This window comes from Paenibacillus sp. JGP012, assembly GCF_014203995.1.
In the GTDB taxonomy this organism is placed as follows: domain Bacteria; phylum Bacillota; class Bacilli; order Paenibacillales; family Paenibacillaceae; genus Paenibacillus; species Paenibacillus silvae.
Window position 1 is genome coordinate 1 of sequence record NZ_JACHKG010000034.1, and the last position, 56,802, is coordinate 56,802.

At 47.3% G+C, this 56,802-nt stretch carries 59 protein-coding genes and 4 tRNA genes (1 of these 63 only partly in view); 13 read left to right on the plus strand and 50 right to left on the minus strand.

All coding sequences use genetic code 11. The features are described 5' to 3' along the window. Nucleotides 1-230: 230 nt before the first annotated feature. From ptsP to aroA, 4 genes are all read right to left on the minus strand, one after another. Entirely contained in the window at nt 231-1,991 is a 1,761-nt protein-coding gene (gene ptsP / locus HNR77_RS25755) for a phosphoenolpyruvate--protein phosphotransferase (protein ID WP_184190437.1), read from the minus strand. Continuing rightward, nucleotides 1,988-3,868, minus strand: a complete 1,881-nt coding sequence (locus HNR77_RS25760; RefSeq protein WP_184190439.1) for a glucose PTS transporter subunit IIA — start codon at nt 3,866-3,868, stop codon at nt 1,988-1,990. Before HNR77_RS25760 ends, ptsP begins: the two co-directional genes overlap by 4 nt. A 174-nt stretch (nt 3,869-4,042) precedes the next feature. Beyond that, the gene (locus HNR77_RS25765; RefSeq protein ID WP_111271088.1) at nt 4,043-4,477 is read right to left on the minus strand and encodes a CoA-binding protein; all 435 of its coding nucleotides are present in this window, start codon (nt 4,475-4,477) and stop codon (nt 4,043-4,045) included. A 36-nt stretch (nt 4,478-4,513) separates the two neighbouring features. After that, nucleotides 4,514-5,809: a 3-phosphoshikimate 1-carboxyvinyltransferase gene (gene aroA / locus HNR77_RS25770; protein WP_184190441.1), complete on the minus strand. Its 1,296-nt coding sequence runs from the start codon at nt 5,807-5,809 to the stop codon at nt 4,514-4,516. Nucleotides 5,810-5,967: 158 nt separating this feature from the next. Here aroA and HNR77_RS25775 point away from each other — a divergent pair, with 158 nt between their 5' ends. Then, on the plus strand, nt 5,968-6,273 hold the full coding sequence (locus HNR77_RS25775) for a rhodanese-like domain-containing protein (protein WP_145404018.1): 306 nt from the start codon (nt 5,968-5,970) through the stop codon (nt 6,271-6,273). A 127-nt stretch (nt 6,274-6,400) separates the two neighbouring features. On the opposite strand, the gene HNR77_RS25780 is transcribed toward HNR77_RS25775, so the two are convergent. Together HNR77_RS25780 and gndA are read right to left on the minus strand one after the other, a co-directional pair. Further along, nucleotides 6,401-6,910, minus strand: coding sequence for a shikimate kinase (locus HNR77_RS25780; protein ID WP_260410905.1), 510 nt, complete (start codon nt 6,908-6,910; stop codon nt 6,401-6,403). 263 nt (nt 6,911-7,173) lie between these two features. Then, a complete protein-coding gene (gene gndA / locus HNR77_RS25785) occupies nt 7,174-8,583 on the minus strand; it encodes an NADP-dependent phosphogluconate dehydrogenase (RefSeq protein ID WP_184190443.1) in 1,410 nt (469 codons plus the stop codon). 286 nt (nt 8,584-8,869) lie between these two features. On the opposite strand from gndA, the gene HNR77_RS25790 reads away from it, so the two are divergent. Next, nucleotides 8,870-9,400, plus strand: coding sequence for a suppressor of fused domain protein (locus tag HNR77_RS25790; protein WP_184190445.1), 531 nt, complete (start codon nt 8,870-8,872; stop codon nt 9,398-9,400). Between the two features lie 150 nt (nt 9,401-9,550). Here HNR77_RS25790 and HNR77_RS25795 read toward each other — a convergent pair whose 3' ends face one another. Together HNR77_RS25795 and HNR77_RS25800 are read right to left on the minus strand one after the other, a co-directional pair. Next, complete coding sequence (locus tag HNR77_RS25795) at nt 9,551-10,150, minus strand: hypothetical protein (RefSeq protein ID WP_184190447.1); 600 nt, start codon at nt 10,148-10,150, stop codon at nt 9,551-9,553. Between the two features lie 428 nt (nt 10,151-10,578). Beyond that, on the minus strand, nt 10,579-11,889 hold the full coding sequence (locus HNR77_RS25800) for an MFS transporter (protein WP_184190502.1): 1,311 nt from the start codon (nt 11,887-11,889) through the stop codon (nt 10,579-10,581). A 177-nt stretch (nt 11,890-12,066) separates the two neighbouring features. Between HNR77_RS25800 and HNR77_RS25805 the strand changes: the two genes are divergently transcribed. Next, nucleotides 12,067-13,542, plus strand: coding sequence for an aminotransferase class I/II-fold pyridoxal phosphate-dependent enzyme (locus HNR77_RS25805; RefSeq protein WP_184190504.1), 1,476 nt, complete (start codon nt 12,067-12,069; stop codon nt 13,540-13,542). Between the two features lie 171 nt (nt 13,543-13,713). Here HNR77_RS25805 and HNR77_RS25810 read toward each other — a convergent pair whose 3' ends face one another. From HNR77_RS25810 to HNR77_RS25845, 8 genes are all read right to left on the minus strand, one after another. Next, nucleotides 13,714-14,034 carry a DUF1292 domain-containing protein gene (locus HNR77_RS25810; RefSeq protein WP_111272262.1) on the minus strand — a complete coding sequence of 107 codons (321 nt, stop codon included), beginning with the start codon at nt 14,032-14,034 and terminating at the stop codon, nt 13,714-13,716. 109 nt (nt 14,035-14,143) lie between these two features. Next, the gene (locus tag HNR77_RS25815; protein WP_111272261.1) at nt 14,144-14,698 is read right to left on the minus strand and encodes a stalk domain-containing protein; all 555 of its coding nucleotides are present in this window, start codon (nt 14,696-14,698) and stop codon (nt 14,144-14,146) included. 200 nt (nt 14,699-14,898) lie between these two features. Continuing rightward, nucleotides 14,899-15,144 (minus strand): hypothetical protein, encoded by a 246-nt coding sequence (locus HNR77_RS25820; protein WP_311768674.1) that lies wholly within the window; start codon nt 15,142-15,144, stop codon nt 14,899-14,901. Nucleotides 15,145-15,183: 39 nt separating this feature from the next. Continuing rightward, nucleotides 15,184-15,372, minus strand: coding sequence for a hypothetical protein (locus HNR77_RS25825; RefSeq protein ID WP_184190449.1), 189 nt, complete (start codon nt 15,370-15,372; stop codon nt 15,184-15,186). A 273-nt stretch (nt 15,373-15,645) separates the two neighbouring features. After that, nucleotides 15,646-16,065 carry an organic hydroperoxide resistance protein gene (locus HNR77_RS25830; RefSeq protein ID WP_184190451.1) on the minus strand — a complete coding sequence of 140 codons (420 nt, stop codon included), beginning with the start codon at nt 16,063-16,065 and terminating at the stop codon, nt 15,646-15,648. Between the two features lie 204 nt (nt 16,066-16,269). Beyond that, the gene (locus tag HNR77_RS25835) at nt 16,270-17,976 is read right to left on the minus strand and encodes a CotH kinase family protein (protein ID WP_221444006.1); all 1,707 of its coding nucleotides are present in this window, start codon (nt 17,974-17,976) and stop codon (nt 16,270-16,272) included. A gap of 152 nt (nt 17,977-18,128) precedes the next feature. Further along, nucleotides 18,129-20,351, minus strand: coding sequence for a M1 family metallopeptidase (locus HNR77_RS25840; protein WP_260410907.1), 2,223 nt, complete (start codon nt 20,349-20,351; stop codon nt 18,129-18,131). A gap of 214 nt (nt 20,352-20,565) precedes the next feature. Further along, nucleotides 20,566-20,638: transfer RNA gene (locus tag HNR77_RS25845), tRNA-Val, on the minus strand. A 144-nt stretch (nt 20,639-20,782) separates the two neighbouring features. On the opposite strand from HNR77_RS25845, the gene HNR77_RS25850 reads away from it, so the two are divergent. The 3 genes from HNR77_RS25850 to HNR77_RS25860 all read left to right on the plus strand — a co-directional run bounded on the left by HNR77_RS25850 (nt 20,783) and on the right by HNR77_RS25860 (nt 22,194). Continuing rightward, the gene (locus HNR77_RS25850) at nt 20,783-21,058 is read left to right on the plus strand and encodes a hypothetical protein (protein WP_184190453.1); all 276 of its coding nucleotides are present in this window, start codon (nt 20,783-20,785) and stop codon (nt 21,056-21,058) included. A 306-nt stretch (nt 21,059-21,364) separates the two neighbouring features. Further along, on the plus strand, nt 21,365-21,808 hold the full coding sequence (locus HNR77_RS25855; RefSeq protein ID WP_123062472.1) for a GNAT family N-acetyltransferase: 444 nt from the start codon (nt 21,365-21,367) through the stop codon (nt 21,806-21,808). Between the two features lie 149 nt (nt 21,809-21,957). Continuing rightward, nucleotides 21,958-22,194 carry a DUF3892 domain-containing protein gene (locus HNR77_RS25860; protein ID WP_111272271.1) on the plus strand — a complete coding sequence of 79 codons (237 nt, stop codon included), beginning with the start codon at nt 21,958-21,960 and terminating at the stop codon, nt 22,192-22,194. Nucleotides 22,195-22,316: 122 nt separating this feature from the next. Here the strand turns inward: HNR77_RS25860 and HNR77_RS25865 are convergent, their stop codons facing one another. The 4 genes from HNR77_RS25865 to HNR77_RS25880 form a co-directional block, all read right to left on the minus strand. Continuing rightward, complete coding sequence (locus HNR77_RS25865) at nt 22,317-22,598, minus strand: helix-turn-helix domain-containing protein (protein ID WP_184190455.1); 282 nt, start codon at nt 22,596-22,598, stop codon at nt 22,317-22,319. Then, the gene (locus HNR77_RS25870; protein ID WP_184190456.1) at nt 22,582-22,809 is read right to left on the minus strand and encodes a hypothetical protein; all 228 of its coding nucleotides are present in this window, start codon (nt 22,807-22,809) and stop codon (nt 22,582-22,584) included. The genes HNR77_RS25865 and HNR77_RS25870 overlap by 17 nt, the downstream gene beginning before the upstream one ends. 153 nt (nt 22,810-22,962) lie before the next feature. After that, nucleotides 22,963-23,292: a DUF3889 domain-containing protein gene (locus HNR77_RS25875; protein ID WP_184190458.1), complete on the minus strand. Its 330-nt coding sequence runs from the start codon at nt 23,290-23,292 to the stop codon at nt 22,963-22,965. Between the two features lie 57 nt (nt 23,293-23,349). Beyond that, nucleotides 23,350-23,652: a hypothetical protein gene (locus tag HNR77_RS25880; RefSeq protein ID WP_184190460.1), complete on the minus strand. Its 303-nt coding sequence runs from the start codon at nt 23,650-23,652 to the stop codon at nt 23,350-23,352. A gap of 304 nt (nt 23,653-23,956) precedes the next feature. Between HNR77_RS25880 and HNR77_RS25885 the strand changes: the two genes are divergently transcribed. Continuing rightward, nucleotides 23,957-24,859 (plus strand): manganese catalase family protein, encoded by a 903-nt coding sequence (locus HNR77_RS25885; protein WP_184190462.1) that lies wholly within the window; start codon nt 23,957-23,959, stop codon nt 24,857-24,859. Nucleotides 24,860-25,031: 172 nt separating this feature from the next. Here HNR77_RS25885 and HNR77_RS25890 read toward each other — a convergent pair whose 3' ends face one another. From HNR77_RS25890 to HNR77_RS25915, 6 genes are all read right to left on the minus strand, one after another. Continuing rightward, nucleotides 25,032-25,325, minus strand: a complete 294-nt coding sequence (locus tag HNR77_RS25890) for a DUF6809 family protein (RefSeq protein WP_184190464.1) — start codon at nt 25,323-25,325, stop codon at nt 25,032-25,034. Nucleotides 25,326-25,465: 140 nt separating this feature from the next. Further along, a complete protein-coding gene (locus HNR77_RS25895; RefSeq protein ID WP_184190466.1) occupies nt 25,466-25,645 on the minus strand; it encodes a ribbon-helix-helix protein, CopG family in 180 nt (59 codons plus the stop codon). A gap of 139 nt (nt 25,646-25,784) precedes the next feature. Then, nucleotides 25,785-26,108, minus strand: a complete 324-nt coding sequence (locus tag HNR77_RS25900) for a hypothetical protein (protein WP_260410908.1) — start codon at nt 26,106-26,108, stop codon at nt 25,785-25,787. A gap of 245 nt (nt 26,109-26,353) precedes the next feature. Then, a complete protein-coding gene (locus HNR77_RS25905) occupies nt 26,354-28,069 on the minus strand; it encodes an ABC transporter ATP-binding protein (protein ID WP_184190468.1) in 1,716 nt (571 codons plus the stop codon). A gap of 50 nt (nt 28,070-28,119) precedes the next feature. After that, nucleotides 28,120-29,151: a FecCD family ABC transporter permease gene (locus HNR77_RS25910; RefSeq protein WP_184190469.1), complete on the minus strand. Its 1,032-nt coding sequence runs from the start codon at nt 29,149-29,151 to the stop codon at nt 28,120-28,122. Beyond that, nucleotides 29,151-30,212: a FecCD family ABC transporter permease gene (locus tag HNR77_RS25915; protein WP_184190471.1), complete on the minus strand. Its 1,062-nt coding sequence runs from the start codon at nt 30,210-30,212 to the stop codon at nt 29,151-29,153. Before HNR77_RS25915 ends, HNR77_RS25910 begins: the two co-directional genes overlap by 1 nt. A 332-nt stretch (nt 30,213-30,544) precedes the next feature. Here HNR77_RS25915 and HNR77_RS25920 point away from each other — a divergent pair, with 332 nt between their 5' ends. Beyond that, a complete protein-coding gene (locus tag HNR77_RS25920; protein ID WP_184190473.1) occupies nt 30,545-30,889 on the plus strand; it encodes a hypothetical protein in 345 nt (114 codons plus the stop codon). Nucleotides 30,890-31,044: 155 nt separating this feature from the next. On the opposite strand, the gene HNR77_RS30015 is transcribed toward HNR77_RS25920, so the two are convergent. The 5 genes from HNR77_RS30015 to HNR77_RS25940 all read right to left on the minus strand — a co-directional run bounded on the left by HNR77_RS30015 (nt 31,045) and on the right by HNR77_RS25940 (nt 34,903). Next, on the minus strand, nt 31,045-31,173 hold the full coding sequence (locus tag HNR77_RS30015) for a YjcZ family sporulation protein (RefSeq protein WP_216517289.1): 129 nt from the start codon (nt 31,171-31,173) through the stop codon (nt 31,045-31,047). A 122-nt stretch (nt 31,174-31,295) separates the two neighbouring features. Then, the gene (locus HNR77_RS25925) at nt 31,296-31,880 is read right to left on the minus strand and encodes an LOG family protein (protein ID WP_184190475.1); all 585 of its coding nucleotides are present in this window, start codon (nt 31,878-31,880) and stop codon (nt 31,296-31,298) included. Between the two features lie 375 nt (nt 31,881-32,255). Beyond that, nucleotides 32,256-32,675, minus strand: coding sequence for a hypothetical protein (locus HNR77_RS25930; RefSeq protein ID WP_111272244.1), 420 nt, complete (start codon nt 32,673-32,675; stop codon nt 32,256-32,258). Between the two features lie 20 nt (nt 32,676-32,695). Next, nucleotides 32,696-33,364, minus strand: a complete 669-nt coding sequence (gene ung, locus HNR77_RS25935) for a uracil-DNA glycosylase (RefSeq protein WP_184190514.1) — start codon at nt 33,362-33,364, stop codon at nt 32,696-32,698. 264 nt (nt 33,365-33,628) lie between these two features. Further along, nucleotides 33,629-34,903, minus strand: a complete 1,275-nt coding sequence (locus tag HNR77_RS25940; RefSeq protein ID WP_311768675.1) for a MalY/PatB family protein — start codon at nt 34,901-34,903, stop codon at nt 33,629-33,631. 274 nt (nt 34,904-35,177) lie between these two features. Here HNR77_RS25940 and HNR77_RS25945 point away from each other — a divergent pair, with 274 nt between their 5' ends. Continuing rightward, nucleotides 35,178-35,885 (plus strand): helix-turn-helix domain-containing protein, encoded by a 708-nt coding sequence (locus HNR77_RS25945; protein ID WP_111272242.1) that lies wholly within the window; start codon nt 35,178-35,180, stop codon nt 35,883-35,885. 237 nt (nt 35,886-36,122) lie between these two features. Here HNR77_RS25945 and HNR77_RS25950 read toward each other — a convergent pair whose 3' ends face one another. Beyond that, a complete protein-coding gene (locus HNR77_RS25950; protein WP_184190477.1) occupies nt 36,123-39,044 on the minus strand; it encodes an insulinase family protein in 2,922 nt (973 codons plus the stop codon). 503 nt (nt 39,045-39,547) lie between these two features. On the opposite strand from HNR77_RS25950, the gene HNR77_RS25955 reads away from it, so the two are divergent. Continuing rightward, nucleotides 39,548-40,072 (plus strand): hypothetical protein, encoded by a 525-nt coding sequence (locus HNR77_RS25955; RefSeq protein WP_184190479.1) that lies wholly within the window; start codon nt 39,548-39,550, stop codon nt 40,070-40,072. A 156-nt stretch (nt 40,073-40,228) separates the two neighbouring features. Here HNR77_RS25955 and HNR77_RS25960 read toward each other — a convergent pair. Together HNR77_RS25960 and HNR77_RS25965 are read right to left on the minus strand one after the other, a co-directional pair. Continuing rightward, nucleotides 40,229-40,314 (minus strand) — tRNA-Leu (locus tag HNR77_RS25960). 226 nt (nt 40,315-40,540) lie between these two features. Continuing rightward, nucleotides 40,541-40,990 carry a general stress protein gene (locus tag HNR77_RS25965; RefSeq protein WP_184190481.1) on the minus strand — a complete coding sequence of 150 codons (450 nt, stop codon included), beginning with the start codon at nt 40,988-40,990 and terminating at the stop codon, nt 40,541-40,543. Nucleotides 40,991-41,204: 214 nt separating this feature from the next. Here HNR77_RS25965 and HNR77_RS25970 point away from each other — a divergent pair, with 214 nt between their 5' ends. Further along, nucleotides 41,205-41,429 (plus strand): hypothetical protein, encoded by a 225-nt coding sequence (locus tag HNR77_RS25970; RefSeq protein ID WP_184190483.1) that lies wholly within the window; start codon nt 41,205-41,207, stop codon nt 41,427-41,429. Between the two features lie 304 nt (nt 41,430-41,733). Here the strand turns inward: HNR77_RS25970 and HNR77_RS25975 are convergent, their stop codons facing one another. Together HNR77_RS25975 and HNR77_RS25980 are read right to left on the minus strand one after the other, a co-directional pair. Beyond that, nucleotides 41,734-42,219: a NucA/NucB deoxyribonuclease domain-containing protein gene (locus HNR77_RS25975; protein ID WP_260410911.1), complete on the minus strand. Its 486-nt coding sequence runs from the start codon at nt 42,217-42,219 to the stop codon at nt 41,734-41,736. A 119-nt stretch (nt 42,220-42,338) separates the two neighbouring features. Further along, nucleotides 42,339-43,487, minus strand: a complete 1,149-nt coding sequence (locus tag HNR77_RS25980; protein WP_184190485.1) for a sensor histidine kinase — start codon at nt 43,485-43,487, stop codon at nt 42,339-42,341. A 271-nt stretch (nt 43,488-43,758) separates the two neighbouring features. On the opposite strand from HNR77_RS25980, the gene HNR77_RS30865 reads away from it, so the two are divergent. Continuing rightward, nucleotides 43,759-43,947 carry a DUF6199 family natural product biosynthesis protein gene (locus tag HNR77_RS30865; RefSeq protein ID WP_483874557.1) on the plus strand — a complete coding sequence of 63 codons (189 nt, stop codon included), beginning with the start codon at nt 43,759-43,761 and terminating at the stop codon, nt 43,945-43,947. Between the two features lie 149 nt (nt 43,948-44,096). Further along, a complete protein-coding gene (locus HNR77_RS25985; protein WP_184190487.1) occupies nt 44,097-44,711 on the plus strand; it encodes an MFS transporter in 615 nt (204 codons plus the stop codon). Between the two features lie 47 nt (nt 44,712-44,758). Here HNR77_RS25985 and HNR77_RS25990 read toward each other — a convergent pair whose 3' ends face one another. The 14 genes from HNR77_RS25990 to pyrE form a co-directional block, all read right to left on the minus strand. Beyond that, nucleotides 44,759-45,088 (minus strand): DUF1904 family protein, encoded by a 330-nt coding sequence (locus HNR77_RS25990; protein WP_111272233.1) that lies wholly within the window; start codon nt 45,086-45,088, stop codon nt 44,759-44,761. A gap of 157 nt (nt 45,089-45,245) precedes the next feature. Then, nucleotides 45,246-45,359, minus strand: coding sequence for a YjcZ family sporulation protein (locus HNR77_RS30460; protein WP_260410912.1), 114 nt, complete (start codon nt 45,357-45,359; stop codon nt 45,246-45,248). A 268-nt stretch (nt 45,360-45,627) separates the two neighbouring features. Continuing rightward, a complete protein-coding gene (locus HNR77_RS25995; RefSeq protein ID WP_184190489.1) occupies nt 45,628-45,807 on the minus strand; it encodes a hypothetical protein in 180 nt (59 codons plus the stop codon). 111 nt (nt 45,808-45,918) lie between these two features. Beyond that, nucleotides 45,919-47,472, minus strand: coding sequence for a tetratricopeptide repeat protein (locus tag HNR77_RS26000; RefSeq protein WP_311768676.1), 1,554 nt, complete (start codon nt 47,470-47,472; stop codon nt 45,919-45,921). A gap of 202 nt (nt 47,473-47,674) precedes the next feature. After that, nucleotides 47,675-48,100, minus strand: coding sequence for a hypothetical protein (locus tag HNR77_RS26005; protein ID WP_184190490.1), 426 nt, complete (start codon nt 48,098-48,100; stop codon nt 47,675-47,677). 357 nt (nt 48,101-48,457) lie between these two features. Then, nucleotides 48,458-48,531, minus strand: a tRNA-Ile gene (locus HNR77_RS26010). Between the two features lie 59 nt (nt 48,532-48,590). Next, nucleotides 48,591-48,664: transfer RNA gene (locus tag HNR77_RS26015), tRNA-Met, on the minus strand. 69 nt (nt 48,665-48,733) lie between these two features. Next, nucleotides 48,734-48,898 (minus strand): hypothetical protein, encoded by a 165-nt coding sequence (locus HNR77_RS26020; RefSeq protein WP_167434093.1) that lies wholly within the window; start codon nt 48,896-48,898, stop codon nt 48,734-48,736. A gap of 165 nt (nt 48,899-49,063) precedes the next feature. Further along, complete coding sequence (locus tag HNR77_RS26025) at nt 49,064-50,515, minus strand: ABC transporter substrate-binding protein (protein WP_184190492.1); 1,452 nt, start codon at nt 50,513-50,515, stop codon at nt 49,064-49,066. Nucleotides 50,516-50,536: 21 nt separating this feature from the next. Further along, nucleotides 50,537-51,400, minus strand: a complete 864-nt coding sequence (locus tag HNR77_RS26030) for an ABC transporter ATP-binding protein (protein WP_110898476.1) — start codon at nt 51,398-51,400, stop codon at nt 50,537-50,539. Between the two features lie 2 nt (nt 51,401-51,402). Then, nucleotides 51,403-54,327: an ABC transporter permease gene (locus HNR77_RS26035; protein ID WP_184190494.1), complete on the minus strand. Its 2,925-nt coding sequence runs from the start codon at nt 54,325-54,327 to the stop codon at nt 51,403-51,405. Beyond that, nucleotides 54,327-55,439, minus strand: coding sequence for an efflux RND transporter periplasmic adaptor subunit (locus tag HNR77_RS26040; protein ID WP_184190496.1), 1,113 nt, complete (start codon nt 55,437-55,439; stop codon nt 54,327-54,329). Before HNR77_RS26040 ends, HNR77_RS26035 begins: the two co-directional genes overlap by 1 nt. Further along, complete coding sequence (locus HNR77_RS26045; RefSeq protein WP_260410913.1) at nt 55,402-56,346, minus strand: ABC transporter ATP-binding protein; 945 nt, start codon at nt 56,344-56,346, stop codon at nt 55,402-55,404. The genes HNR77_RS26040 and HNR77_RS26045 overlap by 38 nt, the downstream gene beginning before the upstream one ends. Nucleotides 56,347-56,619: 273 nt before the next feature. Beyond that, nucleotides 56,620-56,802, minus strand: the 3' end of a protein-coding gene (gene pyrE, locus HNR77_RS26050; RefSeq protein ID WP_184190499.1) for an orotate phosphoribosyltransferase. 459 nt of this gene lie beyond the right edge of the window; 183 of the gene's 642 nt are visible here — the last part of the coding sequence; its start codon lies off the right edge, out of view; it ends in the stop codon at nt 56,620-56,622.

A 56,802-nucleotide genomic window follows, 5' to 3' on the forward strand; every position in this document is an offset into this window, starting at 1 on the left:
GGACACCCTTGCCCTTGGCTAACAGTTCCTACTGCCAAGCCTGTAGCGGACTTTCACCGCCAAGTTATCGCCCGTGCCGGGCGCACTATAAAAAACCGCTGTGCATTTAAAACTGCACAGCGGTTTTTGTATCTTTTGGAAAAAGTGGTACAAAAATGAATATATTAACTTTAAGAGATTTAACATCTGGTACCACGTAACTTTGGTTGTGAGACACCCGGTAACTTTGATTACGAAGCGTTTGATCCACTCTGGTCGTCAGGACTGCCGCTCGCGTCGTTGAATTTCTGCAAGCGCTCCTCGATATCACTGCTTGTTTTTAGAGCGAAACATTTACGTGCTTCCTCTTTCGCATCCGAAGCGGTGGTATTCAATACTCTGTGCTTCACACGCAGCAGTGATTGTGGAGACATGCTCAAGTGACGAATTCCCAGCTCCAGCCATAACGGAACGGAACGCTCGTCCCCTGCCATCTCTCCGCACACACTGACATCGATGCCTGCCGTATGCGCCGCATCCACCGTTGCCCTTAGCATACGCAGGACAGCGGGATGATACGGATGATACATATGAGCAATCTGTTCATTCATCCGGTCTACAGCCAGCACATACTGAACGAGATCGTTGGTCCCGATACTGAAGAAGTCCGCTTCTTCAGCAAGCAAGTCTGCAATCATCACGGCAGCCGGGACCTCAATCATGATGCCTACCTGAATGTTTGCATCATAGGCCAAGCCCCTTTCATCCAGATCAGCCATCGCTTCCCGAAGGATTTCGTTGGCTTGTTGCAGCTCCTCGACGGATGAGATCATCGGATACATAATCTTCACATTGCCTGCTGCACTGGCGCGCAAAATCGCCGTCAGCTGTGTTTTGAACAGATCTTTGCGATCCAGACTGATCCGAATGGCACGATACCCGAGGAACGGATTATCTTCCTCTGGCAATTCGAAATAATCCAGCTGTTTGTCGCCTCCAATGTCCAAAGTACGTATGACAACGGGCTGTCCGGCTGTTTTCTCGGCAACCAGACGGTACACCTCATACTGCTCCTGCTCACCCGGGAAGGTTGCACGATCCATATACAGGAATTCGGTGCGGAACAATCCAACACCCTTGGCCCCATGCTTCAGCGCCAGATCAAGCTCCTTCACAGAGCTGATATTGGAAGCAAGCTGCAGCACAGCCCCATCTTTGGTTACGGCATCCACCGTAGCAAGCACCTGAAGCTGCTCTTTTTTCTTCAGCTCTTTGTTGCGCAGCATCGTATATCGATCAATCGTTTTGCGGTCAGGTTCAGTAAATACCAGGCCATTATCCCCATCCACCACCAGCAAGTCCCCTGTCTCTACGGGCAGGTCAAGACTCGCCTCCAGCCCGGAAACGAGCGGGATGCCCAGTGCACGCGCCATAATGGCCGAGTGTGAGGTTTTGCCGCCAATCAGTGTAACGATGCCTAATACATAACTTGGATTCAGATGCGCAAGCTGTGACGGAGACAACTCCTTCGCAACGAGAATGTATGGCTGTGTATCTGAAGGAAGTGTAATCTCCGGCGCGCCCAGCAGGTGCTTGAGCAGACGGTTGCCGACATCCTTGATGTCGATCGCCCGCTCCTTCATATATTCGTCTTCCAGCAGGTCAAACATGGTGACAAAATGGTCTATCGCTTCTTTTACCGCAACCTCTGCCGCCTTGTACTGGCGCTCAATAATACCGCGAATTTCGTTCATGAACACCGGATCTTCCAGAATCGCCAGATGTGCATCAAAGATGCTGGATTCCTCCGGGCCCACCACTTCCCTGAACTCATTTTTGATATATTCAATCTCGTGCTTCGATGTCCGTATACCCTCGTACAGCCGTTCGAATTCCTGGGCGAGATCTACCGAATCCATCTTCTGGTCCGGCAGATCCCATTCCCAGCTGGGCAGGACAAATGCTTTGCCGATGGCGATGCCTGCAGCTCCATTGATGCCTTGTATCTTCATTCTACCCCTCCAACGTTCCTGTCATAGAGCACCACGGACATGACGGATGCCTGACCTTTCTTCACTTGCTTGAATGGAGCAAAACTCCATGATTTAACGCGATCCGGGTTGGTGATTACCATCGGAGTCGTTAGTGACGCCGCCTGCTCACGCAATACCGCCAGATCAAATTTGATGAGCAGCTGTCCAGGCTCTACTGTATCGCCTTCCTGCACAAACGCTTCAAAATGCCCCTTCAGCTGTGAGGTGTCAATCCCGATATGAAGCAGGACCTCCAGCCCCTCTCTCGTGGAGATGCCAAGGGCGTGCATCGTCGGATACAAGTGCATAATCGTTCCGAACACAGGTGACACCAGTTCTCCACGCTCCGGCACAAAGGCAACACCGTCTCCCACCAGCTTGGCTGCAAAAATCTGATCCGGCACTTCCTCAATCGGCAGCATCCTGCCTTGAACCGGCGCTGCAAACAATACCTGCTGCAGATCCCGTTCCAGCAGCTTGGCAATCTCCTCCCGAATCAATTCCGAATAGGTGCCAAATACGACCTGAACGTTGCCGCCGCCCAGCTTGATCAGACCTGCTGAACCCAGATTTTTCATCGCGCCTGTATCGATCAAACGATCGTCATGAACCGTCAGACGCAGACGTGTAATACACGCCTCTACCTGCACGATATTGCTTTTTCCACCCAACGCTTCGAGAATCAACGGCGCCTGATAAGGGATATTGCCTACCCAATCTTCCAGCACAGACCCTTCTTCCCGTCCAGGCGTCGGTATTTTGAACGTGCGAATCGCCCAGCGGAACAGAAAATAATAGACCAGCCCATATAGTATGCCAATCGGAATAAGCTTCCAAGCATTTTCAGACAGATGAAAATTGAGTATGTAGTCAATGACACCCGCCGAGTATGAGAAGCCGTGACGTATATCCAGCCAGTAACTAAGCCACATCGCCACCCCGGACATCACTGCATGTACGATAAACAGATACGGAGCCGCAAAAAGAAAAGCAAACTCAATCTGCTCGGACACCCCTGTTAAAAAACAGACGAGTGCAGACGTAAGAAATGTTTTTCGGATCTTCGGCTTCAGGTCTTCCCTGGCCTCCTGAATAATCGCAAGTGCAATTGCAGGAATAGCAAACATCATAATTGGAAAGAGCCCCGCCATAAAATACCCAGCAGAAGGATCACCCGCGAAGAAACGTGGCAAATCTCCCTGTACAATCTGACCACCCGGTGTTTCGTAAGTTCCCAGCTGGAACCAGAATACGTTATTAAGCAGATGGTGAAGCCCGAAAGCTACCAGCACCCGGTATAATACGCCATAGATGAACAGCCCGAAGCCGCCAAGACTGTATTCCCAGGTTGCAATGGAGTTCAATCCCTCTTGCAGGATGGGGGCAAGCCACAACATAAACCAGGAAAACAGGGCCGAGCAGAGCCCGACGATAAGCAAAACAAACCTTGAACCACCGAAAAATTGTAATATTTCGGGCAGTTTAATGCTTTTGAACCGATTATGCATGCCTCCGGCAAAGGCGCCGAGAATAATTCCAATTAATGAAGCAGGCTGTACTGTACCATCACCGAAGTGTTTCGTGACCTGATCATAAATAACGATACCAGCCAGCGCTGCGAGTCCCGCTTGCCCGGCCTGGTTGGAGAGTCCAAGCGCCACGCCAACAGCGAACAAATACGGCAAAAAATAAAAAATACCGTGTCCGGCCACGGTAGACACTTCACCAACCACTCCCAAGCCCCAGGCGTTCCAGGGCAGACTGCCCACACTGAGCAGAATGGCGGCAGCGGGCAGGACCATTGTAGGCAGCATAACCGCTCTTCCGAGCTGCTGCAAGGATCCGAGCCAATTCATGGCGACCTCTCCTTTCTATCCTAGATGGTAAGCTTTGCGCAGCATTTTGTCAAAGCAAAAGCAGCATGTTGGACACGAAAAATCCCGTGATTTGGAGAGATCACGGGATGCTCATTAGAACTCTAAGTTGAATATGTGATGCCATGAACGAATTCATAACTTCAGCACGGCCTGTTAGCCCCGGCCAGCGCCACGCAGAACGATGGAATCCTCTACCTTGATACAACGATTGGTTACGGCGGTCATGCCGTTCTCTGCCGCAATCTGGACAGCCTCATCACTATGAATACCAAGCTGGAGCCATAACACATTAGCCTTGATTGCAGCAGCTTCCCGAGCGACTTCCGCACAAAACTCATCACGCCGAAAAACATTCACAATGTCCACCGGCTCCGGGATATCTGCAAGGGTGGCATATACCTTTTCGCCAAGAATCTCTCCTTGTGCCTGCGGATTCACAGGAATGATACGGTATCCCCTGCTCTGCATCGCTTCCGCAACCATATACGAGGTACGATCCGATTTGTCCGATAAGCCGACTACAGCGATGTTGCCTGCATTGCGCAAAATATGTCCGATTTCTTCGCGAGTAGGGTTGTTAAATTCCATGTTCAAGCACCATCCTTTTCTGCTTAACGTGTTAATTTACTCTTTTACCCATTCAACCGAGGCGCCAAGCGCCTGCAAATGATCAAAATATTGCGGATATGACTTGGCTACATGGTGTGCATCCCGAATACGGAGAGGCTGCTTGGCACGAAGACCTACGACCGTAAGGGCCATAATAACGCGGTGATCATAGTGAGCATTGATCTCTACACCGCCCTCGACACCTTCAGGACGTCCGTGCACGATAATCTCGGCCTGACGCTCCTCCACGTTCGCTCCCGCCTTGCGCAGTTCATTCAAATAATCCGTAATTCGGTCACATTCCTTGTAACGCAGGTTCTCTACATTATAAAACCGTGACGTGCCTTCCGCAAATACAGCCGCAGCTACCATGGCCAACACAGCATCTGTAGCAGCATCTCCGTCGAACTCAATCGCCTTTAAGCGACCGTTTCCTTGAACATGAACGATGTCATTTTCATGAGTAAGCGGCACCTCCATCATGCGCAGCACATCAACAATGGCACGTTCCCCTTGTTTACTCTGCTCCATCAATCTGAGGATCTTCACATCCGAATGGGTAACCGCTGCGGCAGCAAGAACAGCAGCGGAGCCCGGATAGTCTCCTTGAACGGTGTATGTTGTTGGCTTGTATGCTTGTCTGCCAGGAACTCGGAACGACATGTAGTCCTCGCTTGCATGAATAACGATACCGGCTTGTTCAAGCACTTCCAGCGTCTGCCCGATGACCACTTTCGATTTCAGGTCGTTCAGAACCTCGATTGTGCTGTCTTCAGCAAGCAGAGGTGTCACAAACAGCAGGGCGCTCAAATACTGGGAACTTACCGAGCCGGACACCCGAATGTGTCCACCCTTGGCCTGACCGCCTTTAATGGTGATTGGAAGACGTCCTTGCTGATGTTCGACCTGTACACCCATTTGACCCAGAGCATCAATCAGATCGTCATGGGGACGTTTACCCAGAGAATCGGGATACGTATTCACAAAGGTAACCTTAGGGCACAGCGCTGTAACACCCATCAGGAAACGAAGCACTGCACCGGCATTGCCAACATTTAATTCGCGCACATCGCGAGGGTGGCTGCCAAAGCCTTGAATAACGATTTTGCTGTCATCCTCTTCCAGCACCGCGCCAAGATCGCGAATACATCTGCGCATAGCGTCACTGTCCTCGCTATGCGCAGGGAAGTGAATGGTGCTCGTTCCTTCCGCCAGCGCAGCAGCCAGCAGGTAACGAGTTGTGTAGTTTTTGGAGGACAAGGCTCCGATTTCCCCATTCAGCACAGGGGTAGGGTTAACGATAACGTCCATGGATGATATTCTCCTTTTATAATGTTAGTGAGAAAGCTGTAATAACTAGTGTAAGGCTGTACCAAGGTGCAGGGTCAGATAAGGCCAAATTGACATCCCCCGTATCCCTTGGGTATCATGAATAGGCGTTAAGTCCATATAGAAAAGAGGACCTGAATATGACACAAGTCGCTGAAATTCAAACATCTGAGCTGCGCCGCCGTTTACAGGCAGGAGAGAAGCTGCAGATGATCGACGTCCGCGAGGATGAAGAAGTCGCACAAGGCATGATCGAGGGGGCCAAGCATATTCCTCTGGGACAGATTCCCGATCGCTTGTCCGAGATTGATAAATCGGGCGAGATCATTATCATCTGCCGCAGCGGTTATCGCAGCGAACGAGCTTGTGAATATTTGCAGCAGCTCGGCTATGATGGCTGTACGAATATGGTTGGCGGCATGCTTCAATGGGAGCAGGAAAACTAACCTCCGAAGCGGGCCGCAGGGCCCGTTTTTTGATACATTCTACTCACTACGCAATTCTATATAAATTGAACTGTTATTTACATCTTCAATTCAATTTACAACTCATTCAACTGCAGCGATCACAAGCTTAGACGCGGTAATGCGCTAAAATTAAACGAGTCACTTCGGCCGCAGACAGCGCCGTTGTATCCACTGTGTAATGTGCGAATCGATAAGCATCTTTGCGTTCTTCCATAATCGTGCGAATTCGTTCCTCCGCGTTGCCCGCCAGCAATGGACGGTTATCACAGCCGCTAACACGTTCTACAATAACTGCAGGGTCTGCTGTCAAGGCAACGACCCATCCGTTGTTCGACATCACTTCGCAGTTCTCTGCCCGAAGCACAACGCCGCCGCCAGTCGCAATGACCTGTGCATCGTTTTCCAGCACCGAGCATAACATTCGGCTCTCGGCTTCGCGGAAATATAACTCTCCCTTGGCCGTAAATAATTCCGGAATCGAACAGCCTTCCTCCTGCTCCACCGCAGCATCCACATCAATGAGCTGATACTCCAGTTCCTGTGAAAGCATCTGGGCTACAGTTGACTTGCCGGTTCCCATCATGCCGATGAGAATAATATTTTTAGACTTGCTCAAGGTGTACACTCCTTTAATTCAAGCATTTCGTGAGCATTTTTTCCCTATCATAACACAGCCCTGCGAACGGGGGAAGGCCATGCCTATACCGACAAGGCTTTTCGACCATCTCTAGCACACGCGCTTCCTACTCTTGGTCGCTGTACTTCTCCAACTTGATCGCCTGAAGGTCCAGTTTCCCTCTCAAAAAAGTAAAAAGGACCTGGCGGTGTCCGGAATGAATCCGGCCCTCCAGGTCCCTATTATTATTCTACGGTTGAAGCTTACTCCATCCAGTTGTGGTGGAAGCTGCCTTCTTTGTCCACACGTTTGAATGTGTGTGCGCCGAAGTAGTCGCGTTGTGCTTGCAGCAGGTTTGCTGGCAGACGCTCTGTACGGTAGCTGTCATAGTAAGACAGCGCGCTGGAGAAGCCTGGTACCGGAATACCTTGTTTCACCGCTACAGCAACAACTTCACGCCATGCATCCTGATAGGATTCCACGATGTTTTGGAAGTACGGATCAAGCAGCAGGTTTTTGAGGGCTGCGTCTTTGTCGTATGCTTCCTTGATGTTTTGCAGGAACTGCGAACGGATAATGCAGCCGCCGCGGAAGATCATCGCGATGTTGCCGTATTTCAGATCCCAGCCATACTCGTCGGATGCGGCACGCATCTGTGCGAAGCCTTGGGCGTAGGATACGATTTTACTTGCGAACAGCGCTTTGCGCACGCTCTCGATGAACGCTTTTTTGTCACCGGAGAATGCTTCGGCTTTAGGTCCGTTCAGAATTTTGCTTGCCGCGATACGCTCGTCTTTCATGGCTGACAAGAAACGGGAGAATACGGATTCCGTAATCATGGACAACGGTACGCCGAGATCCAGCGCGCTTTGGCTTGTCCATTTGCCTGTTCCTTTTTGTCCAGCCGCATCCAGAATGACATCCACCATCGGTTTGCCGGTTTCCGGATCGTATTTGGAGAAAATGTCTGCCGTAATCTCGATCAGATAGCTGTCGAGTTCACCTTTGTTCCAGTCCGTGAAGATTTCGTGTAGTTCCTCTACAGAAACGTTCAATACGGATTTGAGCAGGTGGTACGCCTCTCCGATCAATTGCATGTCACCATACTCAATGCCGTTATGTACCATTTTTACATAATGTCCGGCACCGTCCGGTCCGATATATGTACAACATGGGTCGTCACCAACTTTGGCCGAAATCGCCGTCAGGATCGGTTCCACCAGTTTATAAGCACTCTCCTGTCCGCCTGGCATAATGGAAGGGCCTTTCAGTGCGCCTTCTTCACCGCCGGATACGCCTGTACCGATGAAGCGAATGCCTTTGTCCTCCAGCTCTTTGCTGCGACGAACCGTGTCAGGGAAATATGCGTTTCCGCCATCAATGATGATGTCGCCCTCATCCAGGTGTGGAAGCAGCTGCTCAATCGTTGCGTCTGTTGCTTTACCCGCTTGTACCATGATCAGAATTTTGCGCGGGGACTCCAGGGAGGATACGAACTCTTCAATGGAGAATGTACCTGTGAGGTTTCTTCCTTCAGCTTCCTTCAGCAGGTCATGTGTCTTCTCTGGCGAACGGTTGAATACCGATACCGAGAATCCTCTGCTTTCAATATTAAAGGCCAAATTTTTACCCATGACTGCCAGGCCGATTACGCCGATTTGCTGTTTTGTCATCTGGTCCTCCATCCTTTGCTCCAATTAATTTTATTGAAAAAAATCTCAACAATACACCCATTTTAACGGTTTTATGTATGAAAGTGAACCCCGCGCCCTTGCCTGGCAGCGATAAAACGTCTCAATTTGCAAAGCTGTTCATCGTATTTTCATAAAATACGTTATTATAGTAAGAGCAACGAATCTTTAGCATAAATGGAGGAGCTTGCAAATGGCCTTTGCACAACTTTCAAATGAAGAACAGTTTTCGCTCGATATCCGAAGAACCTTTCTTTTGGGAGCTTATATGAATGAATGGGGCATGCCCGAGAGCAGAATAATCCTTTCCCAAACAGAGCGAAACATTCATGTGGAAATTTATTATTTCCCTGCAACGATGCAGTCCGGCATTTCCCGATTTGTCACTGTGAACTTGTCTCAAGCCACACGGCCATCAGGGGAACGAGTCGCCGCAGAGTGGATGCTTGCGCTGCCCACGGAACTAGGGGGTGCAACGGTGGAGCAAGTCAACACTTATGCAGCGGATTTGATTACTCACCATATCGAAAACGCTCCGAACTCCAGCATCCCGCGTGTGATGAAACCAAGTGCACTTGCACCAGAAGCATGGAATGCGACTGCCCTGTTAATCGACGAGCTGCGGGGAGAAAATGAATCTCTCGAACAAATTTACACCGGTCAGGAGAAGGTGCCTCTGTTGTGGATTATCCCGATCACTGCACATGAAGCCGACCTGATTCTAGATCAAGGGATTGATGAATTCGATGTGCATGTAGAGAATAGCGACTACTCTGTTATTGATCCCCTCCGTCCGTAGAAAGAGACGAAGCTAACAGCTCTCCACAAACTCACGATGCAGCTTGCATTAAAACATTCATTACAACATTAAAGGGCTGGCCCTTAGCCATGGACATGACCTTCGGGAACAGCCCCTTTCAACGTAAAGCGATACTCAAACACCTCTGCCTCATCCTTCCAGCATCAACAGATGTCCGGACAATCGCCGCAGTGCCTCACGGCAGGCGTCAGCCTTCTCTGTATTATGGATCTGCATAGCATCGTGAAGTCGCTCCAGCTCATCATCAATTTCCATGCGCAGCAGCATCAGCCGCTCTTCGCCTTCGCGCGAGAGGAACATCTCTTCCATCTCTTCCGCCGTCGGCGCAGGTTCCTTTTGAAAAATAACCCTTTGCTTGAAGCCTGACACTTCCACCAGACGGATCACTTCGCCAAATAAAATATTCTCCACCGTCATCTGCTGATCCTTGAAGCGTTTCACCACCGCATGCCCGCGTGTATCGCCAATCAGCTTCTCCAGCCACTCGGCAAGCCTCGCATCCTTGATCAGATAATCCCCTGTCATTTTGTAATTCCCGCTGCGCGTCTGTTGAAAACGGAGCTTTACCAGCTTGCGTCCGGTGCGGACTGACAGAATAAAGAAGGATTCGTCCTCGCTCCAATATAGTGAATACCCCTCACGAATGAGGTCTTTGATTAGATTTTGGATATGCCGACGGTTGAACCGCAGCTCCAGATTGCAATATTCAACTTCATAACTCTTGTTCACGGCACTCCCTCCATCTGTACCGGATCAACTCCGGCCTCAAGTTTCAAGCGCTTTTGTTACATCGGCTTACCCTATTTTATACTTCATTTTATGTAAGGGTACTTGGTTATTTGACTATTTTTCACCGAAACCGAATCCGGACTGCAGCTTTCCGCACATGCACAGGGGCAAGCTTCCCGATCGATACACTGTACAAGCAGATGAACAGGCTCTATTTTCGTTCGGACTGTGTTGACGCCTAATCATATGACTTGACCTTACATCATCAGATGTTGTAATTTATGCTCCGCTCTGCGAGACAAGACCCATTTGCACTAAATAACATGTGGCTGACATGAAAATCAACCCAAAAAGCCCCTCAGCCTGCCGGCCGATGGAGCTCCCTGATGATAATATACGTGTCTGCCCGATAAACGAGTATGATGAAACTATGCTGCCGGAGCGATTCGATATGGCTTGCGCGCTAATACAAAATGAACCACCGCCAGCCCCGCCATAACAAGAGCACTGGCAATAAACGGAGCCGGATGACTGATATGATCCCACAGCAGCCCGGATACAATGGGACCCACGACCATCCCTGACCCCTGCAGCGTTAGAAAAAAGCCCCAAATCGCTCCGCGCTCACCTTCGGGAATCAATGTGGCAACAAACGCATTCCATGCGGGCAGAATCATCGCATAACTGACACCAATCAGCATAACGATGCCAAAAACAACGGGAATAGCTGTCACTGTTGAGAAAATAAACAGGCTGACTGCCGCCATCAAAAATCCGATGTTCAGGAACGGTTTTGTGCCGAACCTGTCTACCATTTTCCCTACAGGCAGCAGTGCAATCACTGTAATGCCGCCCCCTGCAATAAGAAGCAGGCTGTACAGGTTAGGTGAGATGTTCAAATCTGTGCGTGTGTATAGTGTGATGACCGGGCTCAACAAGCCAATCACAAACGATTGCATAAACAGAGCCGGATATACGAGCGGATTCACGTTCAGCGTGCTCCGCACCCGATGCAAGGTCCGTCTGACGCTCTGCTGCAGCCGAATAAACGGCGTGAGCAGGTTCGGCTTGGCCGGGTACTTCGGTCTGGCTCTTTTTGCTGCCTCTCCAGCGCCTCCTGTTTCTCCAGTACGCTCTCCCTCAATCACAACTCTGCCCGGGAGAATCATCGCCACCAGAATGACCAGAATAGCACAGCCCATCAAAATCAGAAAAATCATACGATAATCATGATTGGTCCGTTCCAGCAGCCAGTTCATGCCGACAGGGCCGAGGCCTGTTCCTCCCAGGGCCGCCATCTCCAAAGCACCCATTGCAGTGCCATTTTTGTTCTGGGGGCCTGACATCGCGGTTACGCCCGTCATTGCACAAGGCCACAAGGGGGATGTTCCAATCCCCAGAATCAGACAAGCCATAGACAGGCCGAAGGCACTTTTGAGAAAAAGAATCATAATGACCGCTATTAATGTACAGATCAGAGCCGTAACCATCGTCGCTCGAAAGCCAATACGCTCTGCTGCCCAGCCCGAGGGTGCTCTGAACAGATTATCTCCAAGATATTGCAGGGCAAAAGCCACGCCAATGACACCAGCGGACAAGCCCAGAATGTTATCCATATACACGGGAAGAACAGCTACAAGCAGTGCCCCCTTGATGATCTCTACCAGGAAAAGCGTCAGCCACATCGCAATAAAAAAAGGCGATCTTAGTATTTTGGCCGGTTTGATGTCGGTTTGCATTCTTTTTCCCCTTTCACGGTTCATTTGCCCGTCCTCTACCCTTAGTGTAACCGAAGGCATGATGACCAAATCCCACCAGTTCAAAAATTTGTCGTTCATACCGCTTGCATTCGGTTCTTAATTTGCTATACTCATCTTTGTTTACCATTTTACTTAGGAAGGGTTGTGACAGCACTGATGAATCACCACCGTACGCCGCTGTTTACCGCTTTGAAAAATCACGCGGCACTCAATCCCGTACAGTTTCACATTCCGGGACATAAAAAAGGATTGGGAGCGGACTCCGAATTCCGTGAATTTATTGGCGATAACGCCTTCTCCATAGATTTGATCAACATCGCACCACTCGATGACCTGCATCAGCCTACAGCGGTTATTAAGGAAGCACAGATGCTTGCCGCAGATGCCTTTGGAGCCGATTATACCTACTTTAGTGTACAGGGTACGAGCAGTGCCATCATGACGATGATTTTATCCGTCTGCAGTCCAGGAGACAAAATTATCATACCGCGCAATGTGCACAAATCGGTTTTGTCTGCCATCATTTTCTCAGGAGCGAAGCCGGTATTCGTCTCTCCTGCACAGGATGCCAATCTTGGCATTGACCACGGCGTAACGATTCAATCGATCCGTCGTGCGCTTGAGCGCCACCCGGATGCCAAAGCCTTACTTGTCATCAATCCAACCTATTACGGTGTATGCACAGACCTCAAGGCGATCGTAGAACTGGCTCACAGCTATCAGGTTCCTGTTCTGGTGGATGAGGCACACGGCGTGCTTATTCATTTCCATGAAGACCTGCCATTGTCAGCGATGGCTGCAGGAGCGGATATGGCTGCCACAAGTGTGCACAAGCTTGGCGGCTCCATGACCCAGAGCTCTGTCCTGAATCTGAACACCAAAAACGGGTTTGTCAATCCACAGCGTGTACAGACCATTCTAAGCCTGCTTACATCGACATCCACTTCATATGTATTGCTTGCTTCACTGGATACCTCCAGACGGAACCTGGCCCTTCACGGACACGAGATTGCCCAGAAGGCCATTGACCTTGCGGAGTTTGCACGTCGTACGATTAATGACATTGATGGCTTGTACTGCTTCGGCAAAGAACTGCTAGGCACCGAAGCCACCTTTAATTATGATCCAACCAAAGTAACGATTCATGTGCGCCACCTCGGCATTACCGGTTATGAAACCGAAAACTGGCTGCGTGAGCATTACAACATTGAGGTTGAACTCAGCGACATGTACAATATTCTGTGCCTCATTACACCAGGTGATACAGATGAAAGTGTAAATATCTTGCTGAATGCACTGCAGGATCTCTCTCGCACGTATTACCAGGTCAATCCGGCGCATGAGCTTGTCGTTAAAGTGCCAGACATCCCTCAGCTGATGCTGACACCGCGTGACGCCTTCTACGGGGATACCGAGGTCATCCCATTCAAGGAATCGGCTGGACGCATTATCTCGGAATTCATCTATGTGTATCCGCCTGGTATTCCGATTCTGCTGCCCGGCGAAGTTATTACACAAGAGAACATCGACTATATCATTGATCATGTCGAGGTTGGACTGCCGGTCAAAGGACCGGAAGACCGCAGCGTAACCAATGTCAAGGTCATCGTTGAAGCTGACGCTATTTTCTAGATGGAATCGTTACTCCGTTAATCGTTACATCCGCAATGACGGACCAGGGCTACGCCCTGGTCTTTTTATGATCTAATTAACCTTATACTTCAGACCTTCAAACTGCATACAGAAGGACAACAAAAGACTCCTTGAAATTCAAGGAGCCTTCGTGTTATTCCAAAAGATCGACTATTCTTGGGAAGAAGCCACAAGTTCGTTGTAAGCCGCTTCTACACGGTTCCACTCTGCTTCGTCTTCAATATTGTAGAGCACCATTTCCTCGTCTTCTTCTTCCATACGCAGGATGATGCCGTCAGCTTCAGGATTGTTACGTTCCAGCAAAAGAGCATAAACGTTATCTTGCACGTCAAATGTCTCTACCAAAACCATCTCCACGTCTTGACCGTTCTCGTCAGTCAGCGTGAGAAGGATCTCTTCGTGCTCATGATCGTGATCATGGTCGTGACCGCAACCGCAGTTATCTCCATGCTCGTGTTTGTGATCGCTCATTGTAATACCTCGCTTCATCAATAGAAAATGTGTAACCCTGCATATCGTAACATGTTCACAGGGCCAGGTCAATTTAAAGGATCGCGATTATCAAGCGTTTGTTTAACCTCTATTCATTCAGCGCTGTAATCACTTTTTCGGCCACCTGAACGTAGCTGCTATTTGCATTTTCTTTAATGTGGAAACCAATCTGGTACTTGCCTGCGCGACTAAAATCATACGTAAAATCATACGTGCGGAACCAGAAGTTATCCTTCTGTGTTGTCAGCTCCTGCGCTTGAATATCCTTCACCTGGCCACTCGGGTCCGTTATCGTCACTTTTACAGCAGCGACATCTGTTGTCAGGCTATCCACTTGTGAGAACACGTTAAACTTCAATTTTCCCACATTAACATTCCCAAATACAGTGTCTCCCTTAAAGAGAAAAATATGTACATTCGGCTTGATCACCGTGACTCGCTTGCTGCTGTTATCCCACCGAGCCAGACCTCCTGCCTCCCGAACAGGTACATATGTCGTTCCATTAATCAGATAGCCTCCGTCAGACGCTTCCTTGCCGTTAATGAGCACACGTATCTTCTCGTTCACAGAATCAGCAAACAATAAAGACCCGCCCAGCAAGGAGAATACCATGACACATAGCAGTACTCTCTTCCATTTCATCCCGTCAATATTCCCTCCCCTGCTGCTAGCTATTTGTACATTTATACTGCGAACTCAACCACAAAGTTGCGCTGTTTTTCATCATTTTTCATTTTTTATCCAAAATATTTACCACCCATTGGGAAACGTAAAAAAAGGCTACCCTGCTGTCAGGATACCCCAATACTTTGCTTATTATATACGCGTGATTAGACGAAGTGTCATGATGACACATGGCGGGTGAGAATACAGGGAACCCCTTTACCAACCGCTCCGCCTTCTCTCATTCGTGCAGCATATTCCATTCCTCGCGAGCATGGTGTCTTACAGCGCTCACATACATCGGACGTGACCAGCTTCATGGATACACGCAACTTGTCACTTTTTAATGCGGGAGCTTTCTTTCCCTTTGCCTTTGCCATCACGGATTCCCCATTTCCCATAATGCTGACTGAATAATGCATCATATGGGGAACCGCCTAATTGTGTGCCTTCAATTTATATCATTAGAACACATATTTGAATAACAGGAAAATGCCTAACAGAATACCTCCCAGAATTAGCCAGTTGCTGATTTCCCACCATATCCCTTTCCCTCCACCAGATATGAGCTGCTGTGATTTCTCTTCATGACGCTGCTGATGAGTGTACACTTCCGATGAGTGCGGCGGCTTGTTGAAATCTCTGAAATCCATATAACGTCCCCCTTTTTTAAGCAACTTCACTGTTAGCGTTAACGGGTTTACACATCTCAGGATTATTTACGTCTCTTTGGATGTAAAAGTTTCAACATTTTAACATTTTTATTTGATTCATTATACAGCCGGGAGCTTTTCTTCTTCCAAAATAGTAATTCGTGTTTTAGAACAAAAGCAGCAAATAACACAAACCTCCGATCCTCGGAGGTTTTGTGTTATTGATGTATTTATTTTTTACTTTATATAAAGGAGGACCTTACATCGAAATATTTATGCACGTTCTACTTTAACGTTAACATTTCCTTTGATCGCTTTGGAGTAAGGGCAGTAATCATGAGCAAGCTTCACGAATTTCTCTGCAGTCTCTTCATCCAGACCGAGAATTTTCACTTCAAGCTCAACATCCAGCTTCACACCACCGTCTGCCGGGTCTGCTACCAGTGCTACAGTTGCAGATACCGTACTGCGTTCAATGGTTACGTTATGTTTCTTCAATTGGAACTCCAATGCGGAGTTAAAACATGCACTATATCCTGCCGCAAACAACTGCTCCGGATTCGTAGCCGTAGTTACTTGTCCACCAAGCTCAGGAGGTGCAGCAACGTCCATCATAAATACATTATCGGGCGATTGCACGATCCCTTGACGTCCACCTGTGTTAATGACTGTTGTTTCATATAGAGTTTTCATATTCAATCTCTCCTCTTTCGATTTCATATTTGTTATATTGGCTAAACATGATTTCTATTAACTTGTTTACAAATTGATTGTACACAATTTAATTTGGTTTGTAAATCATTTTTTTAATCATAAAAAAAGAGGCGCCTTTGAAAGACGACTCCAGGTATTCTCTAATGAACAAGCTTTGACATTACATAGCGGTGATAGAAGAACCTATTTTGTTGTATCCGATTGCTCCGCTTTTTTAGTTTCCTGGTTGCCTGAATTGCGCTCGAAGCCTTGCCGTGGGCCTCCACCATTCATCCCTTTTCCCTTATTAAGATCATCTCCCAGCTTCGTCAGGTCGACAGAAGAGGCATCAATGAGCGTATTCGTGCTCGCTTTTTGTCCCTCCGTAGTGGAAGGAATCGTTCCGTCAAGTTGTCCCTGAATACTTTCCGCACGCAGCGTGCCCAATTTGGTCAATTCGGCAACAGCTGCTTTATACTTGTCGTATGTGACAAACGCTGTAGGATCATTTTTAACATAATCGGTAATCAGATTGTTCAGCGTCTGTACCTTTTGCTCAAACTTCCCGTCTGCGAAATAACCGTCTATAATTTCCTGCAAATATTCATGGTACTTCGCTTTGTACTCAGGCACCTCCAGCAGTTTACTTAATATAGGGCGTTCTTCCATCGTCACACCGGACAGTGGTGTATCAATCGCAAGATTGACCACATCAGATGCGGAACCTGCCATGAATCCACCAAAAGCCATATTATAGTCCCACGGCAGCATACTGAGCTGTCCATTATTCTCATACAAATAATAGTTATGACCCATATTGGAAGTATAGCTATCCATATTCACAACCACGGTATGCGCTGCAAAATATTTCAGCACAGCATCCACATCCACAGCTTTTTCAAGATTAGTGCCTGCATTCAAGTTTTTAAGGGCCTCAATGACACGTTGTTCATCTTCTTCCGTTGTTTTGGTCTCAGCATTGTCAAAAATGCCAGAATAACTGGAAACTTTATCATCCGTATAAACTAAGGATACGCCGTTCGTGCCGCCATTCATTCCACCGCCTCTGCCGAATCCGCGACCACCCTCTCCGCGATTGTTGGCGGTCTGGGAGTTGGCATTGCTCGTACTGTTATCTGTATCACTTGGTGGTTCCATGCCTTCAGGGGGCTGAAAATCTCCCATCCCTGCAGTGTCACCTTCTGCTGGCGGGTTACCCATTCCCATTGGATTCCCCATTCCGCCCGCTCCCATATTGCCATCGTTATTGGGTTTATAGATCTCGCCTTCACCATTTTTCGCCCGTGCCAGATAACCGCTGTCTATATCTTCAACCGCCAGATATAAACCCCATGCCTTTCCGTTTACGTTGATATTGGCAAAAGCAAACAAAGGTGCGTCAACGCCAATATAACTCATGATGTCGTAGCTAAGATATTCTTTCATATAACTGGCGTCGGAGATCATATTATTTACAACCATTTTGTCGAGTCCATTCCACGTCTGACCTTTAACATATTCATCAAACTTGATTTTGAAACTATACCGATCCGTTGTATCGTCTCCTGCCACTTGTCTCAAACTCGAGTTCCCTTTGGCTCGAATGCCCACATTTTCAATCGTTGTTCCGTTAATCGTTACATTGGCTTTGATATAGTTTTCCTCTGCTGCTGTGTCCAGCATTTCTTGCCAAGCAGTCTCATCCACATCAATGGAGAAGGACATCACCTCCGTTTTATTAAAGCTTTGTGCATAAGACGTAGTTTGGGCATTACTTTCACTCGTTTGTTTTTCTGTATTTACAGCTGTTTGTGTTGTCGCCGTTGTCTCCGCTTCATTGCTGCAAGCTGATAACAGCATCGAGGCAATCACCGTTCCTGCCATGACGTTTCTCCATTTGTTGTTCATCATCCTTTTTCCCACCTTACATCTCTTTTTTAATTCTGCTAGGGAGAAGTTTAAGGGAGAAACCTTAAATGGAACTGAACAGACAAAAAGAGCCGCCTTTTAGAGCAACTCTTCATAAACATTTCTTTTTTGCTTCTGCTTTTTGGTAAAATGCACTATTCCACTTTTTTGCTGGTTTTCAATTTACCGTTGCCATCCAGCTCATAGAATTGATAAAGATCATTAGAGAGAGTTAGAGATTCCAGAATCTTCTCCATAAAGGACGCTGATGCATTGGCGCTGAGATGATCGCCATTCCAATAGTAATGAAGCATGAGACGATTCTGATTATATGGATGTTTAATGACATATGCTCCCGAATGTCCAGATGCGTTCATCGCATCTTTCCAGGCCAAACCGATACCATTTGCCCGAACATTAATGTTTTTTTTCAAAGCCTGCACAATACCATTCGATTTCGCATTACCAACAAGAATGAGGTTACTGCTGCCAATCTCGCGTTTCAGCTTCTGCTTCAACTCTTTTCGATCCCGAACTACATCGTATTTCAAGTCAAATACATCAAAAATTTGAATTAACTGGCTGGTCGCTTGTTCCTGTTGTTTCGCTGCTGCTTTGCTCACCTGATCTCCAAGTACAATGGTTAATGGCTCACCTCGAAAGGACTTTTCCATTAAACGAATCATCACTTCATAAGGCAGATTTGGAATGTTGTTCACCACCGCCTCATACTGCGGCTGATAGGCATCATGCATATAGGCTGCAAGTTCCTTCTCGGACATTTGATACTCCTGCTTTAGCTCAAAATCAGGCTGAAGCAGCGCTTTTTCCATGTCTTGACGCTGTTCTTTGCCAAGCACATCCTCAATGGTACTGAGTAATCCATCGATTGTAGCGTTTTGGTAGACAAAGCGATGAAAGTATTCCTTCATAAACGCATCAAATTTTTGTTCACCAACCGAGCGGTATAATTGATAAATGGCCTGACGTCCCTTTTGGTAAAATACATAATCAGCCATTTCCCCCGCTGCTTCATTCGTTGAGGCAATGGGCAGATCAATAGGGGACGGGTCGAGCTGAATGGACCTGAACCCTCCCAGCTTGTTGCCCTGCTTTTCTAAAAAATACACCATAGAAAAGTCGGCAAAACCTTCATCCAGAAAGGATTCCGTTTCTGAATCGTTCCCTATTAAAGCATGGAACCACTGGTGCGCAATCTCATGCACAAATGTCGAATCATCTTCAGGTAATGCGTCTGCAGAACGCTGCGGCATCTGTATTAATCTTGAGTATTCTACACCAAAACCATCCACATAAGTTTCGATGACACGAAATTCGGGATACGGATATTTACCATATTTCTCACTGTAAAACGCGATGACTTTAAATGCATAATCAATGTATTTGTCCACTGCAGCTTTTTTGGCAGGGTCATCACCCGAATAAAAATATTCCACGGTAAGACCATTCCGCGTCTCACGTTCTACTTTTAAGTTGGGATCAGCGAAAAAAACAAATTCTCTCGTGTTCGCGGCGCTCGCTGTAACCACTTTCCGCCCTTGTTCAGCACTGTCTTTGGTAGTGATATCTCCCGGCATGACGACCTGATATGTCTCAGGTACATTGAACTCAACATCGAAATCGGACGATGTATAGAAATCACTCTCGAATGAAGTGCTATACGGCATCTTATTCCATTGATGTGTAGTCTCGTCATACACAGACATCACCGGAAACCAGTGTGCTCCATTGATCTGATCCTTGTAGTACGATATTCGTTGCATGCCATAAGGAATGTCGAGCCGATAATCCACCTGGAAGGTAATAGACTGACCCGGTTGCAAAGGCGTTTTCAATTGCACACGTAATGCTTGATTTTTGTGATCGAAAAGAAGCTTCTCCCCCTGCTGAGACACTTTGACAATATCTATACCGCCCAAGAAAGCTGACGCTTTCTTCTCCGGGTGTTCTTTGGCTATTTGCTCATTCTGGCTTGTATACATGATCGTTTGTGTTGCTTTGGATCGATTAGCATCTGCATAGGTATGCATAACCAGCTCTTGAAGTGTATCTTTGCTTGTATTTCGATACGTTACAATCTGGTTTCCCGTTATGGTCATGTCTTTTTCGTCCAGTCGTGCTTTGATCTGATACTGAATCGGGGATTGATCTTGAGACATCGCTTGTGAGCGCATACGAGAAGCCTGTTGCATCTGGAACGCTTTTTGTGTTGTCCCGGCACTGGCATGCAAGCTGGACCAATTCGAAGAGGCAGCATAAGTGGTATGGACGAACGGAGATGCTGCTAATGTAAGGGCAATTGTGCTTAGCATCACCTTTTTAATGGTATTTGTTGGTTTAGTTTTTGGAACGTGCATGTTCTCTCTCCTTTTGCTATATGTTGTATACATACAACGATAAGAGATCAACCTTACGTTGAATTTAGGTTTGATTTAAATTTTGTTTAAAAAAAGACTTCTTTGCCTAATCCGGTCCCCAATCGTTCCCCAACTCTCCCAAAACATCATTTCAATATATCTATCTAGGTATGGAAAAAGAAAAAAAGCCTTGCTCCGCAAGGCTTTTCATGTATGATCTGTAGTGGGCTCGAACCACTGACCCCTACCCTGTCAAGATAGTGCTCTCCCAGCTGAGCTAACAGATCGTGTATATTAGGTTTCATTCAATGAAGTAACAATATCATACCAAGTAAACGTGTTCATTGTCAATCATTAATTTGGTTATAATTTGCCTGAATTGGAGCACAATAATGGAAAGTATAATCATTTACAGAAGGCAGGTGAACTCTATGAAATATTTCGTTTCGAATCATGGTATAGCCCGTACAAAATGTCAATCACAGCACAGGTTATTTCGAGGTCTCACCTGTGCCGCTACATATGTGCTTCTTCTCTCTTCCTTGATTGGCTGCACATTGCAAAAGGACGAACATACCGTGAAATTCCAGCAGCTGCATCAGCCGAATGAACAGAGCGAATCACTGCCCGTGTGGATGGATGTGTATTCCAATTCCGTTGTACATGAGGTCTATTCTCCCCAAGGAAACACCGAATTTCTGCCATAACAGTGAAGGGTTCAATATGGGCACACGTTAACCTGAAGCAGCATAAACAATCGCTCTTTGAAATTAACCTTGTGCTCTCATTCCTCTTCATCCCACTTCCGAGAGTAGGCTTTCTTGGTCACATAATATAACAATCCAATCATACCCGCTGACATCAGCAATGTAATTGTCATAATAGCCGCCATTCCCATGATTCATCCTCCCCCAAAGTCCCAATATGTACCAGACTTAACTATACAGGAAAAGCATTTTTTTGTATAATGCAGTCTGAACTTGTGCGCATGGAGCAGAAAGAAGGAATTGAATTTGGCAGCGGAGATTAGTTATGTAACGACAGAAGAAGAACTGAAGCAGGCACTTGGAATTCGCCGTCAGGTTTTTGTCATGGAGCAGCAAGTGCCCGAAGAACTTGAAATCGATCAATACGATGTGATCAGTCCTGATGTTCATCATGTATTGCTTCACACCGATGGTCAGGCTGTTGCCACAGGTCGTCTGATCTATTACAGCAAGGATACCGCCAAAATGCAGCGCATTGCTGTACTGGAATCTTACCGTTCATTCGGGTACGGGCGTGTGCTTCTGTTAGCGATGGAGGAGCTTGCCCGTGAGCTTGGATTAACCTATTCGCTGCTGGATGCCCAGTGTCAGGCGCAAAAATTTTACGATAAACTCGGGTATGAAGTGATTTCTGAGGAACCTTTTTATGATGCCGATATTCTGCACGTTCGTATGAGAAAAAGTCTGTAGTCTCGCAGCAAAACTCAACATCACAGGCACTACATAGAGATAGCACAGCTATTCTCGAAATGTTGCAAAACATGCATATTTCTCGCCAGTTCGGACAGGATAACAGTGTAACCTATTCCCATTTGGTCATAGAAGGAGAGTGTGACATGATGGATCAGACAACACGCGAGACGTTCACAGCAGTGCAGAAAAATGGTGACGGTGACTTAACCGCTTTCCAAACCTCAACAGGCCGTGTCCTGGACTATCAGCAAGCGCTGAACGAGGTGAAGGCCGGAGCTATTGCTGGTGTCAATGTGTTCAAAGGCAAGGACGGAGAGATGTACATTCGCGGCGATGCCGACGGTGATCCGACGAACAACCTGGACCAGCTTCCGACTTTCTAACAGAAACAACTCATTCCACATACAGCGCCAATCCTTAAGGGTTGGCGTTTTTGCTGTGTCATTGATGTCCGTTATGTCCTGGCAGCATCTTATGCCATCTATCTCTTCGCCTCAATCGCCGATTAGTATTCGGTAAAATATTTCACCGCACTGCCGGCTGGCTGGGCTTTTCGCACAGGCCCTGGTTCCTGCTCCCATGCCTGCAAAATCTGGATGTTATCCAACGAGGAAGGGTTCCCCCATGCGATGTAACCTTTCCGTTCAAGCTCCAGCAGCGACTCCCGAATCTGGGCACGACTGCGGCCTGTCTTGTTCTCCAGTTCATCCATTCGTGGAATTCGCCGCTGCTGTCCTGCATAGTTAACGATGATTCGCAAAATCTTCCGCTCAAAGTCGTTCAGCATGCTTCAACTCTCCCTTCCGATTCTGTTCGGTTACAGGACGCCATGCCAGAATGTTTTGCTCCAGAAACGTCCGGGGTGCACCCTCTTTGCCTTCCGCTGCCCGAATCCTCCCGCCGCGCATACTGTTAATTCGAATCTGCCTCTGTGTAATCTGTCCCGCACGATCCATATACACAAGCTCCACCATCTGGCCAACATATTTTCCTAGCATGATCATCCCTCCAACAAGAACATTTGTTTGTATTCATTATTATATGCGAACATAAGTTCTTTATTCAATAACAAAAAAAGGAATTTAACAAAATAAAAAAACCAGACTTGCTCTGTAAGAAACAGGCATCTGGTTCTTCATTCCTCCAAGCGATTAGCGGCGATCTGATTCGGAAAATTGTACTTTTTTCAACTGCTGCGTATTCGGATTGAAATCCACATGCACATATACAGCAAATTGCTTGCCGTCCTTGGCACGGACCCACAGCTTGAACTGCTCTCTGGACTCACTGGCGCTTAGGGACGAACGGCCAATATGTTTGTAATCCAGAATGTCTACATTGTACTTGGTTTGAGTCTCCTTCACCGCGATAATTCCCCACTTCGCATAATCGGGGATCGTGTCCCCGGTTGCGGAAACGGTTGTTGTGATGCCTGCCAAGCCAAGCATAAGTGTTAATATCGTGATTACCAGCACTCTCATGCGTTTCACTCCCTGGGAACAATGTGTTGCTGATATCGTACCCTGTTGCATTGCATTTTACACCCACATTCGAAATATCCAGACTGCCGGCCACAGCCAATACGGTACAATCCGCATCAACTGAGCCAACTCGCCCATTCCATCGTTATAACGAAAACTCATCCCCCAATCCCTAGGGAGAAAACGCTGCTGTGCTTGGGACTCTTCGGCGGGCTCCAGCCCATACTTTTGCATAAGTATTTGCCTTGTCTGTTCATCCACTAGCGTCTCATTCAACACGTCACTTGCCGTCACCTGCACACTGCTTATGCACATTAAAATCATCATCAAACCTATGATACGTAACCATCCGAATCTCATATGTACTTCTTCCTTTCTGCCTTGATTCCATTGCCAAACACTTGCGCTTACGGATATTAAATAACTTGTCTGATTGTACATAAATATTGCGAATATGGAAATACCAAACCAAGAGTAGTTAACGCCTGCTGCCGATCCGAAAAGTAATCTGAATGCAAGTTAATCACACGTTGCTTTAGACCCATTTCAATACTTATCTATTTAATAAAACCATTAACCGTGTAATGGATTTGACTGACTGATCAAGCTGAACCAAAGTGCACCCGAGTCTTCTTCACCCCATATTTGAGGAGGTTATATCTGCATGTTCAAACGTCTGGATGAGATTCTGATTGAGATTCCCAACGTCGAAAAGCCTGATCCCAACGCAGCTGCGGCTGTACAGGAATTGCTTGGTGGTAAATTCGGAGAGATGTCCACCCTGAACAACTACCTCTATCAGTCCTTTAATTTTCGCTCCAAGGAAAAATTGAAACCCTTCTACGACCTCGTGATGAGCATCACGGCCGAAGAGTTAGGACATGTTGAACTGGTGTCCCACGGCATTAACCACTGTCTAAGAGGGTCTACCGAATATAAAGGGCCTGATCAGACGCCGCTAGGTTCTGTGAAGGATGCTCGGCTGTCGTATCATTTCCTGGCAGGTGCACAAGGTGCGATGCCTTTTGATTCCATGGGCAATCCATGGACGGGTGCCAATGTCTTCAACAGTGGCAATCTGGTGGAGGATCTGCTGCATAATTTCTTCCTCGAATGTGGAGCCCGCACACACAAGATGAAAGTTTACGAAATGACCAATCATCCTGCCGCTCGCGAAGTTGTCGGTTACTTGCTCGTACGCGGAGGTGTGCACGTGGTGGCGTATGCCAAAGCGATTGAAATTGCAACAGGTGTCAATGTAACCAAGCTGATTCCCATCCCTTCACTCGACAACAAATCCTTCAATGAGGCTCGTAAGTACGAAGAGAAAGGCGTTCACACCAAGCTGTATACTTACAGTGACAAAGACTTCAATGCCATCGGCCAGATCTGGAAAGGCACACACCCCGAAGACGGACAACCTCTGGAGGTTATTCAGGGCATACCTCAAGGCTTTCCGATTCCCGAAGCTCCGGCGCTGGAGGAGGAATTTGCACCAGGCATCTCACATGAGGATTTCAAAGAGATTGCACGTCGTCTGAAAATGGCGGGAAATATTGCGGATTAAAGAGCAGATTAAAGCCCTCGAACCCAACTGCTTCAATGCAGAGAAGCTCTGAGGGCTTTGTTATAATAAATTTATGTTCAATTTTATGATGTAAAATAAGTATGTTGTGCGCATATGATTACCCAAGAATTTTGCTGTAAAAGTAAACCTGATCGCCGCTCACAACGTTAGCTTAGTTAAACTCCAACACCGATTCCGCACGCTGACTCATGACTTCAATAAGCATATTCGCACCCAGACGAAAACCTTGTACAAACGCAGCTTCCGTATGCATGCCTTCACATCTCCCCCACAAGTCAAATAACTGTTCAAGCTCAAGAAATTCATTCTCGCTCAAACGATTCTTCCATTGCTCAGTCAGTGCTGCAATCTGCCGCCCTAACTCTTTGTATTCAGGATGTGTCGGCATCATCATCTCATCCGGGCGAAGTCGGCCGTTATAAAGTGCTTCCAATATTGGATTCATGTGCATCCTCCTGTATATTAACTCGCACCTCACTTGAATGAGCGTTCTGCACATGGTAGGATATTTATGCAGTCGCTCGTTCGTAGTGATTGCGGGATAGGAAGCAGCGTTGTTCTTCGTGGGACGAGCGCTGCTTCTTTTTATTTTTGGAGCTCGTCGTAAATCTTCTCAATCCCTTTGCGAACGATTGCAGACCGGTTCGTATTCAGCTTCTCAGCCGCAGTATCCAGCTTACTAAGAATTTCCTCATCGACACGGATCTCAATCGTTTTGCTCTTGGGATTATCAGATTTAGGACGCCCCATCTTTTTGGAGGACATCGCTCCACCTCCTTTTTGTCCTGACAATAATATATTATTGTCAGGACAAAAAGTCAACGTATTTGTAAAACGGTAACAAATAATCTGCTTTCATTTACATACAAAAAAAGACGATCCAACAACACTCGCTGGAAGCCCTCTACTTCTCTCTGCTCCTCTGCCACAAATACCTTCCCCATACGCCGACAACTCCACACAACAAAAGCGCACAGTATGCCCAGACAAACAGCATGGCAAGCCCTAACCCGATGTTGGCATCCAGACGCTCATCAGTCATGTACGTATACAATGCAAATATAAGTGGCACAGCGCCCACGATAAAAAGTCCCATAAACCAACCAGTCAAGCTGCGATAACCGGAGGGCGTGTTATGCCCCTTCAATTTACGAATCCCCAAAAATAACAACCATAAAATCAAAATAAAACCGAGACAGGTAAGTAAAATTTTAGTCATATCTGACATGTCATTTACCTCCTAACGCCCAACATTCTCCAGATGATATGCATGAAAACATTTAAGCATGATCCTATCATACACTCCAGCCATAGCCTTGCCCATCATTACCCAATTCTGCCCTGCGTGATCTTGCCATCTTTACCTCCTTTATATACCAAGCCCCTTCTCCAAAATAAAAAGACCACCGCCCAGACTTCCTTCCAAGTCATGGACGATGGTTATATTTCCCCTACTATTTCAGTTCGCTTCGCCTATGCACCAAACTGCGCATAGTGCAGACGGCTGTAAATGCCGCCAGAAGCGAGCAGTTCCTCATGCCGACCCTGCTCCGTGATGCCTTGCTCGGCCACGACCACGATGCGGTCTGCGTTTTTGATCGTCGCCAGTCTGTGGGCAATGACAAGTGTAGTACGGCCTTCGGACAGCTCCGCCAGCGATTGCTGAATCGCCGCTTCCGTCTCGGTATCGAGTGCCGAAGTTGCTTCATCCAGAATCAGAATTGGCGGATTTTTCAGGAACATGCGTGCAATCGACAAACGCTGCTTCTGTCCTCCTGACAGCTTCACGCCGCGCTCCCCAATGAGCGTATCCAGTCCATCCGGCATCGACAGAATCAAAGCTTCCATCTGAGCCCGACGAGCAGCCATCCAGATTTCTTCCTCCGAAGCATCCAGCTTGCCGTAGGCAATATTCTCTCGAATCGTACCATCGAAGAGGAATACATCCTGCTGCACGATCCCGATCTGACTGCGCAAGGAATCCAGTGTCATGTGCTGAATATCCTGACCATCAATCGTGATGCGCCCTTCCAGCACATCATAGAATCGCGGCAGCAGACTGCATAACGTTGTTTTCCCTGCACCGGACGGACCAACGAGAGCCACCGTTTCCCCAGCACGGATACTCAGATCAATCCCTTGAAGCACAGGCTCCTGATCCGAATAACCGAAAGTCACCTGCTCATATTGAATATCTCCATGCAGATGCGATACCGCAACGGCGTTAGGACGGTCTTTGACGTCTGGCTCCATATCGAGCAGGTCCGTATATCGTTTGAAGCCTGCAATGCCTTTAGGATATGTCTCAATGACCGAATTAATCTTCTGAATCGGTGTCAGGAATACGTTGGACAACATAATAAACGCGATAAACTCACCATAGGTCATACTGCCGTTAATGACAAACCACGTGCCGCATACGAGTACAAATAATGATACCAGCTTCATCAGCACGTAACTGATGGAAGAGTTCCACGCCATAATTTTGTACGCAATCAGCTTGGTTTGACGGAAACGACCATTGTTTACAGCGAATTGCGCTTTTTCATGCTCTTCATTCGCAAAAGCCTGAACGACACGAATACCTGTAATATTGTTCTCTACACGAGCGTTGAAATCTGCAATGTCCCCAAACATTCGGCTGAAAGCCTTGGACATTTTGTTACCAAAATACAAGGAGAGATAGATAATAAGCGGCACAATGATAAACGTCAGAATCGCCAGATTCCCGTTAATGCTCATCATAATGCTAAATGCACCCACGAGTGTCATGACCGCAATAAATACATCCTCCGGACCGTGATGGGCGATCTCTCCGATATCCATCAGATCATTGGTCATGCGGGATACCAGGTGCCCCGTCTTTGTATTGTCAAAATAACGGAAGGACAGCTTCTGCACATGGTTAAACAGATTTTTACGCATATCCGTTTCAATATTGATGCCCAGCTTGTGTCCCCAATAGGTCACAACATAGTTCAGAAACGCATTGAGCAGGTAGATGCCGAGCAGCACTACACATGCCCATAAAATCCAGTCCCAGCGTCCACCTGGCAGCAGATCATCGACTACCCGGTTCACAGCTAGAGGAAAAGCCAGCTCCAGCAACGCGACCAAAATTGCACAGGTAAAATCGAGAATAAACAGTTTTTTGTATGGCCTGTAATAGGCAAAAAAACGACGAAGCATGAACCAAGTTCCCCCTTACGGCAATCCTCCGTCAAAATGATGATTACCTTTTATTTCGTCCTGCTTAATAGATACAGGAAGTATGGAGCTCCAAGAATAGCTACCAGTATTCCAGCCGGAATCTCCGAAGGTTGCAGAATGACACGTCCAAGCGTATCCGCAACGAGAACAAGCAGTGATCCGACAAGAGCGGAAGCAGGCAGCAAAAACTGATGTTTCGGTCCTACAAGCCGGCGTGCCAGGTGAGGGCCGATCAGACCCACAAAGCCGATTCCGCCGCTGACCGATACAGATGATGCCGCAAGACCAACAGCAGCCGCAAGCAGAATCAATCGTTCACGCTCTACCGAGGCACCGAGGCCGCTTGCTGTCTGATCTCCCAGATTTAAAACGTTAAGCACACGCGCTTTGGTCAGCACAAACGGAACAAGCACAACAATAAATGGCAGCAGGGCCATAACGAATTTCCAATTGGAGCCCCAGATGCTGCCCGCAAGCCAGGTGGCTACGAACTGGTATTTTTCCGGGCTAAGCCGCAGTGTTAGTACAATCATGGCCGAGCTGATACCAGCTGCAATACCGATGCCCGTCAGCAGCATACGTGTAGGCATAATGCCTTCCCCTTTTTTATAGGAAAGCACGTAGATCAGAAATGCCGCAAAGCCTGAACCGATCAAGGCAAGAATAGGGAGCAGGAAGACCGGAGCAGCTGTCGTTGTCGGGAAAAAGGAAACAAACAGCATAACGGCGAGTCCCGCTCCTGCATTAATTCCAAGAATGCCCGGATCAGCGAGCGCATTGCGCGATACCCCCTGCATGATGCAGCCGGACAGGGCAAGCCCGGCGCCAATCAGCACCGAGATGACGATGCGCGGCAGACGGAACTCGAACAGAATCAGCTCCTGTTTCGCTGTACCGCCTCCAAACAGCGTACGCAGCACCTCAAGCGGCGAAAGCTTCGTAAACCCGGTATTCATACTGATAATAAAAGCCGTAATAATCAGAAGGCCGAGCACAATGAGAACAAAAATGCTTTTGTTTCTCTTCTTGCGTTCTGCACCAACCATCGTTGAGGAACCCATTACAGCGTCCTCCTTTCTTTCCGCGCGAGATACAGGAAGAAGGGTACCCCGATCAGGGCAACCAGCGCGCCAATCGGCGTCTCGTAAGGCGGGTTAATCATACGTGCTGCCAGATCCGAGAATACGAGCAGCAGACTGCCCATGACCGCAGAACAAGGAATAATCCAGCGATAATCCACCCCGACGAGCTTGCGTGTGAGGTGGGGAATGATCAGACCCACAAAACCGACAGCCCCTACTACCGATACAGCAGTACCTGCCAGAATAAGAACAACGATCAGCCCCAGCAGCTTGATCAGACCCGTGCGTTGTCCCAATCCAACCGCAATATCTTCGCCCAGACTGAGCAGGGTAATCGAACGTGAGATGATCAGCCCAACGATAAGCGCCCCGAGCACCCATGGGAACATGACCTGAAGATGCGACCATTTCGTCCCCGCTACGCCTCCGGCAGTCCAGAAGGCCAGATCTTGTCCTATTCGGAAGTAAAGTGCGATTCCCTCACTTAGCGCAGACAACATGGCCGATACGGCAGCACCAGCCAGCACCAGACGAAGCGGAGTCAGGCCTGATCGGGAGGCTGCACCGAAACCATATACAAGCAGCACGCCAAGCCCTGCGCCGAGGAATGAATACATAATGATGTACATATATGGCATGCCTGGGAAAAAGGCAAAGCAGATCGCAAGTGCAAAGCCGGCGCCAGCGTTCAGCCCGAGCAACCCTGAATCCGCCAGTGGGTTACGAGTCATGCCCTGCATAATCGCCCCTGCAACAGCAAAACAAGCTCCGACCATCGCCCCGCCAAGCACACGCGGCAGCCGGATTTCCCATATGATCTGATGAGGAGTCAGGTCGGGATTAAAATTAAACACAGCCTTCCACACCACACCAAGCTGTATATCTGCAGCGCCGAATGAAATGGACAATGCCATCCCCAGAACAAGCAGCAGAATACCTCCTGTGAGAATGAGTGTAGCTGCCCACGGACGTGTATGGATTTTGGCTGTCGGTGACTCCGTATTCGAATCGGAATGCACTGATGAAGGATTGGAGCTCATGCTTGTCCACCTGTGTTATGAATGAAGTCTGTTAACCGTATGTACATAACAATCACCTCTCTAATATTGCCGCCTCTTATTGATATTGATTCTCATTCCCATAGAACATTGTAAGTGAAACCTTCCACTCTGACAATGGACAAAAAGGACAATTTTCTTGCAGATATGAATATTTCCACATTTTTATGCACACAAAAAGGCCATTCCGAGCTTCAATGCAGCAGCATTTAACGGGCTGGGGATTCACTCATTTTTGCGAACTCAATCTGAAAATCAACATAATATAATATCAGTCGTAGACAACTGCGCTCCGCTGTAAGGAGGTTGCCCCTTTGAAACCACTAACCAGGAAGCACTCGGGATCTGCCAGAATTCTCTCCTCTCAGAAGTCTTCACCGCGCCATTCAGTAAAGAACGGAACAGGACCAAGGACCAAATCCAACCCACTCGGACATCCTGGATCACGACAAGTGAGTCCGCGAGCTTCCGTTCGAGGACTCGCTATACCTGACCGAACGAGTAATCAGTCCTCTGTCGACGGTCCTAAACAAAACACACTGGATCAGTTGGCCTTAGTTGCAGCCATTCTTGCACTGATTGCTTCAGCGATTGGAGTATACATTGCCTGGAAAACACTGATTTTGCCTAGCAGTGGTACTACAGAAATTACGGTATAACCCGACTTTGTCTCGTTCATGGCAGCCGGGTTATTTTCCTAAAACCAAAAAACCGTTCCCCGGAAACGCCGGCAGTCACCGACGTCTCTTTGGAAAGGCCATATTGTCCGGGCGCTGCTCCCAGGCAGCCCTCATCCGTCAAGGAATGGTCTGAATTACAGTACGAACATGCTGGAAATGATAACCAGCAGGATAAACAATACCAGAATGGCGCCTGTAGATGTCCATGCTCCACCGCCGAAACCTCCGCAGTACCCGTAACCTGTACCTTTGAGTTCGCTCATGAGTGACACTCCCCTCTTCATCAAAGTACACTATAGACTATGTCCGCAAGCGCTTTTTGATTGGGCAAGTGAAGAAGTTTTTCTCTGGAAGCAGGGGATGAATCATAAAAGCTTTTGCGATATTATGTTTCGCTCAGCTGAGACCATTTCTGGGTTAACTCCTTGGGAATGTAGGCCGCCATCTGCGCAAGCAGCTCAGCCGGATCAGACTCCAGACTCCACAGACTGAGATGCGATGTATTGGAGAAACCTTCATGTACGCTGTGCTCGACCAATTTCATCAGTGGTTCGTAATATCCGTTAACGTTCAACAGACCGACAGGTTTGCGATGGATGCCGATCTGTGCCCAGCAAAGCACCTCAAACAATTCTTCAAACGTGCCCATTCCTCCCGGCAGGGCAATGAAACCATCGGACAGCTGGGCCATCGTTGCTTTGCGTTCATGCATCGTACCCACCTCAATCAGTTGAGTCAGCCCGCTATGGACTACTTCACCTCTGAACAAACCTGTGGGCATAACACCTATCACTTCTCCACCTGCAGCAAGAGCAGCATCTGCCACGGCACCCATCAATCCCATGCAAGAGCCGCCATAGACGAGTGCATACCCACTGTCAGCAATCTGTCTACCCAACCTCGCAGCATGCCGGGTGTAGTCAGGGTGATTTCCCGGATTAGAACCTGCAAAAACACATATCCGTTTCAATCGGTTTCACTCCTTCTTATGATCTATCCAAGTTGAACCAAAGAGATGGTGTAGATAATTGTTCAACTTCTATATCTCATTAGTATATAACATAAATGTCATTGCTATGTTACAAGACATGAACAGAACGAAAATACGAAGCAGCTGCATCCAGCTCAAATTACATCAAAACTCAAATCTTTGCCAGAGACTATTCGCGTCCAATCCTGCCCCTTCATGGAAAAAAAATCAAAAAAACACCCGACCGTTTGCAGCCGGCCGGGCTCCCAAATCCATACACATTAATTTAGAAGGGGTTGTTGTTACCTACTATAAGGTTGAAACATTAATGCCATATGATCGCAGTATGAAAACTATATTAAATATCAAGTCGAACTACCGTATGCCGCGCCGTGAACGCACTACAAACATATGCTTGTCCTTGCGAAGCAATCGTCCGTCTTCCAGTTCCACCTGATCCTCATCATGCCGCACAATCGTTGTGCATAACGCTACAATTTTGGCTCGCCGCCAGATCATAATCTGCGACTTGAAATAGATCGCATTCTCGAACTGGACTGCCTTCTTCATGACATAACCGATCTTGTGCACTTCCGAACGCGCCTTCTTCAGAGGCAGGCTTTCGTCAGGGAGAGGTCTGATCATTGCAATATTGTCGAACGATACCTTGATCCGTTTCGGTCCGATTCGAACACATTCCGCTTCTTCATCCCACTCCATCAGCGTTCCCTTCAGAGGCTCGCGAATTCCTGTTGCCCGATATACTGCTACTTTTCGTCCAATCCAATGTCGCAATGTGCTCGCCTCCACTCTATCTAGTTTTCAGGTATTGTCCAATCAATCGGTTTAATACCTTGGGAGACGAGAAAATCATTGGCTTTGGAAAAAGGTCTGCTGCCCAGAAAACCGCGATGTGCCGCCAGCGGACTCGGATGTGTTGATTCCAGCACCAGATGTTTGTCTCTATTGATAAAAGCACCCTTTTTCTGCGCATGACTTCCCCAGAGCATGTACACCATTGGCTCTGTACGTTCATTCAGCTCACGAATAACCGCATCCGTGAACGTCTGCCAGCCCAATCCCTGATGTGAGTTAGGCTGACCTTCCCGCACGGTCAGTACAGCATTCAGCAGCAGCACACCTTGCTCTGCCCAATGAATAAGTGAACCATGCTTGGGGACAGGCACCCCCAGATCATCCTGAAGTTCTTTGTATATATTTTTCAATGAAGGCGGAACCCGCACTCCCGGTCTGACCGAAAAGCTTAATCCGTGCGCTTGTCCTGCACCGTGATAAGGGTCTTGGCCAATGATTACAGCTTTGACCTTGTGATACGGAGTCAGCTTCAACGCTGAGAACAAATCCTCCTTGGGTGGATAAACCGTCTGTGTTTTGTACTCGGCAGCAAGCGCATAACGGATGTTGTTAAAATAGTCAGCCTGCGTCTCCTGCTGTAGTACCTCATCCCAATCATTTCCAAACATATTGTATAGACTCCCTTCCCCTGATGAATGTATACCCGTACAGCCCGTCTGGATGGGCTCTTCCCTGCAAGAACCGACCAATCTGCGGCTCATAGACTATCCACCATTTTAACATAACCGCGGACGTCAGACCAGAAGCGGGGATTGAGGAATGTGAACGTCTGAAAGGGCGAAACAGTCATGTACACTGCTCCGCCCTAGATGTTCATCGTTATTATTTTCAGAAAATCTAGATTGCAAGGGTGAGGGACACCGTCTGCTCTACTATACGGTCACAGACAACATATCCTCCTGCTGCTTCACCAGTACACGACTGATTCGGCTCAAGCCCTCTTTCAGGATCGAACGGGGGCAAGCCAGATTCAAACGGATATATCCTTCCCCATTCGCCACAAACATCCCGCCATCCTCCAGCAGCACACCTGCCTGCTCCGCAAAAAACAGAGGCAGACTTACATCCTTCGGCGCATAAGGCGTAATATCAATCCAGGCCAGATACGTGGCATCCGGAATGTGAAACACGGCAAGTGGCAGATGCTGCTTCACATATTCGTCAACATACGCAAAATTGTCGTCCAGATATAGCTTCAGCTGACGCAGCCATGCATCACCATGCTCATACGCTGCCTGAGTGGCCGCGATACTCAGCGGGTTTTTGAAACCGTAATGACGTGCTTGCCAAATATCCCGAAGACCTTTGTTCGGAATGATGACATTCGAGAACATCAGCCCCGCCATGTTAAACGTTTTGCTCGGAGACATGCAGGTAATGATACGGTCGGTAGCCGGGAACAGCTTTGCAAGCGGGGTATGTGTTTTTCCCGTGCGCAGCAGATCACAATGAATCTCATCTGAAATGATCCAGACATCATTGCTCAGACAGATCTCACCCACCCTCTCCAACTCTTCCTTGCTCCAGATGCGTCCAGACGGATTATGCGGGTTACAGAAAATACATACACGAACCTTCTCGTCCCTCGCCTTTGCTTCAAAATCCTTAAAATCAATCGTATATTGCCCTCGCTCATTGATCATGTCCGAGCACACCAGTTCGAGCCGGTTATGATCCGCTGCCGACTTGAAAAATCCATAGGAAGGCGTCAAGATTAACACCTTCTCGTCCGGCTGGCAGATATATTCTACCAGTTCATAGAGCGCAGGAATAATGCCATTCGACGTCTCCAGATGCTCCTTCGGGAAGGACCAATCATAATAACGCTTCATCCAGCTCGCAACCGCTTCGTAATATGCTGGATCAAAAATCTGTGAGTATCCCATAATCCGGCGATCCAGCCGCTGCTTCACCGCATCCAGAATCTCGGGCGGGGTCGCAAAATCCATATCGGCAATCCACATGCGGATCATCTCTTCGTCTTTGAACGGAAAGGTCATCTCACTTGTTGCATTGAAAATATATTGGCGAAAACCGTCCGTATTCATGGCGTTGGTTCCGGTGCGATCAATAATCTCGTCAAAATTATAGCGCTTGACACTCTCCGTAATGTTGTTGGTCTGATTCGTCTGATTCATCTTCGTCATGGTGATTAACTCCTCTGATTGTCTTTTGGTCACTTTTGGTCACTTTTGGTCACTCTCGGTTCACTGCTTCTGCCCCTATTGTTCCATGTCGCCGAAGTTGCATCAAATGCAAGAGAATCTACTCTAAAGAAACAAAATACTTTCGATGTTTCCTCAGAATAGTCTTTTCACTGTAAAAGTGATATATTTCTTATAGGTATTTGCTTTTACGAAAGTTTTTCATCTTTTTCATCTATTCTCAGGAAACATCACCTCTACGAAGGAGCTGCCCACGATGAACAACATCAATCAAGAGGTTGGCAAAAAAATAAAGAACTTCCGCAAATGGCGCGGGCTCACCATACAGCAGCTGGCAGACCAGATTTTCAAAAGCAAGGGTACGCTTTCCAAATATGAGAGCGGGGATATTACACTGGACCTGGTGACATTGCACCAGATTGCGGACGCGCTGAACATCCAGGTGGAACAGCTGCTTTATAAAGAACCGAGACATGCCTCACCGCTGATGAATACAGTGCAGTCCAGCTTTTTCAAAAATTCGACCCGCTTCTACTCTTACTTCTACGACGGTCGAAACAATAGCCTCATTCGCTGCGTCATTGACATGATGGCTCAATCGGATGCCAATCGCTATCGCACGGTGATGTATATGAATGTGAAGGATTTTGAGAATTATCAGGAATGTGAAAATATGTACTGGGGGCATACGGAGCATTATGACACGCTCACCACCCTGATTCTGAAAAACCAGGCTACACCGCTCGAAAATCTGTATATTAATATTTTGGCATCGTTTCAGGAGTCGGAGAAAAAATGGGGGCTGATGGCCGGTGTCTCGTTCAGGCCCTTCATGCCGATTGCGCTGAAAATGCTCTTCTCCCGCACCCCGCTGCCAGAAACGCCGGAGCTCTATAATGAGCTGAAAATTTCCAAAGAGGATCTGCGTACACTCAAAATTTACAATATGCTTGCCGTAACCTGAGTCTGGCAAATCACCTGAAGCAGGAATGAAACGACGACAAGCCAAAAACACCTGCCGAAGCTGTTCATTCCAGCCCAAGCAGGTGTCTTTGATGTAAGCTTAAGGATGTTCAAACGCAGCACGCCGAGGCAGCTTTCTTACAGAGAGCTTTCAGCAAGCGTTTCTCTTTTCCATGTAAATCTCTGTTCTCTGCGTTAAAGTTTGAGTGTGTTTATGAACACACTGTAGCCGTACCGCCTAGTGTTTGATCAGATCCAGCGTTTCGTCAAACTGCTGCTTCTGCTCCTCAATCTTATGCTCGTTGCCAATAACACAACGGTGCTGTTGCTCCAGAATCGCAGAGACAAGTCCGGCAAAGCCGTTAATGTCGCTCTCCTTCGTACGTAGCACCTCATCCCGCTCCCGCTGCAGATCAGCTTCCGTCACATTGGACAGATAACATTCCAGCGAGAAGGCCCCTTCACTGTAAGGCGTTCTAGGCGTATCCAGATCCTGAATCGCACCAATGATATACCGTGTCATCTCCCGTTCATCAGCACGGAAATCGTTCAGATACTGCGGGATTCCCTCGTATACCTTATACGTTTTATCCAGATTCGGATCACGGTAGGAGGCCAGGTAGCTGTCACCATTCCGTCTAAACCCGGACATGCAGCCGTAAGCGCCGCCTTTGGCGCGAATGTTGTTCCACAGATAATCGAGGGACAAGATCCCCTGTAATACACGGAGCGAGCCGGTATAGGCAAACCCTTTGTCGATATAATTCCCGGTTTGCACCACATACTGGACCTCGGATGGAGAGCGGAACCCTTCGTTATGTGTGGCAGGCGTGAACGTAAAGGCTTCCTTCGCTACTTCTTGTGTGAACAGCATGGCTTTCAGGCCGGAGACCTGCTGCTCCAGGCCTTCGTATCCTTGATCATCCGCAGTGTAGCTGACCAGCAGATTTTCCGGTCTGAAAATGTAACCCATCAGCTCTTGCAGGCTGGCGGACAGCTGTTCTTTTTTCGCATCAAAATTCGCCTGCAGATCCTCAAGCCATTGATAGTACGCAATCCCGCTAACCGCTTCTCTGAAATCAGCAACGGCCGAATGCTTCGAGGACGATCTTGCAATCCCCGCAGAGTGACCACTGTTGATCAGGTTGCGCTGCAAGTTGCCTTTGACTTGAGAGATGATCTCGAAAAGTCGCTTCGTATTGTCAAAACGGGACGTAAGCACGATCTCCTTGATCATATCAAAGGCAAATCCAAGTTTGTCATACAGCACTTTGGCGTTAAATTCATATGTCGCCTTGAAGTCTTCATGTTGATGTGCGTTCGCATACGTGCCAAGCCCGCTGTTGATGCCGCCGGAATGGATGTGAATCTCATTCGACAACTCATTGAAGGAGTAGTTCTGTGTATCCACGTATCCCAGTACATTTTTCAACAAACCCGCATAAGGCAGCAGGCGGCGCGGTACGTCCTTGATATCAAACAGCAGCCTCAAATAACCGATACCGTTCGTATACAGATTGTGATGCAGAATGGTTGTGCCATCAACATTGTTCACCGTTTGGTAGAGCCTGGATGCCTTCGTATCAATATCCTCAATCGACAACGTTGGAATCACCTGCTGCTGTTCCTTGGTCGAAGGGGTATTCTGGTACTCCGCGAGTGCCTCCGTACGTTTAATCATCTCCTGCACTTCTTCCGGGCTAAGTCCGGCCTGCACCGATTTCAGACGAGCCTTCAGCGCCTCTTCCTTACGCGCATTCAAGCCTTTGTCCGGCGTCAGTGCCACAAACGAGGTATGTGTGTTTTGTAAAAGATATTTCTCGATCAGTTGTTCAAAATAACCTTGCTTCATTTTCGTGCGAAGCTCTGCAAATACATCATTTGCCTCCAAATGGGTGAAAGGCGCCTCCTTGTCATACAGCCAGCTTTGCAGGGAGGAAAATCCGTAGATCAGCCCTTTGGGCATACGGCCAAAGTCCGCTTCCCGGTGATTGAACTCGTACGAATTAATACCGGCAAGCAGCGCTTTCGGGTCAAAACCTTCCTTAACCACTCGCTCCAGCACTTCCTTGATCGTTCCGAGGAATTCATCCTTGCTTGATAGATTGCTCTTCTTGAGTCCGACCGTGAACACGGGCTGATATAAACTGTCATCATAAGAGCCATAAACATCCTTCGCGATGCCTTTATCCAGTAGTGCCTGCTTCAGCACAGCCCCAGGTGCGTTGAGCAGCGCGTATAGCAAAATTTGAAACGAGATGTTCAGTTCCTTGTCCAGACTTGTGCCAATCACCGCATTATAGGTCAAAAAGCTGTTGTCCACTTCGGATTCCGTGCTTCCCGCAGAGTACGACTTCACCGCATCCACCCGCGCCGGGAAGGCAGGTTGCAGCTTGATCTCCGAGTCAATCTCGATCCGATCATAGCTGCTCAGGTAATTTTCATCCAGCCATTGCAGCTTCTCTTCCATGTCCATGTCACCGTACAGGTAGATGTAGCTGTTGGACGGATGATAGTATCGTTTGTGGAAATCGAGCAGCCCTTCATAGGTCAGGTCCAGAATCGCCTCCGGGAATCCCCCTGACTCACAGGAATACGTTGTATCCGGGAAAAGGGAGTTCAGCACTTCACGTCTCACCAACCGTTCTGGCGAAGAAAAGGCACCCTTCATCTCGTTATATACAACGCCGTTGTACGTCAGCTCATCATTCGCGGAAGTGAGATTGTAATTCCAGCCCTCTTGCAGAAATATTTTTTCATTCTCATAGATGTTCGTATTTAACACCGCATCCAGATACACATCCATCAAGTTATGGAAATCGTGATCATTGCGGCTGGCCACCGGATAGATCGTTTTGTCAGGATACGTCATCGCATTCAAAAATGTATTCAGGGACCCCTTCAGCAGCTCCACAAAGGAATCTTTGGCCGGGAACTTCTTCGACCCGCAGAGCACGGAGTGCTCCAGAATATGGGCTACCCCGGTATCATCCTCGGGAGGTGTGCGAAAGCCAATGCTGAACACCTTGTTATCGTCGCTGTTGGATAGCAGTACAATGTGAGCACCGGATTTCTCATGTTCCAGCAGGTACGCATCCGATTGCAGTTCTTCGATTCTGCGCTCCTGTAACACCTTGTAGGGTTTAAGCTGTTTCAACATAAATAGAGTCCTCCGTCCATTAAATTGTTGTATAGGTTGATGACTGGATACTCGTTCACATGTGAAAATTACACAGGCACTCCAAAGATGTGTAATATTGTATTGGAACTCAATCCGCAGGCAGGGTGAAAGGGAATATCTTCCTATGGATAGTATACACCATTGTGATCTTACTTCATAAAGAGACAGCCGAATCCACTTTCTGATATGTATTATGCAAGGGTTGTGTTTATGAGCTATGCGGGGTGGAGGGAAAAATTAGGGAAGTATTATTTTAATAATTTTTATTGCGAAATTTTTTTATTTTCTATTTTAAATGCACTTGTTAAAGTCACTAAATTGTGAGAAGTTGGAGATAAAACAGTTAAAGCAATTCCTGTAAAAACTCCTTCTACCCCAGCACTACTGTTTTAGTACCGTAGCATAAAAAAGATTTGTGACGAAATGTGAATTATCACTCCGCACAAATCTTATTAAATTTTACGAGAGTAGAAGGTGTCTTTATGAAGTCCAAAGTATTTAAAGTAACAATATCTGTGATCGTTATTTTAGGAATTGTAACAGCACTTTTTTTATACTTCTATAAATTCCCCAAAGAGATAAACATAATATCCCCAGCTGTAAGTTTCTATGAGAATGACCCTTCTTCAGTGGAGGGTACTACAATAAAAGTATCAGGAACACTGTACCGACCTTTGTTTCAACAACATGTATTTAAAGGTTCAGTAACGATTGATAACTTAGATTTTACCAAAAAGAATGAAACCCTCGATACCTATATACTTGATAGAAAGAATGGCATCAATATGGGAAATCTTGTTTATCATAAACCTTCAACACCAGGGGAGTTTTTAACTTCAAGTATGATCTGGTTTGATGACACTTTCGAACATGTTAATATAGCGAGCGATTGGGGACAGAATAAAAAATTATTTTTTATTGTCTCAGCTTCTTCTTATGAAGAGGGTATTGATGCTCAGCGAAAGATGAGAGATAAGTATGGTTCCTTTTTTGTTCCAAGAGAATAGATACAGCACACCTCGATGTATCCAATCCTAAAGTTCGTCCCCAATCTGCCCCCAGAAATAAAAAAGACACTTAATACCTGTGAATCCCATTTTTCATTTGAAGACATAAAAAAAGAAAACCCCTTATGTATCAAGGAGTTTCCTTCTCTTTTAAGATGCCGAGGACCGGGATCGAACCGGTACGGTAGTCACCTACCGCAGGATTTTAAGTCCTGTGCGTCTGCCAATTCCGCCACCCCGGCATATGTAATATTTTCTTGGCGACAAGAAATATCTTATCATGAATAAATTAATAATGCAACCCTTTTTCCTAAAAAAATGAAACAGGCACTGCAAGCGTCAGCTTACAGTGCCTAGAAAGTCCGAGTTGCGGTCCCGGACTTCCGGTAAACCATCTATATTAAGGGAGGTGTGATATAAGAATACCTCCCCAACATTAAAGAAACCTAAAATCAGCCTTAAATTAAACTAAAAATGCAAAATTGTTTTTACATGCTCTGCCTGTTCCTCGCTGCACTCTACAAAGATCAGAATATGACCTTGCAGCAGCCATTCCTCATAATAACGGGCATCCTCTTCCGTGATGCCTGCACCCGTTAGCGTTAAGACCAGATCATCTGTCTCATTGCCAATCTCATTGCCCGCCAATCGTCGTACCGCTGTTCCGATGGATGCCGTCTGATGCATGCGTTTCCCCAATCCAGCCAATATGCCCTTGAGCGCTCCAAATGCGCCATTCGTTCCAGCACCCTTGAGTGGTTTCGGCAGCCCTGTTTGCTCACTAATCATCTCAAGATCAAGCTGCTCCTTCGCTACAGCACCCAAATGCTTCTCCTCAATGCCTTCTCTTCTAAGATTATTTAATAAAATAATAGCCTCCTGCTCTGTATGAGCAAGCCCTACCAGCAATTTTGTCATCCCGTTCCCCTCCTCTTTCTTATCTACATATAACCCCGAAGACGATGTTCAGTAACGCTAAACGTCTTTGCTAAGTCAATTCACCTAGAACGACTGAATTATTTCTTTACTGGAAATCCATACCTAGTTCTGATAGACTATATAAAGAAGACAAATTAACCATTGAAAACTTTAACCTTGCAATAAATATCTTATTAATCAGGAGTAATGACATATGAAAAAAGAGGTAGAAATTGCCATTCGACGCAAACAACAGGTTATGGTCCGTAATACGAGCGGGCAGACCGTAACCGGCTTCCCGGAACGCACAGCGGACAGTTCCATTCTCTCCTTGCGCACTGTACAGGGCAATGTGTGGATTCCATTTGATGAAGTTGAACAGGTGACTCGCCTGTTGACCCTTCGTTCTCACCATCTGGGTACTATGCAGCTTGTATAACATCTGGGTCGCCCAGCTGTCGAACCACGCTCCTAGAGAACCTCAGCACACTTCAATAGCTAAAAGCTTACCGCAAGAAAGCTACATCGGAAGCATAAGCTTCACCTTTATCACCGGATTTTTCCCTTTGGAAAAGGGAATCGAAAAAATCTGGGGATAACTGCTACTCTCCAGTTATTCTGTCATCGGAGTGGACTGTGCAAAATCTTTGGTTCAACTTATATAACAGCACGCCTATATTCAAAAAACCAGACGATAGACGTCTGGTTTTTCTTTTCTTATGGTTATTGTTTATTCAACAATACTACTTCACAACAAATCTGACACGCGTACCGTCCGGATATGTACTTAACTGATTGCCTACCCAAGAGCCTGCACCGCGATTATCTTTGGGTGTAATATACTGGATATCTGCTCCCGTTCCCCCTTCGGCACACATCGCCATAGGCCACTCATCCCGATCCTTGCCTTTTTTCACCGGCACACCTCGGAGCGAGAGCTCTCTGTTCCCTTCAGCGCCCTTTCGGTCAATCGTGCAAACATCCGAATGCCCCGCCTCGATCGCCTTGCGAATATGGTTCGCTGTCTCGGGATAACGATCTGCAGGAAAAGTAATCGTATGATCAACACCCTTGTCGGTAGCATTGAATGGAGAAGGGAATTGCTGCGGCCACTCTCCACCTGCCCAGGCATATAATGCAATCAATACCATACCTGCTAATGTCAGCATTTGTTTGATGAATCGACGGTTTCCTCTACTGCCTTTTCTGCTGCTGCGTCTTTTACTCATGATGTTCCTCCCCCGTATAACACACTAGCATTATAACAGAACGTCAGTTCGCAGAACAATAATATCCATATAAAAAAACAGCCGGATTGCTCCGGCTGCCTAATGTTATGCAATTTTTCCTATCCTGCATTAGTAATACTCTGTCTGCTTAGGAACGGGACCATTACATGGAACTCCGTTCCTTTTCCTTCCACGCTATGCACTGTAATGCTGCCGTTCATCAGCTCTAATAGCTCTTTGCAAATGGTTAATCCCAGACCACTTCCGCCAAACCTTCTCGCATGGGATATATCGGATTGAGTGAAGGCATCAAACAGTTGATCTATCTGATTCGAAGGTATTCCGATGCCTGTGTCCCGAACCGAGAATGTGAGCATCGTTTCCTCCTGTGAATGCTGCTTCACATCCACTTGCAGCTGTACTTCACCCTTTTCCGTGAATTTAACCGCATTGCTCAGCAGATTATCCAGTACCTGCCGAAGTCTCAGCGGATCACCCCAGAGCACATCAGGCATGCTCAGATCCGCATGGCAGAACAACCGGATTTGTTTATTAACAGCCGCTGGCTCATGGGTCTTCACAATTTGCTGAATCAGCTTGAGAGGCTGAAATTCAATATGCTCCATTCCCATTTTGCCTCTCCCCAGCTTCGCCATATCCAGACTATTATTTACGATATTCAGGAGTGCTTCCCCGGATTGACGGGCCAGCTCCAAATATTCCTGCTGCTCCTCAGTGATATCGCCCATGCCAACAAGCTCAATCATGCCCATAATACCGTTCAGCGGTGTACGAAGCTCATGGTTAAGCTTACCGATGAATTCCAGCTGCCCTCTGCTCGTTTTCTCAGCCGTAGAAGCGGCAAACTTCAACTGTTGTTCCGCAAATTTGCGTTCCGTAATATCATATTGAATCCCCACAAAATACAGGCAATCTCCGGATTCATTGAAAATAGGATCAATATTCAGCTCGTTCCAAAACTTCTGACCGCTTTTGGTATAGTTTAATATCTCCACCTTAATGGATTGTTTCTTCGCTAATGCTTCCCGAATTCGTGTAACCGTCTCGGGGTCGGTATCTGCTCCCTGTAAAAATCGGCAATTTCGGCCGATTGACTCTGCGTACGTATATCCAGTTAACGAGGTAAAATGTTCATTAACATACATGAGCGGAAACTCAGGTGTGGTAGCATCAACTACCGTAACGGAGGATTTTAATTTTGAGATGATAAATTCCCATTGCATTGGGACTTGACTATATAGACTCATGTCTGCTCCTCCGTCTCACATCCTTTAGATGGTATGTGTTGATATAATACAATCTATATTATTGTAACACAGTTATTCATTCATTGTAGTTCTTGGGTAATAGTTCTTAATTATACCGTGCACAACTGTTGACAATCTCCTGCCTTTTATCAGATTATACAGATATCCATTTATGATGTGTCATCATCGTGCTTGTACTGATTATCTGCATTTCCTAACGCCAGACCTCAAGGCGGGGCCGTTAATGGTTAATGAGGAAGGAAGATCGGTGATGAAAACTCTCTTTTTTATCTTTATGGTGTTATGCATAATCAATCTGTGCTTCCCCAAGTTTGGCTGGTACCTGCGATATGGCTGGCTCGTTCAAGGTGAGAGCGAACCTAGCAAATCTTACATGCTTATGGTCCGAATGTCCAGTCTGTTTATGCTGTTAATCGCATTTACTCTTGCAAGGGCATGAACCGATAAATAACTGCAAGAAAAAGACCAGCTGTCTCTCGGGTAGCTGGTCTTTGCCCTGCACTGACGGGAAAATGATAACTTTATTTGTGGTGAGATTTGAATAAGCGCCGTAATATATAAGTATCGTTTCAGAAAGGACATTACGTTATGAATATTGCATTTTATCCATTCTGGGCTGCGAGCACGCTGCTCTCACTCATCCAGGTTATCTCCATTACTACGCTGACCTGCCTGACCTATAAACAAACAGAATCCGTTATTTATGCTGTATTGCTTCTATGTATTTATGCACTCGGTCATACAGCAGCCAGGCTAACTTTCCATTGGCTGACCAAACACTTCGCATCACCAGGACTAATGCTTGCAATGCCCTTGATCAAAGCACTGCTACTCATTGGAGCTGCCTTTGCATCGTCTCACCTGACAGAATATGCCGCTTTATTATATATAAGCTTCATTTCACTCTCGGTTGTGTTTCGCTGGGAAAGCTTGCTTCTGCAGGCTCTTCAGCCACGACTCATTGAAGGAGAGGACTTGGACAAAACCAACAATCTGATCTCATTTGCAAACTATACTGTAACAGGCATCGGGCTGATTATGACCGCAATTACGATCCTGTATGCTAGTATCCCACTGGCACTTTGGATTGCGGTAAGCCTATCCCTTGCTGCACTGGCGCTCATAGGTACCGTTCAGCGCCTGATTCGCAACCCCTCTCAATTTTCACTAAAACTCAGCCCCAGGCACGCACATCACAAATAAAAAAGACGAGCACGGCTAACGGGCTCGTCTACTGCTGTCTCCACACTCTAATCCAAGCGATAATCCGTCAATGGCTTGCCCTGCTTATAATACAAATTCGGCGATAATATATTGAAAAAAATGTGAACATCCGGCATGTCCGCTTTCTCAAGGATAGACTGCATGCATGATGCGATCCGATCATGTATTTCCTGGTCACGCTGAAACATCAAAATCTCGATGGATGCCGGAGAAGGTGTCAGGGCTTGTACATCATGACGCTCTGCTTTCATTCTTTCCTGTGGAAGTTGAGTGATCAGAGCCATTTGCTCGGTAATCTGAGGTACAACCTCCTCCAGCTCATGACCTGTGAATCCTTTAAAACGAATAAACGGCATTGCGATCCCTTCAATCTCTATAATAGTCTCTTATGTGATTTTAAGTACATTGTTTTCAGTTGTCAAATGTCATTCATACCATATATGGCCCTATGAACGAGAGCAAAGCCCCACCAATGTTTTGATGGAGCTGATGCTGCCACACCCAACCGCTAGATTACAGCCAGAAAGATTTCGTGATGATTACGAGCAAAATGAAGAGAACGAGGATAGCGCTAGTCGAAGTCCACGCTCCATATCCACAACCGTAACCATATCCAACATGACTCATTTGATTGGCCTCCTTTGAATTTCAAGGTATGCCATAACATATGCGGTTTTTCTGGCAGTGACCGGGCGGATGTCCAAGTCTAGTCGCCCAATCCTTTGGGGTTGTACATGTTCTCTGTCCGAAATCCACATCATGTCTGCCTGATGTCTGCATTAAGAGCCTTCTGCCACAAGACAAGTGCTCTGATTTTCATAACAAAAGCCGAATCACACCTCAAACGTTCAGGTATGACACGGCTCGGCTCATGTCTTCATTAAACTATGTAAAACTAACCATTTCTACGTTCAATCTGATCATAGATCGCTTGCCCATCATAGCCAGGTTCCCGCGCAACATCTTTTCCAAGTAATATAAGATTTTTCATGCCGTCGCTATTAACGCTGAGAATGCTAAATGCCCCTAAAAGCCATAACAAAGGAAAAAACAAAATGGAAAAACCTTTTTTCATCGCGCGCCCTCCTTCTTCTAAAAAGTAAACTTCTGTTAATTATACGTCAACACTTGAAGGAAAGTTTCATTTTTATGGAATCAATTGAACAGGCTGGATCTGGAGTGAGCGTCACTCCAGACTACGCAAAAGGGCTGCAGCATCCTGATGGTTCGGGTCCAACTCAACCACACGACGAGCATAGCTGAGCGCTTCCTGCTCCAGTTCAAGCTCATAACAACACACAGCCAGTTCATATAAATGTGTTGTCAGATGTTCATCGGAGGTAGCTGTGAGTGATTTCTCCAGAAAAGGCTTTGCATCTTCATACATAAACATCTCCATAAACAACTGGCTCGTTATCAATGCAAGCTGTGCCTGATGCCCCAAATTGTAATAAGCGGACCACATCTGCCTGATACCCGATTGAAGGTCTGACATTTCCTCATCACTTGCATCTGGCAGCAGATATTTAATACGAGGATGAGCATGCATCAGAAATTCGGCATCGTACCCGCCCAAACGCCAGAAGGGCAGCAGCTGCTTCAGCTCCATCTGATGCACATTGGGGTCGATCCACTCCTTGAGACTGAAAAAATCATCTGGACCGAATCGCTCAACAAAGCGATGGTAGGCCAGCCTTGTGTTCACATAACTGATCGGTTTCTCCAGCATCAAAATCATACCAATGTTCAGGTCTCTATAATGATGTGCCGTAAAATAGGCCTCAGCGCCTTCCTGTTCAAGCACATATTGGATTGCATGGTAATTGGCTGAAAGCGAGAAGCTGCCATGCAGCGCAAATTCAGGAGGCTCCGCATATTTCCAGTAATCCAGCCGATGATCCCCCTTATCTGCCGTTATCAGCATGTAACCTGACCGGGACAGCTTGCCCAGACGTTCGAGACAGCTCAGACCCGCAGTCGGAAGCAGAATGTGCGAATCCTCCAGTTCAGCCCGGTACAGGGCGATCAGTTCGGAGTATGGAGCGCTGTTCGAACTATACTCGGGTGCAGCACGATAGGTATAATGTAATGACATCTGTTCCAGCATCTCGGCAGGTTCTTGTGTATTTACATCTTGCGGGAGCTCCACAAGCAGATCACATTCAAATACCTGCCCCTCACCAATATAGATCAACTCCTGCGGAATACTGTCAAAAAAATAATTGGCAATGAGCAGCAGCGGCTGCTGCAAATCCCCCTGCCTTATGGTCACTCCCGACACAACCAAATTCAATTCCTTGTCCTGCATCGCATCAAAGCATGCAAAATCCAGCAGCCCCTGGGATATATAAGCCTGCATGGAGGGATGCTCTCTCCATCCCATTACATTTTCCATAGCCAGGTCTGTCATGACATACCGAAAAGCTGGCAGCTCAATCCCAGCAAGTTCCTTCAGCGCACATAGCTTGTATAATATGTGATGGGCTAAACGTCCCGCTCCTGCTCCAAGCTCAACAATGGTGATCGTCTCGTGCTGTACACCTCTGGCAGCCAAATCCTGCAAAAACGCAAAAATCATCTCCTCATACGCCGTTGCAACGAACGGATTGCTCGTAATATACTGCGGGACCTGGTTGCCCTCCCAGGCCTGCAAACCCTTTTGTTCGTAGTACGCTCTCTGCCACTCCCAGATCGGTGCTTCACTGAACCGGAAATACTGACTTTCTTTTTCTATCTTCACTTGTATTAACCTGCTTTCTATTTATGTATTCCAAATATCACCAATATCATCCGATACAAAAATATCATTATATCATACTTCCTTTTTAGTACTGCCTATTAATATTCCCCCGGAAGAAAAAGCACATTCACGTTATCTAAAATACAAAAAAAGCCTGCTTAATAGATAAGCAGACTCAGATCTCTTGACAGCCAATTCAATCTTAGTCAGAATACAGGACACCGTCAAAGTTCTCAGGACCTACACGAATCGTACCAAGCAAGTTTGTACTGACAAATGCAGTGTACGTTAATTGAGGTGTAATGGGTGGGTTGAAATCGTCGGCAGAGAACGTAATAACCTGTGGTGCCAAGACACTTAAGTTAAATGTAGATGTAGCAGAGTAAATGACAGGGTCTGTCGATAATGTTCCTCGAACTACCGTAATGGTTACACCTACAAGTGCCAAAGGAAGCTGTAAAGACACCGTGCCTTTAAACTGCACCCGCGGGTTTGCTCCAATGCCCGCTGTAGTAACCAAACCGATCTGACCAAACAACTGTGGTGTATTGATGACAAGGATCGGGATGGCGATCGAGTTGGCCAAGCTTGCATTCTGCGAGGTTCTCGCATCTATTAACTGAGTCATGAAATCTACCTCCTATGTGTCGGGATACGATAGTATATGTGAGAATTGTATTGTGACATGGACATACTTACCCTTGAAGAAAAAAAGTCAGATGACTATATAAGTTAAACCATTCATATACACGTGAACGGAGAGGACAGAAAAAACCTGAAAAAGCGGAGCGGTCGCCTTTATCACCGGATTTTCCTCCTTTAGAAAGGGGAATCGAAAAAATCTGGTGATAACAGCGATTGGAAGGTTATTCTGTCATCGGAGTGGCTTGTGTTAACTTGAAATGCACACCAGATCCCTTATAACCTACGAAATTGTCACTATGAAAACAGAAAAAAACCCTTGCATCGCAAGAGTTTTGAAATATGGGCCCTACAGGACTCGAACCTGTGACCAATCGGTTATGAGCCGACCGCTCTAACCAACTGAGCTAAGGGCCCTAGACAAAATAATATATAACAGTGCAGATGACGGCTGTGAATCATCCAGTAAAGCTATATTGCGGGGGCAGGATTTGAACCTGCGGCCTTCGGGTTATGAGCCCGACGAGCTACCGGGCTGCTCCACCCCGCGTCGTTAGAAATAATAAACAGCGACTTAATTAATATACACCATTAATACATTATAAGTCAAGGGGTAATCTCAGGGAATAAATCGCACACCATAACGGCCTTTGCGTGAACGGTATACTTCGACTTCTTCAGGCTCGTTATGACCATATATCCAGCCATCCTGCTCCAGTCTTTTTGCCAGGCAGCCTGCCTGAAATTTAGTTGTGTACAGCTTGCCAAAATATACCCATCTCATGCTGCTCGTCCTTTCTAATGGCATCATATCTTGCTGTTAATTGTAGAATGCCCCTTTTTCGTAAAAATAGCCGCCAGAGATTAATAAATCTCCAGCGGCCATTTAAAATTAAGAATTCACGCTACATATATGTTTTCCCTGGATACGAACGTGAGAAAATATAACTTATTGGAATGTCGCTTTAGGATCCTTCTTCAACTTTTCAAGCATTTCGTTGCCTTTCGCTGCCCATTCTGCAAGTGCTTCTTTTGGTGTCTTTTTGTTTTCTAAAACCTGATTAAAGTATTCCATACCTTTATCACTTACCTGCCATAAGTTAGGCATCTTTTGATACAGCTTGTCGAGGTTGGTATTGGTAGGCGGTACCGGCTTCAACGTGTAGAATGCCTGAATATTATAGTCCAGACCATCTTTCGGCTTGATAAAGCTCTTCCGGGATACCATCTCGTAGCTGCTGCGTGCCTTGATCTTCGCCCAATCCTCACTGTTCATATACTTGATCAGTTCCCAGGCATCATCCGGATTCTGCGCCGAGCTGTTGATTGCCATCAAATTACTCAAGTAAATGTTGCCGCCAATTTCAGGCGCTTCCGGATGAACCGGCGGTGTTACGACGTCCCATTCCACCTTGGTGAAATCCTTCATTTTATCAGCATTTTTGTTTGCATCAATCAGTTGATTAATATAGCTGTAATCGCCGATCGCCATCGCCGTCTTCCCACTCAGGAACAAGTCGCCCTGCATAGGATTGTAGCGCCCATCTGTCTGTTGATCCTGCTGCTCGTCACCTTTCGGGATCACTTTATCAAGCGCCAGCTTGCTGATCGTGCTCCATACCTTCTCCCACTGCGGAGAGTCCACCGTCATCTTTTCTGCCTTATCGTCAAACATCTTCAACTGCAGTGCGTTGTAATACTGCGCCATGGAGTAATACGAAGATCCGCCTTGATAGGTGGAAAATGCCAATCCGAAGACATGATCTTTCCCTTCCCCTTTTGTAAGACGTCTGGCCAGATTAAAGATATCATCCCACGTCATATTATCCGTTGGCGGTTCAACACCTGCTTTTTCAAACAACCCTTTGTTGTAATACAACGCCGAGGAAGAGAATGTAGGTGTCAGTGCATAGATGTTCTGGTCACCCAGATCCTTGATCCCCTCAAGCACACTTGGCACAATATCACTCGTATCAAACTTGTCTTCCTGCATCAATGGATCAAGCTGTTTAACCATATTTTCCTGAATTAGTGCTTTTACTGTAGAGGTATCGGCAATGACAACATCAACCGGATTATCTCCAGTCATAATTTTTTTCAAGCTTTCGAGCGTATCCGGGACTTCTGGCTGCTCTTCCGAATTCCCATATCCGTACATGCTGCCCTGATCGACAGCCGGTACGATCTCTACCGTAACATTGCTATGTGTAAGCTCAAAAGCATCTGTGAATTGCTGACGGAAATAGCTGTCATCCTGTCCTCCCCACAGTGTAGCTACACGCAGCACACGCTGTTCATTATCCTTATTCTCACTAGCTGTACATCCCGCAATTAAAGGTAATGCCAACGTTGCTGTCGCCATGATGGCAAGCACACGTTTCCCCCACAACCTGTTCTTCATCTCACAATTTCCCCCTCATTATTATCTTGGCGGTGTAATGACAATTCGTTCACCATCAAACTCCAATGTCGCCCGGCTATCAATCGACAAAGCTTCCAGATACTCTTTAGGGACCTGAAGCCGCCCTGCACGATCAATAATGACAAAGGCTTCATGAACGTCAGGTGCCCCTGCCTCAGACAGGCCCTGTTCATCGTCAAGATTCGGATTCCGCTTCACAAACTCAGTGCTTGTCAGGCCGTCCCGAATTGCAACAATGCGGTCCACTTTGCCCGCCAGTGTCAAATCATGGGTAACGATAACAATCGTTACCCCGAGTTCCTTGTTCATTTTGCGGAAAATATTCATGATCGTGTCACACGTCTCGGAATCCACCGAGCCTGTCGGTTCGTCCGCCAGCAGAATTTTGGGCCGATTGGACAAGGAAATGGCAATGGCTACACGCTGCTGCTCCCCTCCTGACAACTGATGCAGCTTGTTATGCATCCGATCCTTCAGACCAACCCATTCCAGCAGCTGCATCGCATACGCACGATCACGCTTGCCTCCCAGAATCATCGGTGTCTCTACATTCTCCAGCGCTGTGAGATAGGGCAACAGGTTGCGCCCATTGTTCTGCCAGATGAATCCGACCGTGTGCCGCTTATACTCCACTAATTGAGCATCCGTCATTTTCAGCAGATCCCAGTCCCCCACAACGGCTGTACCGGCAGTAGGACGATCCAGACCGCCCAGAATGTTAAGCAGGGTTGATTTGCCGCTGCCACTGTTGCCGATAATGGCCATCATCTCTCCTTGATTGACAGTCAAGTTAAGGCCTTGAAGGGCAACGACTTCCACATCGCTGGATTTAAAAATTTTGACAAGTCCCTCGCATTGGATCACGTCTACCTCTCCTCTCCCATTTTGACCGCCTGATGGACTCTCAGCCTGCGAATCTGCCAGAGCAGCATGGACGCTCCGATAATCAGCATGACCACGGTTACGCCGTAGAGCTGAAGCATATCCTGCTGTTCAAAGACGATGCGGAATGGCGGAACCTGGGCGGACACATTATCTGTCGTTTGCAGGAATGGCAGGAAGAGCCTGCTTGAAACCTGACCAATACCAATTCCCAGCAAGATCGAAAGACCCGCCGTGAACACCTGCTCCAGCAGCAGCATGCCGCTAAGCTGTGCCCTCGACAGCCCCATGGCTCGCAGTACACCGAACTGCACCACCCGTCCTGAAAGGTTAAAGAACCAGTAGAGCACGTACCCGATTAACGAGATAATTACTGATACCAGGAAGCCCAGACTCAAGATACCAAACACCCCCCCCCTTGAAGGATGTTTTCCCTGAGTAACCAGTTCTGTTCGTACATCACGAACAGATGACAGCTCAATCCCTTCTGCCGCAAGTTTCTCCATTAATGGAGCCACCTTGGCGTCCGGTTTCATTTTCAACCATACCTCATATGGGATTAAAGGCACCTGATCATATATATAATCCAGATTGGCCACGAAGAACGGCATCTGATCCGGGTATTGTGAAGGCCAGTATGGAATGATACCAAACACAACAAATTCGATCGCTTGACCTTGAATACCCATAGATACCATATCTCCGGTTTTAAGCTTGAATTTGTCTGCAAATTTCGAAGAGATGAGCACAGCCCCTTCATACTTTCCGAGTAAATCCAGATACTTGTACGGATGGGCAGGGAACAGATCGTTTCGGAACCAGGCTACCTGGGCAAAATCAACATTATCAATACCGACTAACATCCCCTGACCGCCAGATTTACCCGAAACAATGATGTTCCCCTTCGTTTGCAGTACACGCGCAGCATGCTCTACACCGTGAAGCTTGCGGAACACTTCAAACGGAGGCTCGGAGTAAATAATTTTGGTTGGCTGTGACGAACCGCCACCAGCACCGCCGCCCGGCGCTCCGCCACCACCATTTCCTCCTCCTGCACCGCCGTTTGCTCCACCACCACTGCCGCCTCCGCCTTGCTGACCGCCACCTGATCCTCCGCCCTGTCCAGAACCTCCAGGCTTAATCTCCGGCGTTCCTTCCCATACCGTTTGCATAATAACATCCGAACCGTAACGGTACAGTGTACGCTCTGTCGAATTCAAATCAATGGTGCGGGCCGCAGCCGAGTTATACACCCCAAGTCCGAGTGTCAGCACCAGCAGAATCATCAGCGGGTAGTAGGATGAAGAGGAACGGGACAACTGCGTCAATGTCAGATACAGCGGGACTGGAAGCAGCTTGCGTCCGATGAATTGAATCAGCTTCAGAATCCAAGGGAACAAACGCAGGAAAAACAATCCCAGTGCAAAGATGGCAAGCGCAGGTACGAAGAATAGAAACGGCTGCACCTGTAACTGATCCGTGGTCATTCCTGTCTGGAACGTTAGCATCTGACGTTCATAGAACAAATAATAGCCGTATCCCGCCAATCCCAGCAGCCCGACATCGAGGAACCAGCGCTGCCACAGCGGCGCACGGTCTGTACGAGCCTGACGCCGTTTCGCGGATACAATCGTCGCCCGAGCATAAGTGACTGCTGGAATCAGAGATGCAATGATGGCAACGAGTACAGCTGCTACCCCGAGCAGCACCGCTTCCTTGGATACACCGATCGGAATGGATTTTCGATCAACAAAAGACAAGAAGCCGCTTGCAGAGCCAATGCTTTTTGCCATGAACCACCCAAGAAACGGTCCAACCACCAGCGCTATAGCCCCCAGGAAGATGCCTTCCAGCAGATACAGCGAGAAAATTTGACGAGCCGAGGCTCCGCGGCTGCGAAGCACCGCAATGTCACTCTCCTGCTTTTGCAGCGATTGTCTTGCATTCATTGCGATAAAATAAAAGACCATTGCAATCATCGGCGCAGCCAAGGTAAACAGCATCGTCTGCAGCTGCAGACTCTGACTGCGGAACTGCTTGAGCAGATCACCGAACGTAATATCCACTTTGGTATCCTTCAACCGTTGATACAGATCAATATCCAGCCTTTCCAGCATAGCACTGAGACCAGACAGCTGGCTGGTTTGAATGTCTTTCAGGTCAAAGGCATAATACCAACGCGAGTTTTGAAGCGGAATGCCCTTTTCCTTGAGTAATACGTTATTAAAAACCGTATCATTCACATAAAGCCCGTTCATCATGCCATCGAACCCTTGTACCCAGTAAGGACTGTTTACATCGTCCGCTTTGAATGAACCTGTAATTTTGATACGAAGTGTGATGTCAAGACCACTGTATATCGGATACTCCAGAATATCGCCAACATGCAGATCATTCCGGTACATTCCTTCTTCCAGCATCACGGCCTCGATAATATCGTCCTTGACCTGATTTCCGGGTTTTACGCCGGCAGAGTAATTCACCTGTGCATCCAGCCCGCTCATCGCTGTCAGTGTCATGCTCCGTACCCGGCTTGCATCCACTTTGGTTGGATCTTCAGGACTGACCTCGGTACTGCGAATGGATCTTGTATTCACATACGTACGGAATGGAAAGCCGATGTCACGGGGAACATCCTCGCGAATGTAGCGATCAACCTCATCAAGGCCTCTTAAATCTGTCTTTGCACCCCCAGGTGCCTGATAACTCATCAGCAGTGATCCTGCTGGCAAGCCCTCACTGTTATCCTGCAGTGTCTGCGCGACAACCCGTTTCAGTGCACCATCGGCATACATCGGAATACTGACGGTGAACGCTACCGCCACAATCAAGCCGATTAGTGTACTGAAGGTCATCCAGCGTGTGTTCCACATTTTGCGGAACAGCAGCCGAAGCAATGGCAGCCCCATTAGCGTCCCACAACCTTCTGACCCACTGTCAGACCTTTCAGAATCTCGACATCGGTCGATGTCTGCTGTCCAACCTCAACGTCCACCTCGCGCTTGCTTCCGTCACTCTCAATGACCTGTACATAGGTTCTGGAGCCGATGGAGCGCAGAGCGGATACAGGAATGACAATTGCGTTCTCGGTACGCTGTGTTACGATGGAAACCGTTAAAGGCGTGCCGCGTTCCACACCTTTCGGCATTTTCGCCAGGGTAACAATGACATACTGATCAAGTGATTCCTTCGGAGGAGGTGATCCTCCCTGGCCTGATCCGTTGCCGTTATTGTTATTGTTTGAAGCTTCAGCGGTAGGCATCACTTTGATTTTGCCAGCCACCTTGCCAGCACCATTAATATCCACTTCAGCCTTCATACCTGCCGTAAATTTCTCCAGATCCTCCTTCGCAAACGTAGCCGCCACAACAAGATTGGACGTATCCGCAATCGTTGCGATGGGATCATAGGCTTTGACCGCAGCTCCCTTCTCAACTTGAACCGCAATAATTGTTCCGCTAAATGGGGCAGTTAACGCGGACTGACCAAGCTGTTCCTCCAGATCGACAAGCTCCTGACGAAGCTCTTCAAAAGCGATGGTTGCTTCCTCGAACTCCACCGGGTCCATCTCGTCTTTTTTGCGCAGCGTTTCCTTCATCTGCACTTCGGACTTGCGAATCTGAAGCCGCTTGCCGCGAATTTCCTTCTCCACACTGGCGACATCAAGTACAGCGAGCACCTGCCCTTTCTTCACTTTGTCCCCCGGTTTAACATTCAGCTCTTTGACATGCATGCCATCCAGCGTAAAATATACCTTCTCTTCGCGCTGACTCATCATCTTGCCGCTTCCGCTGACCTTTTTCTCCAGCGTCTCCGTGCGAACCTCATATTCCGGCTTCTTGGAGATCGTTGGCGGTGTGATCGGTGGAAGCACCTCTTCCTCCGATTCGGATGGCAGCAATGAGCAGCCTGACATCGTTGCAGCCAATACTGCACCAAGTACAATAAGAGCTGCGCGTTTCCCCCTCTTCGGAGCGGCACCTTTACTTGAGAAATCTGCCGTCCGCCATTTCATAAACATGGTCCGCAACCTCCAAAATTGTAGGATCGTGTGTAGTCATACATATCGTTACTTGCTCTACTTCAATGATATTGCGGAACACCGTCATTACCTGTGCGCCCATCTTGGAATCCAGTTCAGCCGTTGGTTCGTCCGCAAGCAGCAGCCTTGGCCGGTGTGCAATCGCTTTCGCGATAGCTACCCGCTGCTGTTCCCCCCCGGACATTTCAAAAGGACGGTGTTTCACCCGTTTGGTCAAACCGACCAGATCGAGGCAGTGACCTACTCTTTCCTTCCATTCCGAGCGCGGCACATCCGCCATGCGAAGCGACAGCTCTACATTTTCCCAAGCAGATAACAAGGGCATAAGCGCATACGCCTGAAAAATAAACCCGATTTCCTTGCGCCGCAAAGCCGTTCGCCGCTGGTCTCCCCAATCCTGCAATGGCTGTCCGGCAAATAAAATCTCCCCGCTGGAAGGCTGGTCAAGCCCGCCAAGCATATTGAGCAGCGTCGTTTTACCCGAACCCGATCGTCCTTTGAGCATAACAAGCTGCTGCGGCTTCACTTCCATATCAATGCCTTTGAGCACATGAATGATACGACTGCCCGTCTGAAAGCTGCGATGAACGTTGCGAACCTCCAGAACAGGACCATCATACGGAGGGAGAAGCTCCTTCTTTGGCCTTTTTGCAGCCTTCTGAGGTGGTTCCTCGACAGCAGCAGCAGCCGTCTCCTCCAGAGCAGCTTGACCATCCGATGAGACCGCGGCGACGACAGAAGGCTCGGGTTGTATTATGTATGAAGATGCTTCCGCTGCTGCTCCCTCCTCCGGCTTAGGCTGCTCCAGTTGATGTTCATCGCCCGATTGACTCTTGGCAGGTCTTTTTTTTGAGAATAACTTTTTCATGCCAGCAATCACGCTCATCCTCTCTTGTCATCCCGCGCATTTCCTTCATGCGCCCTAAAACTAGAAATCTGTTCCATACTACACTGAATTATAAACGACTGCTCTCTACTAAAAGTTACAAGCTTTTTACAACGTCAGCGTGAAAAAGTTAATATTTTGATGAACATAACAAAAAAGCATCCCAACATGCGGGATGCCACTTGAATATTCAATCGTTTTGCCGCTGTTGCGGCAATCATTACAATTTTGATACCGTTTGCCAGACGGCAGCTTGTTGTTCATTGAATGATATTATTTACCAAATGAAGAAGGATCTTCACGCCATGATCGAAGCAGTGCAAAATCACTTTCCTGAATCGTTCCCTCCGCGAGTGCAACCTCCATAAGCGCCGTATAGTTCGACAGGGTTTGCAGCGGAATGCCCGCTTCCTCAAACGCTTTTACCCCTTTATCCAGCTGATAACTGAAAATGGC

What these genes read in the sequence shown, in the direction of transcription:
- HNR77_RS25835 (WP_221444006.1), bottom strand. Translation starts at nt 17,976, where the DNA reads ATGATGAACAACAAATGGAGAAACGTCATGGCAGGAACGGTGATTGCC.
- HNR77_RS25860 (WP_111272271.1), top strand. Translation starts at nt 21,958, where the DNA reads ATGGATCAGACAACACGCGAGACGTTCACAGCAGTGCAGAAAAATGGT.
- HNR77_RS26035 (WP_184190494.1), bottom strand. Translation starts at nt 54,327, where the DNA reads ATGGGGCTGCCATTGCTTCGGCTGCTGTTCCGCAAAATGTGGAACACA.
- HNR77_RS25910 (WP_184190469.1), bottom strand. Translation starts at nt 29,151, where the DNA reads ATGGGTTCCTCAACGATGGTTGGTGCAGAACGCAAGAAGAGAAACAAA.
- HNR77_RS25950 (WP_184190477.1), bottom strand. Translation starts at nt 39,044, where the DNA reads ATGTTGAAACAGCTTAAACCCTACAAGGTGTTACAGGAGCGCAGAATC.
- HNR77_RS25825 (WP_184190449.1), bottom strand. Translation starts at nt 15,372, where the DNA reads ATGGATTTCAGAGATTTCAACAAGCCGCCGCACTCATCGGAAGTGTAC.
- HNR77_RS25870 (WP_184190456.1), bottom strand. Translation starts at nt 22,809, where the DNA reads ATGCTAGGAAAATATGTTGGCCAGATGGTGGAGCTTGTGTATATGGAT.
- HNR77_RS25805 (WP_184190504.1), top strand. Translation starts at nt 12,067, where the DNA reads ATGAATCACCACCGTACGCCGCTGTTTACCGCTTTGAAAAATCACGCG.
- HNR77_RS25975 (WP_260410911.1), bottom strand. Translation starts at nt 42,219, where the DNA reads ATGAGTAAAAGACGCAGCAGCAGAAAAGGCAGTAGAGGAAACCGTCGA.
- HNR77_RS30015 (WP_216517289.1), bottom strand. Translation starts at nt 31,173, where the DNA reads ATGAGCGAACTCAAAGGTACAGGTTACGGGTACTGCGGAGGTTTCGGC.
- HNR77_RS25875 (WP_184190458.1), bottom strand. Translation starts at nt 23,292, where the DNA reads ATGAGAGTGCTGGTAATCACGATATTAACACTTATGCTTGGCTTGGCA.
- HNR77_RS25955 (WP_184190479.1), top strand. Translation starts at nt 39,548, where the DNA reads ATGAAGTCCAAAGTATTTAAAGTAACAATATCTGTGATCGTTATTTTA.
- HNR77_RS26025 (WP_184190492.1), bottom strand. Translation starts at nt 50,515, where the DNA reads ATGAAGAACAGGTTGTGGGGGAAACGTGTGCTTGCCATCATGGCGACA.
- HNR77_RS26020 (WP_167434093.1), bottom strand. Translation starts at nt 48,898, where the DNA reads ATGAGATGGGTATATTTTGGCAAGCTGTACACAACTAAATTTCAGGCA.
- HNR77_RS25980 (WP_184190485.1), bottom strand. Translation starts at nt 43,487, where the DNA reads ATGAGTCTATATAGTCAAGTCCCAATGCAATGGGAATTTATCATCTCA.
- HNR77_RS25900 (WP_260410908.1), bottom strand. Translation starts at nt 26,108, where the DNA reads ATGTCAGATATGACTAAAATTTTACTTACCTGTCTCGGTTTTATTTTG.
- HNR77_RS25890 (WP_184190464.1), bottom strand. Translation starts at nt 25,325, where the DNA reads ATGAATCCAATATTGGAAGCACTTTATAACGGCCGACTTCGCCCGGAT.
- HNR77_RS25940 (WP_311768675.1), bottom strand. Translation starts at nt 34,903, where the DNA reads ATGACGAAGATGAATCAGACGAATCAGACCAACAACATTACGGAGAGT.
- HNR77_RS25820 (WP_311768674.1), bottom strand. Translation starts at nt 15,144, where the DNA reads ATGATGCATTATTCAGTCAGCATTATGGGAAATGGGGAATCCGTGATG.
- HNR77_RS25810 (WP_111272262.1), bottom strand. Translation starts at nt 14,034, where the DNA reads ATGAGCGATCACAAACACGAGCATGGAGATAACTGCGGTTGCGGTCAC.
- HNR77_RS25895 (WP_184190466.1), bottom strand. Translation starts at nt 25,645, where the DNA reads ATGTCCTCCAAAAAGATGGGGCGTCCTAAATCTGATAATCCCAAGAGC.
- HNR77_RS30865 (WP_483874557.1), top strand. Translation starts at nt 43,759, where the DNA reads ATGAAAACTCTCTTTTTTATCTTTATGGTGTTATGCATAATCAATCTG.
- HNR77_RS25965 (WP_184190481.1), bottom strand. Translation starts at nt 40,990, where the DNA reads ATGACAAAATTGCTGGTAGGGCTTGCTCATACAGAGCAGGAGGCTATT.
- HNR77_RS25850 (WP_184190453.1), top strand. Translation starts at nt 20,783, where the DNA reads ATGAAATATTTCGTTTCGAATCATGGTATAGCCCGTACAAAATGTCAA.
- HNR77_RS25830 (WP_184190451.1), bottom strand. Translation starts at nt 16,065, where the DNA reads ATGAAAACTCTATATGAAACAACAGTCATTAACACAGGTGGACGTCAA.
- HNR77_RS25800 (WP_184190502.1), bottom strand. Translation starts at nt 11,889, where the DNA reads ATGCAAACCGACATCAAACCGGCCAAAATACTAAGATCGCCTTTTTTT.
- HNR77_RS25990 (WP_111272233.1), bottom strand. Translation starts at nt 45,088, where the DNA reads ATGCCGTTTATTCGTTTTAAAGGATTCACAGGTCATGAGCTGGAGGAG.
- HNR77_RS25995 (WP_184190489.1), bottom strand. Translation starts at nt 45,807, where the DNA reads ATGAAAAAAGGTTTTTCCATTTTGTTTTTTCCTTTGTTATGGCTTTTA.
- gndA (WP_184190443.1), bottom strand. Translation starts at nt 8,583, where the DNA reads ATGACAAAACAGCAAATCGGCGTAATCGGCCTGGCAGTCATGGGTAAA.
- HNR77_RS26040 (WP_184190496.1), bottom strand. Translation starts at nt 55,439, where the DNA reads ATGTTTATGAAATGGCGGACGGCAGATTTCTCAAGTAAAGGTGCCGCT.
- HNR77_RS25790 (WP_184190445.1), top strand. Translation starts at nt 8,870, where the DNA reads ATGAATGAATGGGGCATGCCCGAGAGCAGAATAATCCTTTCCCAAACA.
- HNR77_RS25865 (WP_184190455.1), bottom strand. Translation starts at nt 22,598, where the DNA reads ATGCTGAACGACTTTGAGCGGAAGATTTTGCGAATCATCGTTAACTAT.
- HNR77_RS25760 (WP_184190439.1), bottom strand. Translation starts at nt 3,868, where the DNA reads ATGAATTGGCTCGGATCCTTGCAGCAGCTCGGAAGAGCGGTTATGCTG.
- HNR77_RS26045 (WP_260410913.1), bottom strand. Translation starts at nt 56,346, where the DNA reads ATGAGCGTGATTGCTGGCATGAAAAAGTTATTCTCAAAAAAAAGACCT.
- HNR77_RS30460 (WP_260410912.1), bottom strand. Translation starts at nt 45,359, where the DNA reads ATGAGTCATGTTGGATATGGTTACGGTTGTGGATATGGAGCGTGGACT.
- HNR77_RS26005 (WP_184190490.1), bottom strand. Translation starts at nt 48,100, where the DNA reads ATGACTCAGTTAATAGATGCGAGAACCTCGCAGAATGCAAGCTTGGCC.
- HNR77_RS25945 (WP_111272242.1), top strand. Translation starts at nt 35,178, where the DNA reads ATGAACAACATCAATCAAGAGGTTGGCAAAAAAATAAAGAACTTCCGC.
- HNR77_RS25915 (WP_184190471.1), bottom strand. Translation starts at nt 30,212, where the DNA reads ATGAGCTCCAATCCTTCATCAGTGCATTCCGATTCGAATACGGAGTCA.
- HNR77_RS25880 (WP_184190460.1), bottom strand. Translation starts at nt 23,652, where the DNA reads ATGAGATTCGGATGGTTACGTATCATAGGTTTGATGATGATTTTAATG.
- HNR77_RS25985 (WP_184190487.1), top strand. Translation starts at nt 44,097, where the DNA reads ATGAATATTGCATTTTATCCATTCTGGGCTGCGAGCACGCTGCTCTCA.
- HNR77_RS25840 (WP_260410907.1), bottom strand. Translation starts at nt 20,351, where the DNA reads ATGCACGTTCCAAAAACTAAACCAACAAATACCATTAAAAAGGTGATG.
- HNR77_RS25905 (WP_184190468.1), bottom strand. Translation starts at nt 28,069, where the DNA reads ATGCTTCGTCGTTTTTTTGCCTATTACAGGCCATACAAAAAACTGTTT.
- HNR77_RS25765 (WP_111271088.1), bottom strand. Translation starts at nt 4,477, where the DNA reads ATGGAATTTAACAACCCTACTCGCGAAGAAATCGGACATATTTTGCGC.
- HNR77_RS25885 (WP_184190462.1), top strand. Translation starts at nt 23,957, where the DNA reads ATGTTCAAACGTCTGGATGAGATTCTGATTGAGATTCCCAACGTCGAA.
- HNR77_RS25815 (WP_111272261.1), bottom strand. Translation starts at nt 14,698, where the DNA reads ATGAAATGGAAGAGAGTACTGCTATGTGTCATGGTATTCTCCTTGCTG.
- aroA (WP_184190441.1), bottom strand. Translation starts at nt 5,809, where the DNA reads ATGGACGTTATCGTTAACCCTACCCCTGTGCTGAATGGGGAAATCGGA.
- ptsP (WP_184190437.1), bottom strand. Translation starts at nt 1,991, where the DNA reads ATGAAGATACAAGGCATCAATGGAGCTGCAGGCATCGCCATCGGCAAA.
- ung (WP_184190514.1), bottom strand. Translation starts at nt 33,364, where the DNA reads ATGTTTGGAAATGATTGGGATGAGGTACTACAGCAGGAGACGCAGGCT.
- HNR77_RS25970 (WP_184190483.1), top strand. Translation starts at nt 41,205, where the DNA reads ATGAAAAAAGAGGTAGAAATTGCCATTCGACGCAAACAACAGGTTATG.
- HNR77_RS25775 (WP_145404018.1), top strand. Translation starts at nt 5,968, where the DNA reads ATGACACAAGTCGCTGAAATTCAAACATCTGAGCTGCGCCGCCGTTTA.